This window comes from Stenotrophomonas sp. SAM-B (assembly GCF_013387485.1).
GTDB classification, from domain to species: domain Bacteria; phylum Pseudomonadota; class Gammaproteobacteria; order Xanthomonadales; family Xanthomonadaceae; genus Stenotrophomonas; species Stenotrophomonas maltophilia_AA.
This window is the reverse complement of record NZ_JABBXB010000014.1, coordinates 1-55361: the sequence shown is the minus strand read 5'-3', so window position 1 is coordinate 55361 and position 55361 is coordinate 1. Positions and strand designations below refer to the sequence as shown.

Genomic DNA, 55361 nt, shown 5'->3' with positions numbered 1-55361 from the left:
ACCACCACATCACACCCCCACCCGAAACCGCTGCAGGGGCCGCCCTTCGATTTGGAAGGCCAGTCCGGGAACCGGAGGGCCTTCGCAACAAGAAGACTAGTGTAACAGGTCAATCAGCCGCGGGCAAAACCGCCGCGGTTGCCGCCCTTCAGGTTGGCCTTCTTCAACAGGCTCTCATACTGGTGCGACATCAGGTGCGCCTGGATCTGGGCAATGAAGTCCATCACCACCACCACCACGATCAGCAGCGAGGTGCCGCCGAAGTAGAACGAGGCGCCGAGCTGGGTGCGCAGGATTTCCGGCAGCAGGCAGACGATCACCAGGTACAGCGAACCGGCCGCGGTCAGGCGGGTCAGCACTGCATCCACGTAGTCGGCGGTGGCCTTGCCCGGACGGATGCCCGGAATCAGCGCGCCCGACTTCTTCAGGTTGTCGGCGGTTTCCTGCGAGTTGAACACCAGCGCGGTGTAGAAGAACGCGAAACCACTGATCAGCGCGGCAAACACGATCATGTGCAGCGGCTCGCCCGGCCCGAGGGCATTGGCGACCTTCTGCAGCCACGTGGCCGAACTGGCCTGGCCGGACCACATGGCCAGCGTCGTCGGGAATGCCAGGATGCTCGAGGCGAAGATGGCCGGGATCACGCCCGCCATGTTCAGCTTCAGCGGCAGGAACGAGGTCTGGTTCATGTACGCGTTGCGGCCACCCTGGCGACGTGCGTAGTTCACCGTGATGCGGCGTTGGCCGCGCTCGACGAACACCACGAAGTAGGTGAAGGCCAGCACCACCAGCACGATCAGCAGCAGGGCGATGAAGCTCATGTTGCCGTCGCGGTAGGCTTCCACGGTGTGGATGACCGCGCCCGGCAGGCCAGCGACGATGCCGGCGAAGATGATCAGCGACACACCGTTGCCGATGCCGCGCTCGGTCACCTGCTCACCGACCCACATCAGGAAGATGGTACCGGCGGTCAGCGCGACGATGGCGGTGAGCACGAAGCCCATGCCCGGTGCGTAGACGACCGGAGCACCGCCCGGGGACACCTGGTTCTGCAGCGCCAGCGCGATGCTGCCGCCCTGCACCACCGCCAGGAACACGGCGCCGATGCGGGAATATTGGGTGATCTTGCGACGACCCGACTCACCTTCCTTCTGCATCGACTTCAATGCCGGGAAGATGTGGACCGCCAGCTGCATCACGATGGATGCCGAGATGTACGGCATCACGTTCAGCGCGAAAATGCTGAAACGGTGCAGGGCGCCGCCCGAGAACATGTTGAACATGTCCACGATGCCGCCGCCCTGCGCCTGCATGAGCGCAAGCATGGCATCGGGATTGACGCCAGGCACCGGCACATAACAGCCGATGCGGTAGACGATCAATGCCCCGATGACGAACAGCAGTCGCTGGCGGAGTTCCGTGAACTTGCCGAGCCCGCCGCCGAGGTTACCAATGCCAGCTTGCGCCATGTCTTACTCCTGTACGCTGCCGCCGGCAGCTTCGATCGCGGCCTTGGCACTGGCCGTTGCAGCGACGCCCTTCAGGGTGAAGGCCTTGGTCAGGTCACCCTTCATGACGATCTTGGCACGCTTAGCGGTGCTCGGGACCAGCTTGGCAGCGCGCAGCGCGGCAAAGTCGATCTCGCCAGCTTCCAGACGCTCAAGCTGGTAGGACAGCACTTCAGCAGTGTCCTTGGCGATCTTGGAACGGAAACCGACCTTCGGCAGACGACGCTGCATGGGGGTCTGGCCGCCTTCGAAGCCCGCCTTGATCTTGCCGCCACCCTTACGGGCGAACGAACCCTTGTGGCCGCGGCCGCAGGTCTTGCCCAGGCCGGAGCCGATACCACGGCCCACGCGGGTGCGCTCTTTGCGCGCGCCCGGTGCCGGGCTCAGTTCATTGAGATGCATGGTCATTGGATTATTCCTCAACCTTGACGAGGTAGTGGACCTTGTTGATCAGACCGCGAACCTGCGGGCTGTCCTTCAGTTCACTTACGCTATTGAGCTTGCCGAGGCCAAGCGCCTTCACCGACAGGCGGTGACGTGCCTGGGCGCCGCGCAGGCCGCCAACCAGACGGACCTTGATGGTCTTGGTGGTGTCATTAGCCATGGTTGAGATCCTCCACCTTCTTGCCGCGCTTGGCCGCGATGCGGGCCGGCGACTGCATTTCGCTCAGACCCTTCAGCGTGGCGCGAACCAGGTTGATCGGGTTGCGCGAGCCGACGGCCTTGGCCAGCACGTTCTTGACGCCAACGGCTTCCAGGACGGCGCGCATGGCACCACCGGCGATCACACCGGTACCTTCGGAGGCCGGCATCATGAACACGCGGGCTGCGCCGTGGCCGGACTTCACCGGGTGCCACAACGTGCCGTTGTTCAGATCGACATTGGCCAGGTTCTTGCGAGCCTGTTCCATCGACTTCTGGATGGCGACCGGCACTTCGCGCGCCTTGCCGTAACCGAAACCGACCTTGCCTGCGCCGTCACCGACCACGGTCAGTGCGGTGAAGGTGAACTGGCGACCGCCCTTGACGGTCTTGCTGACGCGGTTGACCGCGACCAGCTTCTCGATCATGCCGTCGTCGACTTTCTCTTCGCGGCGATCGCGATCGCGACCCCGCTGCTGACGTTCTTCTGCCATGTTGATTCCTTGATTGATTGAGTATGTACGGCTCAGGGCCGCTTATAGCTGTGAGATGGAGCGGTGATTCGAGAGCCCCTGCAGAAGAAGGACGTCGCCCGGCGCAACCCGCGCCGGCAGGCAGGCGGAAGCGGGGACCAGCCCCGCTTCCTTATCCCTTAGAACTGCAGGCCGCCTTCGCGGGCTGCATCAGCCAGTGCCTTGATGCGACCGTGGTAGCGGTAGCCCGAGCGGTCGAAAGCGACCTTCTCGATGCCCGCAGCCTTGGCGCGCTCGGCGACCAGCTTGCCGACCTTGGTGGCGGCGTCGCTGTTCTTGCCGTTCTTCAGGCCTTCCTTGACGTCGGCCTGGGTGGTGTTGGCCGAAGCCAGCACCTTGGAGCCATCGGCGGTGAAGACCTGGGCGTACAGGTGCTGGCCGGTGCGCAGCACCGACAGGCGCGGCACGCCGAGCACACGGATGTGTGCACGGGTCGACTTGGCACGACGCAGACGAGCGATGTTCTTGTTCATGATCTTTTTCCTTGGAAAGCTGAGGGCCTGAATTAGGCCTTCTTGGCTTCCTTACGAATGATGACTTCGCCGGCGTACTTCACACCCTTGCCCTTGTAGGGCTCCGGCGGACGGAAGCCACGGATCTTGGCGGCAACTTCGCCAACGCGCTGCTTGTCGGTGCCCTGGACCAGCACTTCGGTCTGGGTCGGGGTCGAGATGGTGATGCCTTCCGGCGCCACGAACAGGACCGGATGCGAGAACCCGAGCGACAGGTTCAGATCCTTGCCCTGCATGGCGGCACGGTAACCGACGCCGACCAGCTCAAGCTTGCGCTCGAAGCCTTCGGTGACGCCCTTGACCATGTTGGCCAGGATGGCGCGCACGGTGCCGGTGAGGGCGACCAGCGAGGCATCGTTGGCGGCCAGGGTGGCAACGCCGTTGTCGACAGTGATTTCAACGCCAGCAACCTTGACAAGCGACAGGGTGCCCTTCGGGCCCTTCACGCTGACGGATTCCGGCTGGATGTTCAGTTCAACGCCCTTGGGCAGGTTGACTGGCTTCTTGGCTACGCGGGACATAGTTGGTTCCTTCTCGCCTTAGGCCACGAAGCACAGGACTTCGCCGCCGACGCCCAACTGGCGCGCCTGCGCATCAGTCATGATGCCCTTGGAGGTGGAGATGATGGAGATACCCAGGCCGTTGAGGACCTTCGGCAGCTCGGACTTGCCACGGTACTGGCGCAGACCCGAACGCGAGAAGCGCTTCAGGGTCTCGATGACCGGCTTGCCCTCGAAATACTTCAGGACGATTTCAAGCTCGGCCTTGTTGTTCTCGATCTTGGTCACGCGCAGATCGGTGATGTAGCCTTCGGCCTTCAACACCTCTGCGATTGCCACCTTGATCTTGGACGACGGTGCTTTCACCGTCTGCTTGCCAACCGCGGCCGCATTCTTGATGCGTACCAGCAGGTCGGCGATGGGATCAGTCATGCTCATAGTCGATACCTTTGAGTGCACCGATATCCGCTTTCGCGAAAATCTTGTGTCTACCTGGAATGGGCCAGGGCCCGTCTTCACACACTGCTCACGCCTTGCGGGCGAGCAAGACGCGGGAGTATACGGCAAAAAGAGCCCGACTTGCGTCGGGCTCCCTTAATCCGGGATCAGAGCCGGAAAACCGGCCCCTCTCCCCTGCCCTGCGCCGTGAAGGCGCCGGGCAGTTGAAGGGACGAATCCCTTACCAGCTGGCCTTGCGCAGGCCCGGCACGTCACCACGCATGGTGGCTTCGCGCAGCTTGTTGCGGCCCAGGCCGAACTTGCTGTACACGCCACGCGGGCGGCCCGAGAGCTCGCAACGGTTGCGGTGACGGCTCGGCGACGAATCGCGCGGCAGCTTCTGCAGCTTGATGACGGCCTCGGCCTTTTCGTCGTACGACGCGGTCGCGCTGGAGATGATCTTCTTCAGCTCTTCACGCTTGCCGGCGTACTTGACGGCCAGCTTCGCACGCTTGAGGTCGCGGTTGACCATGGAGGTCTTTGCCATTTCGGATTCCTCGACGTATCAGTTACGGAACGGGAACTTGAACGCTGCGAGCAGCGCCTTCGCTTCCGCATCGGTCTTGGCGGTGGTGGTGATGGCGATATCCATGCCGCGGATCGCGTCGACAGCGTCGAAGTCGATTTCCGGGAAGATGATCTGTTCCTTCACACCCATGTTGAAGTTGCCACGACCGTCGAAGGAACGACCCGAGACACCACGGAAGTCGCGCACGCGCGGCAACGAGATGTTGATCAGACGGTCCATGAACTCGTACATCTTTTCACGACGCAGCGTGGTCTTGCAGCCGATCGGCCAACCATCGCGGATCTTGAACGATGCCACCGAGACGCGGGACTTGGTCACGATCGGCTTCTGACCGGAGACCTTGGCCATGTCGGCGACGGCATTTTCCAGGATCTTCTTGTTCGTGGCTGCTTCGCCGACACCCATGTTCAGGGTGACCTTGACCAGCTTCGGAACCTGCATCGGATTGGTGTAGCCGAACTGCTTCATCAGCGCCGGCACCACTTCTTCCTTGTAAAACTTTTCGAGACGGGTATTCATCAGCGCATCCTCAGGCGTCGAGCGCCTCACCGCTGGAGCGGAACACACGCAGTTTGCGTCCATCCTCCAGCACCTTGAAACCAACGCGTTCGCCCTTGCCCGAAGCCGGGTTCAGCACATTCACGTTGGAGATATGGATCGACGCTTCACGCTCGACCACGCCGCCGGCAACGCCTGCCTGCGGGTTCGGCTTGGTGTGGCGCTTGACGATGTTCACGTTGGCGACGATCACACGATCGCCGTCGACGCGGACGACTTCGCCCTGCTTGCCCTTGTCCTTGCCGGTGTTGACGACGACCTGGTCGCCCTTCTTGATACGGTTAGCCATGATTATCTCCTGTCGCTCACAGCACTTCGGGAGCGAGCGAGACGATCTTCATGAACTTCTCGGTACGAAGTTCACGCGTCACCGGTCCGAAGATGCGGGTGCCGATCGGCTCTTGCTTGTTGTTGAGCAGGACCGCAGCGTTGGCGTCGAAACGGATCAGCGAACCGTCGGCGCGACGCACACCCTTGCGGGTACGCACCACGACGGCGTCGAACACTTCACCCTTCTTGACCTTGCCGCGCGGGATCGCATCCTTCACGGTGACCTTGATGATGTCACCGATGTGGGCGTAGCGACGCTTGGAGCCGCCCAGCACCTTGATGCACATCACTTCCTTGGCACCGGAATTGTCCGCGACCTCGAGGTAGCTCTGCATCTGGATCATGATTCAGATCTCCTTATTGAGCCGCACGCGTGATGACTTCCACCACGCGCCAGTTCTTGGTCTTGGACATCGGAGCAATCTCGGTCACGCGGACGACATCACCTTCGTTGCAGGTGTTGTCGGCGTCGTGTGCATGGAGCTTGGTCGAACGCTTGATGTACTTGCCGTACAGGGCGTGCTTGACCAGGCGTTCCACCAGCACGGTGACCGTCTTGTCCATCTTGTTGCTGACGACACGGCCTTCGACCGTACGCAGCGTTTTGTTTTCAGTATTTTCGCTCATCGCGGCCATCCTTACTTGGTGCTGCCGAGCAGGGTCTTGACGCGAGCAATCTCGCGGCGAACCCGGCGGGTTTCGTGGGTCTTCGGCAGCTGGCCAGTGACCTGCTGCATACGGAGCGAGAACTGCTCCTTACGCAGGTCGATCAGGTGGCTCTTCAGGTCGTCAGCCGACTTTTCGCGAAGTTGTTTGATATCCATCAGAGCACCGTCCGGGTCACGAAAGTGGTGGTCACGGAGAGCTTGGCGGCAGCCAGGCGGAACGCCTCACGTGCCACGTCTTCCGCGACGCCTTCGATTTCATAGATCATGCGGCCGGGCTGGATCTGGGCTACCCAGTACTCCACGTTGCCCTTACCAGAACCCATTCGGACTTCGATGGGCTTCTTGGTGATCGGCTTGTCGGGGAACACTCGGATCCACATCTTGCCGCCGCGCTTGACGTAGCGGCTGATCGAGCGGCGGGCCGCTTCGATCTGACGCGCGGTCAGCTGACCATGAGCGGTTGCCTTCAGGCCGTATTCGCCGAAGCTGACAGCGTTGCCGCTCCAGCTCAGACCATCGTTACGGCCCTTGTGTACCTTGCGGTATTTGGTTCGCTTGGGTTGCAACATTGTCGTTACCTCGCTTCACGAGCCGGGCGCGACGGACGGTCACCGCGGTCGCCGCGATCGTTACGATCGTTGCGCGGGGAGTCGTCCTGCTTTTCCTGGCCAACCTGGGAGAAATCGAAGACTTCGCCCTTGTAGATCCAGACCTTGATGCCGATGATGCCGTAGGTCGTCTTGGCTTCAGCGAAGCCATAGTCGATGTCGGCACGCAGCGTATGCAGCGGCACGCGGCCTTCGCGGTACCACTCCGAACGGGCGATTTCCGCGCCATTCAAGCGGCCACCGACGTTGACCTTGATGCCCAGGGCACCGAGGCGCATCGCATTGCCGACCGAACGCTTCATCGCGCGGCGGAACATGATGCGACGCTCCAGCTGCTGCGCGATCGACTCGGCAACCAGCTGTGCGTCCAGCTCGGGTTTACGCACTTCGGTGACGTTGATGTGCGCCGGGACGCCCATCATTTCGCTCACTTCCTTGCGCAGCTTCTCGATGTCCTCACCGCGCTTGCCGATCACCACGCCCGGACGGGCGGTGTGGATCGTCACGCGAGCGGTCTTTGCCGGACGCTCGATCAGGATCTTGCTGATGCCGGCCTGCGCAAGCTTCTTGCGCAGCATTTCCCGCACCTTCAGGTCGGCTGCCAGATAACCAGCGAACTCGGCCTTGTTGGCGTACCACTTGGAGTTCCAGTCCTTGGAAATGCCGAGGCGGATACCAATCGGATGAACTTTATGACCCATGGTGTTTTCCTTTCCGCTTACTTGCCGGCGCCCACAACCACAGTGATGTGGCTGGTGCGCTTGAGGATGCGGGTGCCGCGGCCTTTCGCCCGCGCCATGAAACGCTTCAGGGTCGGACCTTCATCTACCATGATGGTCTGTACCTTCAGCTCGTCGACGTCGGCGCCCTGGTTGTTCTCGGCGTTTGCAATAGCCGACTCCACCACCTTCTTGATCAGGTGGGCAGCCTTCTTGTGCGAGAACTTCAGCAGGTTGACCGCACGCTCGGCCGGCAGGCCACGCACCTGGTCAGCGACCAGGCGGGCTTTCTGCGCAGAGATGCGCGCGGAGCGCAGGATTGCTTTCGCTTCCATTGTCATCTCTCCTTACTTGCCCGACTTCTTGTCACCACCGTGACCCTTGAAGGTCCGGGTGATGGCAAATTCGCCGAGCTTGTGGCCGACCATGTTCTCGTTGACGAGCACCGGAACGTGGTTCTTACCGTTATGAACGGCGATGGTGACGCCTACCATTTCCGGCAGGATCATCGAACGGCGCGACCAGGTCTTGATCGGCTTCTTGCTACCCGCAGCGGCTTCCACCTTCTTGATGAGGTGGTGATCGACAAACGGGCCCTTCTTGAGTGAACGTGCCATGGTCGATTAGCCCCTACGATCGCGGACGATGAATTGCTGGGTGCGCTTGTTATGGCGCGTCTTGTAACCCTTGGTCGGGACACCCCACGGGGTGACCGGATGCGGGTTGCCCTGGCCGGCCTTCGCCTCACCACCACCGTGCGGATGGTCAACCGGGTTCATGGCAGCACCACGAACGGTCGGGCGGACACCGCGCCAGCGCTTCGCGCCAGCCTTGCCCAGCTTTTCCAGGTTGTGTTCGTCGTTGCCGACTTCACCGATGGTGGCGCGGCACTCGACCGGCACCTTACGCATTTCACCCGAGCGCAGGCGCAGGGTGGCGTAGATGCCTTCACGAGCGACGAGCTGCACGGCAGCGCCGGCGGCACGCGCGATCTGGGCACCCTTGCCCGGCTTCAGTTCGATACCGTGGACAGTGGTACCGACCGGGATGTTGCGCAGCGGCAGGGTGTTACCGGTCTTGATCGGCGCATCCGAACCCGCGATCACCTGGTCACCGGCCTTCAGGCCTTTCGGTGCGATGATGTAGCGGCGTTCGCCGTCGACGTAGCACAGCAGGGCGATATGGGCGGTGCGGTTCGGATCGTATTCGATGCGTTCCACGCGCGCCGGAATGCCTTCCTTGTTGCGCTTGAAGTCGATGACACGGTAGTGCTGCTTGTGACCACCACCCACGTGACGGGTGGTGATGCGGCCGTGGTGGTTACGACCACCGGACTTGCTCTGCGGCTCCAGCAGCGCAGCATGCGGCGCGCCTTTGTGCAGATCGGGCGTGACCACGCGCACGGCCGAACGACGGCCGGGAGAAGTGGGTTTGAATTTCATCAATGGCATGGGATGGACCTCAGGCCTTGGCCGTTACATCGATGGACTGGCCATCGGCGAGACGCACGTACGCCTTGCGCCAATCGCCGCGGCGGCCGGTGCGGTTACGGAAGGACTTGTTCTTGCCCTTCACGTTCAGCACGTTGACCGACTCGACCTTGACGTCGAACAGCTGCTCAACCGCGGCCTTTACATCGGCCTTGGTGGCTTCGTTCGAAACTTCGAAGACATACTGGTTGGAATGTTCCTGCAGGCGCGCGGTCTTTTCGGAGACTCGCGGAGCGCGCAGCACGCTGAAGACTTTTTCGTTGCTGCTCATGCCAGCCACTCCTCGACCTTCTTGACCGCATCAGCGGTGATGACGACCGTGTCGGCACCGACCAGCGACACCGGGTCCAGGCCCTGCACGTCACGCACTTCCACGTAGGGAATGTTGCGGGCCGACAGGTACAGGTGCTCGGAAGCATCTTCGGTGACGATCAGCGGACGCTTGCCCACTTCCAGGCCGGCCAGCTTGGCGATCAACGACTTGGTGTTGGTCGCTTCGACATCGAAGGACTCCACGATCGTCAGACGGCCCTGGCGGTTCAGCTCGGACAGGATCGCGCACATGGCTGCACGGTACTGCTTGCGGTTGACCTTCTGCTCGAAGCTGCGCGGCTTGGCCGCGAAGGTGACACCACCGCCGACGAAGATCGGAGCCGTCAGTGCGCCATGACGCGCGCCGCCGCCCTTCTGCTTCTTCGACTTCTTGGTGGTACCAGCCACTTCAGAGCGAGTCTTCTGTGCCTTGGTGCCGGCGCGACCGGCGTTGCGGTAAGCAACGACGACCTGGTGAACCAGATCTTCGCTGAAATCGCGACCGAACACGGCATCGGAGACCGAGACCTTGTTGTTGCTACCCGTGATAACGAGTTCCATCGTCATCTCTCCTTATGCCTTGCTAGCCGGACGAACGATCACGTCACCACCCGCTGCGCCCGGAACGGCACCACGGATTGCGATCAGACCACGTTCGACATCGACCTTCACCACTTCAAGGTTCTGGGTGCTCTGCTGCACCGAACCCATGTGGCCGGACATCTTCTTACCCGGGAAAACACGACCCGGCGTCTGGCGCTGGCCCAAGGAACCCGGCGCGCGATGCGACAGCGAGTTACCGTGGGTTGCATCGCCCATACGGAAGTTGTAGCGCTTGATGGTGCCCTGGAAGCCCTTACCCTTGGTGACACCCTGGACGTCGACCTTCTGGCCAACTTCAAAGATGTCCGCCTTGACTTCGCCGCCAACGGCGAAATCGCCGAGCTGCGCGTCTTCAACGCGGAATTCCCACAGGCCACGGCCCGCGTCGACCTTCGCCTTGGCGAAGTGACCGGCTTCCGGCTTGTTGACCAGGGCAGCGCGACGCGCGCCGACGGTCACCTGCACGGCGCTGTAGCCGTCAGCTTCGACGGTCTTGATCTGCGCGATGCGGTTCGGGGTAGCTTCAATCAGGGTTACCGGGATGGCCTGGCCATCTTCGGTGAACACGCGGCTCATGCCAGCCTTGCGGCCCACGAAGCCCAACGAATATTTCTTCGTCATGGTCGTAGTCCTCAGGTCAGCTTGATCTGAACGTCGACGCCGGCAGCCAGTTCGAGCTTCATCAGCGCGTCCACGGTCTTGTCGTTCGGGTCAACGATATCGAGCACGCGCTTATGCGTGCGGGTCTCGTACTGGTCACGCGCGTCTTTGTCGACGTGCGGCGAGACGAGAATGGTGTAACGCTCGATCTTGGTCGGCAGGGGGATCGGGCCACGCACTTGCGCGCCGGTCCGCTTTGCCGTTTCTACGATCTCGCTGGCCGAACGGTCGATCAAACGATGATCGAACGCCTTCAGCCGAATCCGGATCTTTTGGTCCGCCATGACGGTGGGTTCCTTCGTTAAAAGAGCGACGGACAAGGCCTCTGGGTTGCCTTGTCCCATGAATATCCTGAATGCAGACGCCGCACATTCCTGCGCGGCGACAAGATCTTTCCGTAGACCTCAAAAATCGAGGCAGACCGGTCTCCCGATCTGCCCAGACAAAAAGTATAGCGCGCATACAAGTTGGCAGTCAACAGGGGTACTGTTGACAAAGCCTGAATGGCGCGACCCTTCCTGGTCTGGGGAACACGAGGAGCATCCTGCGCCTCTTTTCCCGTTTGGTTACACCCCGATGCCCTACCCAGGCAACATCGGGGCGCAGATTCTAGCAGATTACGCGATGATCTTGGAGACCACGCCGGCGCCGACGGTACGGCCGCCTTCGCGGATCGCGAAGCGCAGGCCTTCATCCATGGCGACCGGGTTGATCAGGGTGACAACCATCTTCACGTTGTCGCCCGGCATCACCATTTCCACACCTTCCGGCAGTTCGCAAGCGCCGGTGATGTCGGTGGTACGGAAGTAGAACTGCGGACGGTAGCCCTTGAAGAACGGGGTGTGACGGCCGCCTTCATCCTTGGACAGCACGTACACTTCGGCGTCGAAGGTGGTGTGCGGCTTGATCGAACCCGGCTTGGCCAGGACCTGGCCACGCTCGACGTCGTCACGCTTGGTGCCGCGCAGCAGCAGACCGGCGTTGTCGCCTGCCTGACCCTGGTCGAGCAGCTTGCGGAACATTTCCACGCCGGTGACGGTGGTCTTCTGGACCGGACGGATACCGACGATTTCGATTTCTTCGCCGACCTTGATCACGCCGCGCTCGATACGACCGGTCACCACGGTGCCGCGGCCCGAGATCGAGAACACGTCTTCCACCGGCATCAGGAACGGCTTGTCGATGTCGCGTTCCGGGGTCGGGATCCAGCTGTCGAGAGCCTCGACCAGCTTGATCACGGCCGGCACGCCGATCTCGCTCTGGTCGCCTTCCAGCGCCAGGCGGGCCGAACCCGAGATGATCGGGGTGTCGTCGCCCGGGAAGTCGTACTTGCTCAGCAGCTCGCGGACTTCCATTTCAACCAGTTCCAGCAGCTCGGCGTCATCGACCATGTCTGCCTTGTTCAGGAAGACGACGATGTACGGCACGCCGACCTGACGCGAGAGCAGGATGTGCTCACGGGTCTGCGGCATCGGGCCGTCAGCAGCCGAACAGACCAGGATCGCGCCGTCCATCTGGGCAGCACCGGTGATCATGTTCTTGACGTAGTCAGCATGGCCCGGGCAATCGACGTGGGCGTAGTGACGTTCGGTGGATTCGTATTCGACGTGTGCGGTCGAGATCGTGATGCCACGTGCCTTTTCTTCCGGCGCGGCGTCGATCGAGGAGTAATCCTTGAACTCGCCACCGAAGCGCTCGGCACCGATCTTGGTCAGTGCAGCGGTCAGCGTGGTCTTGCCGTGATCGACGTGACCGATGGTGCCGACGTTGACGTGCGGCTTGGTGCGCTCGAACTTACCCTTTGCCATTGTTGTATACCTTGGATATCAGAAAAGAATGAGGTGGAGTCCTGAGCTTATGCTCAGGACTTCTTGACCACGGATTCGGCGATGTTCGACGGAGCCGGCTCGTAATGGTCGAATTCCATCGTGAACGTTGCACGACCCTGGGTCTGCGAACGCAGCGAGGTCGCGTAGCCGAACATTTCACCCAGCGGAATCATCGCATTGATGATTTCAGCCGAACCGTCACCGGTCACGCTCGAACCCTGCAGCATGCCGCGACGACGGCTGACGTCGCCCATCACGTCACCCTGATAGTCGCTCGGGGTCACGATCTCGACCTTCATGATCGGCTCCAGCAGGACCGGCTTGGCCTTGGAGAAGCCCTGCTTGAAGGCCATCGAGGCGGCCAGCTTGAACGCCATTTCCGAGGAGTCGACGTCGTGGTACGAGCCGAACACCAGCTTGACCTTGACGTCCACGACCGGGAAGCCCGCCAGCGGACCGCTGGTGATGGTTTCGCGCAGGCCCTTTTCGATCGACGGAATGAATTCCTTCGGAATCACGCCACCGGTGATGTCGTTGATGAACAGGAAGTCGTCCTTGATCAGCGGCCCGATCTTCGGGTCGGCACGATCTTCGGCGGTGATCGGCGACAGCTCGATCACGACGTGACCGTACTGACCCTTACCACCGGACTGCTTGGCGTGCTTGTAGTCCGACTTGACGTCCGCGGCCTGGATGGTTTCGCGGTACGCAACCTGCGGCTTGCCGACGTTGGCTTCAACGTTGAACTCGCGCTTCATGCGATCCACGATGATGTCCAGGTGCAGCTCGCCCATGCCCGAGATGATGGTCTGGCCGGATTCTTCGTCGGTCTTGACGCGGAACGACGGATCTTCCTGGGCCAGACGGCCGAGGGCCAGACCCATCTTTTCCTGGTCGGACTTGGTCTTCGGTTCGACGGCCATCGAGATGACCGGCTCCGGGAACACCATGCGCTCCAGGATGATCGGGTGGTCCTGCGAGCACAGGGTGTCACCGGTGGTGGTGTCCTTCAGACCCACCGCCGCGGCGATGTCACCGGCCAGCACTTCCTTGATCTCTTCGCGATCGTTGGAATGCATCTGCAGGATGCGGCCGATGCGCTCCTTCTTGCCCTTCACCGAGTTCAGCAGCTGGTCGCCGGCATTCAGCGTGCCCGAGTAGACACGGAAGAAGGTCAGCGCGCCGACGAACGGGTCGGTGATGATCTTGAAGGCCAGCGCCGAGAACGGTGCCTTGTCATCGGACTTGCGGCTCAGGGCGATGGTTTCATCGTCCACGTCGGTACCGGTCACGTCCGGGACGTCGATCGGCGACGGCAGCAGCTGCACCACGCCGTCCAGCATGGCCTGCACGCCCTTGTTCTTGAACGCCGAGCCGCAGTACATCGGCACGATGTCGGTGGCCAGGGTGCGCACGCGCAGGGCTTCGACGATCTCGGCCTCGGTCAGCTCTTCGCCGCCCAGGTACTTTTCCATCAGCTCTTCGCTGGCTTCAGCCGCGGCTTCGATCATGTAGGTGCGGGCCTCTTCGGCCTCCGCCTGCATGTCCGCCGGGATTTCCAGGTACTCGAACTTCATGCCCTGCGAGGCTTCATCCCAATGGATGGCCTTCATCTTGATCAGGTCGACCACGCCCTTGAAGTTGTCTTCGGCGCCGATCGGCAGCTGCATCGGCACCGCGACGGCACCCAGCTTGGCCTTCAGCTGGCCAACGACCTTGGTGAAGTTCGCGCCGGTGCGGTCCATCTTGTTGACGAACGCGATGCGCGGCACCTTGTAACGGTTGGCCTGGCGCCACACGGTTTCCGACTGCGGCTGCACGCCACCGACGGCGCACAGCACGAAGACGGCACCGTCGAGCACGCGCAGCGAGCGCTCCACTTCGATGGTGAAGTCGACGTGTCCGGGGGTGTCGATGATGTTGAAGCGGTGCTCCGGCAGGGACTTGTCCATGCCCTTCCAGAACGCAGTGGTGGCAGCGGACTGGATCGTGATGCCACGCTCCTGCTCCTGCTCCATCCAGTCCATGGTGGCAGCGCCGTCATGCACTTCACCGATCTTGTGGCTCTTGCCGGTGTAGAACAGGATGCGCTCGGACGTGGTGGTCTTGCCGGCATCGATGTGGGCCATGATGCCGAAATTGCGGTAACGCTCGATGGGAGTGGTGCGGGCCACGGGAGCCTCTCGATTTCTTGGAATTCGGATGGCCGAACGCCGCCTTTCGGCGGCCTTCGGATTGGCGCGACACCCCAGGTGCCGCGGGGCAGCACCTAGATGGTGCTGCCGTGCCTGTTTTGCAAGGCCGTCAAACTCACCAGCGGTAGTGGGCGAATGCCTTGTTGGCTTCGGCCATGCGGTGGGTTTCTTCGCGCTTCTTGATGGCGCCACCACGATTTTCCGAGGCGTCCAGCAGTTCGGCAGCCAGCTTCTTCGGCATGGTGTTCTCACCACGCTTGCGAGCCGAGTCGATCAGCCAACGCATGGCCAGGGCCATCTTGCGCGACGAACGCACTTCGACCGGCACCTGGTAGGTCGCACCACCGACACGGCGGGACTTGACTTCGACCGACGGAGCCACGTTTTCCAGAGCCTTCTGAACCAGCTCGACGGAATTCGGGTTCTTTTCGCCGATCACGTCCATGGCACCGTAGACGATCTTTTCAGCGACCGACTTCTTGCCGCTCAGCATCACCATATTGATGAAACGAGCGATGGTTTCACTTCCGTGCTTCGGATCCGGCAGGACAGAGCGCTGCGGCGTATTACCTTTACGAGACATGTGTACTTTCCCTTAGCTCTTCGGACGCTTGGCGCCGTACTTGGAACGGCCCTGGCGACGCTTGGCAACGCCGGAGGCGTCCAGCGAGCCACGCACGGTGTGGTAACGCACACCCGGCAGATCCTTGACGCGGCCGCCACGGATCAGGACCACGGAGTGTTCCTGCAGGTTGTGACCTTCGCCGCCGATGTAGCTAATCACTTCTTCCTGGTTGGTCAGGCGAACCTTGGCAACCTTGCGAAGCGCCGAGTTCGGCTTCTTCGGAGTGGTGGTGTACACGCGCGTGCAGACACCACGGCGCTGGGGGCACTTATCGAGAGCCGGAGAGGCACTCTTATAAGTGGTTGCCTGCCGCGGCTTGCGGACAAGCTGATTGATCGTCGCCATCAGTATGTTCTTCTGAGAGAGGCCAATGAAAAGACTGGCCATGAATGCGGAAATGTGCGAGCAGGCGAAAGACCGGCCTGCTGAGACAGACGATTGTAGCAACCCGGCGAAAACGCAGTCAAATGCGCACGCGCCAAGCCAGCCCTGATCCCGGGCCGTTACAGGGGAGCCTTTTCCATGCCCCCCGTTCAGGTTGTCAAGCCGGTCCGTTGAAAGACCGGCGGGCATCCTACCTCATCGGCAGGCATCCGGCCAGTGGCCGGTGCCGTCGATTTGCCGGGAAGGGGCCGACCGGAGTCGGCGCCCTGCCCTACCGCGGTCCCGGCCGAAGCCGGGACTGCGTATTACTCGTCGCTGCCCGGAGCCTGTTCAGCTTCGGTCGGCTCGACCGCCACGGCGGCCACTGCGGCCACTTCAGCCACGGCCGGCGTGCTGCCGGACAGGGTCTGCATTTCCGAGTCGGTCAGCCCGGAGGCGTTGCGACGACGGTTGGCGTGGTACGCCAGGCCGGTACCGGCCGGGATCAGACGGCCGACGATGACGTTTTCCTTCAGGCCGCGCAGGTTGTCCGAGGTGCCGCGAACGGCCGCTTCGGTCAGCACGCGGGTGGTTTCCTGGAACGACGCCGCCGAGATGAACGACTCGGTCGCCAGCGAGGCCTTGGTGATACCCAGCAGAACCGGATCGAAACGGGCCGGCAGCTCGTTGCGGGTGGCCAGGCGGGCATTTTCCTCGATGACGCGCTGGCGCTCGGCCTGCTCGCCATTCAGGAACTTGCTGGTGCCCTGATCGGTGATCTCGACCTTGCGCAGCATCTGGCGGGTGATCACCTCGATGTGCTTGTCGTTGATCTTCACGCCCTGCAGGCGGTACACGTCCTGGATTTCCTTGACCAGGTAGGCCGCCAGCGGTTCGACACCCAGCAGACGCAGGATGTCCTGCGGGCTCGGCTCGCCGTCCACGATGGTTTCGCCCTTGGTCACGTGCTCGCCTTCGAACACGATCACCTGACGGTACTTCGGGATCAGCTCTTCGTGTTCCGAACCATCGGTGTCCTTGATGATCAGGCGCTGCTTGCCCTTGGTGTCCTTGCCGAAGCTGATGATGCCCGAACGCTCGGCCAGGATCGCCGGATCCTTCGGCTTGCGTGCTTCGAACAGATCGGCGACGCGCGGCAGACCACCGGTGATATCGCGGGTCTTGGACGCTTCCTGCGGGATCTTGGCGACCACGTCACCCACGCCGACGGCGGCGCCGTCCTGCAGGTTGACGATCGAGCGCGGCGGCAGCAGGTACTGCGCCGGCAGATCCGTGTTCGGGATGGTCAGATCGTTGCCGTTCTTGTCCACGATGCGCACGATCGGGCGCAGGTCCTTCGCCTGCGAACCACGACGCTTCGGATCGGTGATTTCACGCGATGCCAGGCCGGTCAGTTCGTCGGTCTTCTCGATGACGGTGACGCCGTCGATGAAGTCGATGAAGCGGATGAAACCCGCCACTTCCGACACGATCGGGTGGTTATGCGGGTCCCAGTTGGCCACGGTCTGGCCAGCCTTGACCGCATCGCCGTCCTTGGACGTGATGGTCGCGCCGTACGGCAGCTTGTAACGCTCACGCTCACGGCCGTGGGCATCGAGCACCGACATTTCGCCCGAACGCGAGACCGCCACCAGCGAACCGCTGGCGTGCTCGACCGACTTCAGGTTGTTGAACTTCACCGAACCGGTGGTCTTGACGGTGATGTTGTCGACCGCAGCAGCTCGCGACGCCGCACCACCGATGTGGAACGTACGCATGGTCAGCTGGGTACCCGGCTCACCGATCGACTGCGCGGCGATGACGCCGACCGCTTCGCCGATGTTGACGATGTGGCCACGGGCCAGATCGCGACCGTAGCAGTGTGCGCAGACGCCGAACGGCGAGGCGCAGCTGATGGTCGAGCGGACCTTGACCGACTGCACGGAAGCATCTTCCAGCTTGGCCACCCAGGCTTCGTCGAGCAGGGTGTTGCGGGTCACGATCGGATCTTCGTCGTTGCCCGGCAGGAACACGTCCTCGGCCACGACACGACCCAGCACGCGGTCCTTCAACGGCTCCACGACGTCGCCGCCTTCCACGATCGGGGTCATGGTCAGGCCTTCGGTGGTACCGCAATCCACTTCGGTGATGACCACGTCCTGCGCCACGTCGACCAGACGACGGGTCAGGTAACCCGAGTTCGCCGTCTTCAGCGCGGTATCGGCCAGACCCTTACGGGCACCGTGGGTGGAGTTGAAGTACTCCTGCACGTTCAGGCCTTCACGGAAGTTCGCCTTGATGGGCGTTTCGATGATCGAGCCATCCGGACGCGCCATCAGGCCGCGCATACCGGCCAGCTGACGGATCTGCGCCTGCGAGCCACGCGCACCGGAGTCGGCCATGATGTACAGCGAGTTCATCGACTTCTGGTCGATGGTCTCGCCTTCGGCATTGACGACCTTCTCGGTACCGATGGTGTCCATCATCGCCTTGGCGATGCGCTCATTGGTGCGCGACCAGATGTCGACCACCTTGTTGTAGCGCTCGCCGGCGGTGACCAGGCCCGACTGGTACTGCTCCTGGATTTCCAGCACTTCGGCTTCCGCCTCGGTGAGGATGCCCTTCTTCTCGTCCGGGATCAGCATGTCGTCGATGCCGATCGACACGCCGGCGCGGGTTGCGTAGGCGAAGCCGGTGTACATCAGCTTGTCGGCGAACACGACCGTGTCCTTCAAGCCCAGCTGACGGTAGCTGGAGTTGATCAGGCGGCTGATGTTCTTCTTGGTCAGCTCGGTGTTGGCCAGCGCGAACGGCAGGCCTTCCGGCAGGATTTCAGCCAGCAGGGCGCGACCGATCGTGGTGTCCACGATCGAGGTCTTGTTCTGCTTGTTGCCTTCCTCGTCGGTCACCACTTCGGTGATGCGGACCTTGACGCGTGCGTGCAGTTCCACCACGCGGTTGTCGTAGGCGCGCTTGACTTCGGCGATGTTGGCGAAGGCCATGCCCTCGCCCTTCTTGTTCACCAGCGAGCGGGTCATGTAGTACAGACCCAGCACGACGTCCTGCGACGGCACGATGATCGGCTCGCCGTTGGCCGGCGACAGGATGTTGTTGGTGGACATCATCAGCGCACGCGCTTCCAGCTGGGCTTCCAGCGAGAGCGGCACGTGGACGGCCATCTGGTCACCGTCGAAGTCGGCGTTGAACGCGGTGCAGACCAGCGGGTGCAGCTGGATGGCCTTGCCTTCGATCAGGACCGGCTCGAACGCCTGGATGCCCAGACGGTGCAGGGTCGGCGCACGGTTCAGCATCACCGGATGTTCGCGGATGACCTCTTCCAGGATGTCCCAGACTTCGGCTTCTTCGCGCTCGACCAGCTTCTTGGCGGCCTTGATGGTGGTGGCCAGGCCACGACGCTGCAGCTTGGCGAACACGAACGGCTTGAACAGCTCAAGCGCCATCTTCTTCGGCAGGCCGCACTGGTGCAGGCGCAGGTACGGACCGACCACGATGACCGAACGGCCCGAGTAGTCGACGCGCTTGCCGAGCAGGTTCTGGCGGAAGCGACCCTGCTTGCCCTTGATCATGTCGGCCAGCGACTTCAGCGGACGCTTGTTGGTGCCGGTGATGGCACGGCCGCGACGGCCGTTGTCCAGCAGCGCATCGACCGATTCCTGCAGCATGCGCTTTTCATTGCGCACGATGATGTCCGGCGCGTTCAGCTCGAGCAGGCGGCGCAGGCGGTTGTTGCGGTTGATGACGCGGCGGTACAGGTCGTTCAGATCGGAGGTCGCGAAGCGGCCACCGTCCAGCGGCACCAGCGGACGCAGGTCCGGCGGCAGCACCGGCAGCACGGTCATGACCATCCACTCCGGGCGGTTGCCCGACTCGAGGAAGGCCTCGACCAGCTTGATGCGCTTGGTCAGTCGCTTGAGCTTGGTTTCCGAACCGGTGCTGGCGATTTCTTCGCGCAGGCGGGTCATTTCCGACTGCAGGTCGATCGTGCGCAGCAGCTCGTACACAGCCTCGGCGCCCATGGCGGCATCGAAGTCGTCGCCGTGTTCCTGGCGGGCCTGCAGGTACTGTTCTTCGGTCAGCAGCTGGCGGCGCTCCAGGGCGGTCAGGCCCGGCTCGGTCACCACGTACGCTTCGAAGTACAGCACGCGCTCGATGTCACGCAGGGTCATGTCCAGCATCAGGCCGATGCGCGACGGCAGCGACTTGAGGAACCAGATGTGCGCGACCGGCGAGGCCAGGTCGATGTGACCCATGCGCTCGCGGCGCACCTTGGCCAGGGTGACTTCGGTGCCGCACTTTTCGCAGACCACGCCGCGGTGCTTCATGCGCTTGTACTTGCCGCACAGGCACTCGTAGTCCTTGACCGGTCCGAAGATGGCGGCGCAGAACAGGCCGTCACGTTCCGGCTTGAACGTACGGTAGTTGATGGTTTCCGGCTTCTTCACTTCGCCGAAGGACCACGAACGGATCAGGTCCGGCGAGGCCAGCGCGATCTTGATCGCGTCGAAGTCCAGCGTCTGGCGCTGCTGGTTGAAGAGGTTGAGCAAGTCTTTCATGGTGTTTCTCCGAAAGGAGGAAATCTTGTCGATGGGGCTGTCGGTTCAGATCCGGCGGCGCGGCTGCCGGGGCAGCCGCGCCTGCACAATCAGTTACCGTCCAGTTCCATGTTGATGGCCAGCGAGCGGATTTCCTTCACGAGCACGTTGAAGGATTCCGGCATGCCCGCGACCATCTCGTGCTCACCGTCGACGATGTTCTTGTACATCTGGTTGCGGCCCTGCACGTCATCGGACTTCACCGTCAGCATTTCCTGCAGGGTGTAGGCCGCGCCGTAGGCTTCCAGCGCCCAGACTTCCATTTCACCGAAGCGCTGGCCACCGAACTGCGCCTTGCCGCCCAGCGGCTGCTGGGTAACGAGCGAGTACGGGCCGGTCGAACGGGCGTGCATCTTGTCGTCGACCAGGTGGTTCAGCTTCAGGTAGTGCATGTAGCCCACGGTGGTGTGGCGATCGAATGCCTCACCGGTGCGGCCGTCATACAGCTGGGTCTGGCCGCTCAGCGGCAGGTCGGCCAGGGCAAGCATGTGCTTGATCTCGGCTTCGGTCGCACCGTCGAACACCGGCGTTGCCATCGGCACGCCGTCGGTCAGGTTGTCGGCCAGGCGCAGCAGCTCCTCGTCGCTGAACTGGGTCAGGTCGACGTGGTTGGCGTGCTGGGTCTTGTCGTGGTTGTAGACATCGTCCAGGAACTTGCGCAGGTCGCTGATCGCGGCCTGGGCTTCCAGCATGCCCTGGATCTTGCGACCCAGGCCCTTGGCGGCCCAGCCCAGATGCACTTCCAGAATCTGGCCGATGTTCATACGCGACGGCACGCCCAGCGGGTTCAGCACGATGTCCACGGTCTCGCCCGAGGCCATGTACGGCATGTCTTCGACCGGAACCACGTTGGAGACCACACCCTTGTTGCCGTGGCGGCCTGCCATCTTGTCACCCGGCTGGATGCGACGCTTCACGGCCAGGAACACCTTGACCATCTTCAGCACGCCCGGCGCCAGATCGTCGCCCGCGGTGATCTTGCCGCGCTTGTCGGCGAAGCGACGCTCGAATTCCTTCTCGTGCGCCTGGATCTGCTTCTGGGCGCGTTCGATGGCTTCCGAAGCGTCCTCGTCCTTCATGCGCAGCACGAACCAGTCGGCCTTCTTCAGGCCGTCCAGGTAGGCGTCGGTAACGGTGTCGCCCTTCTTCAGGTTGGCACCGCCGTTGACCACCTTGCCCACGATCTGCGAGCGCAGACGGGCGTAGATGGCGCCTTCCAGGATGCGGAACTGGTCGTCGAAGTCCTTCTTGACGCGCTTGATTTCAGACTCTTCGATCTGACGGGCGCGCTTGTCCTTCTCGATGCCATCGCGGGTGAAGACCTGCACGTCGATGACGGTGCCGTCCATGCCCGGGGGCACGCGCAGCGAGCTGTCCTTCACGTCCGAAGCCTTCTCGCCGAAGATCGCGCGCAGCAGCTTCTCTTCCGGGGTCAGCTGGCTTTCGCCCTTCGGGGTGACCTTGCCGACCATGATGTCGCCGGCGCGCACTTCGGCACCGATGTACACCACGCCGCTCTCGTCCAGGCGGTTCAGGGCCTGCTCGGAGACGTTCGGGATGTCGGCGGAGATTTCCTCCGGCCCCAGCTTGGTGTCACGCGCGACGCAGGTCAGCTCTTCGATGTGGATCGTGGTGTAACGATCCTCTTCCACCACGCGCTCGGAGAGCAGGATGGAGTCTTCGAAGTTGTAGCCGTTCCACGGCATGAAGGCGATCAGCATGTTCTGGCCAAGGGCCAGTTCGCCGATGTCGGTGGACGGACCATCGGCCAGCACGTCGCCACGCGCCACCACGTTGCCCACTTCGACCAGCGGACGCTGGTTGATGCAGGTGTTCTGGTTGGAACGGGTGTACTTGATCAGGTTGTAGATATCCACGCCGGCATCGGTCGCGTCGGTGATCTCCACTTCGTTGACCTTGACCACGATGCGGCCGGCGTCGATCTGCACGATCTCGCCGCCACGACGGGCGTTCACGGTCACACCCGAGTCACGGGCCACGGCGCGTTCGATACCGGTACCCACCAGCGGCTTCTGGGCACGCAGGGTCGGCACGGCCTGACGCTGCATGTTGGCGCCCATCAGTGCGCGGTTGGCGTCATCGTGCTCCAGGAACGGGACGAGCGCGGCAGCGATCGACACGGTCTGCATCGGCGAGACGTCCATGAAGTGGACTTCTGCCGGCGGCTTGAGCAGCGACTCACCCTGGAAGCGGCACGGCACGAACTGCTCGGTGAGCATGCTCTTGGCATCGGTCAGGGCGTTGGCCTGGGCGATGACGTACTCGTTTTCTTCGATGGCCGACAGGAATTCGATCTCGTCGGACACCTTGCCGTCAGCGACCTTGCGGTACGGGGTCTCGAGGAAACCGTACTGGTTGGTGCGGGCGTACACGGCCAGCGAGTTGATCAGGCCGATGTTCGGGCCTTCCGGCGTTTCGATGGTGCAGACGCGGCCGTAATGGGTCGGATGCACGTCGCGCACTTCGAAGCCGGCGCGTTCGCGGGTCAGACCGCCCGGGCCCAGGGCCGAGACGCGACGCTTGTGCGTCACTTCCGACAGCGGGTTGTTCTGATCCATGAACTGGGACAGCTGCGAGGAGCCGAAGAACTCCTTGATGGCTGCGGCGACCGGCTTGGCGTTGATCAGCTCCTGCGGGGTCAGGCCTTCGGACTCGGCCATCGACAGGCGCTCCTTGACCGCACGCTCGACGCGGACCAGGCCCACGCGGAACACGTTCTCGGCCATTTCACCGACCGAACGCACGCGACGGTTGCCCAGGTGATCGATGTCATCGACCACGCCACGACCGTTGCGGATCTCGGTCAGGACCTTGATCACTTCCAGGATGTCGGAGGTGTCGGCGTGCTCGGCGACCAGGCGCTTGGACTCTTCGTCGTTGCGCTCACCGAAGTACTTGCGGTCGTACAGCACGGCTTCGCCGGTGACAGCCTTGCGGCCGACACGGCGGTTGAACTTCATGCGGCCGACCGTGGACAGGTCGTAGCGCTCGAAGGTGAAGAACAGGTTGTGGAACAGGTTCTGCGCAGCGTCCTTGGTCGGCGGCTCGCCCGGACGCATCATGCGGTAGATTTCGACCAGGGCTTCGAGCTGGGTCTTGGTCGGATCGATGCGCAGGGTGTTGGACAGGTACGGGCCACGATCCAGATCGTTCACCCACAGGGTGCCCACGGCATCCACACCGGCCTTGCGGAAGGCCTGCAGCTGCTCGTCGGTGATTTCGTCGTTGGCCTGGGCCAGCAGCTCACCGGTGTTGGCATCGACCACGTCGTGCGACAGGATGCGGCCGACGATGTAATCGTCCGGCACGGCCAGGGCGGCGATGCCCGAGGCTTCCAGCTGCTTGACGTGACGCGCGGTGATGCGCTTGCCGGCTTCCACGATGACCTTGTCACCGTCGGCCAGGTCGAAGTTCAGGGTCTCGCCACGCAGGCGCTCGGAGACCAGTTCGAGCTGCACGCCTTCATCAGGGTTGATGTGGAACGTGTTGATCTCGAAGAACTCGGCCAGCATCTCTTCGTTGCTGTAACCCAGCGCACGCAGCAGGATCGAGACCGGCAGCTTGCGGCGACGATCGATACGGGTGAACAGGGCGTCCTTCGGGTCGAACTCGAAGTCCAGCCAGGAGCCGCGGTACGGGATGATGCGGGCGCTGTACAGCAGCTTGCCCGAGCTGTGGGTCTTGCCACGGTCGTGGTCGAAGAACACACCCGGCGAACGGTGCAGCTGCGAGACGATCACGCGCTCGGTACCGTTCACGATGAAGGTGCCGTTGTCGGTCATCAGCGGGATTTCGCCGAGGTAGACCTCCTGCTCCTTCACGTACTTGATGGCCTTGGTCGACGACTCGCGGTCGTAGATCACCAGGCGCACGGTCACGCGCAGCGGCGCGCCGTAGCTCATGCCGCGCTGGCGGCATTCGCGCTCGTCGAACACCGGGTCGCCGAGCTTGTAGCCGACGTATTCCAGGGCAGCGTTGCCGCTGTAGCTGGAAATCGGGAACACCGACTTCAGGGCCGCGTGCAGGCCGTGGTCCGTGCGCTTGGCCGGATCGACGTTTTCCTGCAGGAATTCACGGTAGGAATCGACCTGGATGGCAAGCAGGAACGGCACTTCGAGGATCGAGCGCTGCTTGCCGAAATCCTTGCGGATACGCTTCTTTTCGGTGAACGAATAAGACGTCATGAGGTATCACCTTGGCTGTGCGGATCGTGCGTCCACGACCCGAGGGGAAACTGAAATTGTCAGTTGGAAGTCGCTGGTATTGCCGGCACCAGCACGCCTTCTCCCGCTACTTCCAACTGCCAACTCGTCTGCATCCACTCCCCTGCCCGCGCGCCTGGGCGCCACTGTGACCGGGGATGACCGCAGCCCGTGTTGGGCTCGTATTTCGGGTGTTGCGTGAAACGACCAAAGGCCGGGGGCTTACGCCCCCAGCCTTGGCTGCATCGCCGTGATTCGATGGCGAGGCAAGGAACTGCTTACTTGACTTCGACAGTCGCGCCAGCAGCTTCCAGGTCCTTCTTGAACTTGGCAGCGTCGTCCTTCGAAGCGGCTTCCTTGATCATGCCGCCGGCTTCAGCCAGATCCTTCGCTTCCTTCAGGCCCAGGCCGGTGATGGCGCGGACAGCCTTGATGACTTCGACCTTCTTGTCGCCGGCCGACTTCAGGATGACGTCGAATTCGGTCTGCTCTTCAACAGCGGCAGCCGGGCCAGCAGCAGCAGCTGCGGCGACCGGAGCAGCGGCGGAGACGCCGAACTTCTCTTCGATGGCCTTGACCAGCTCCATCACTTCCATCAGGGACTTCTCGGCGATGGCGTCGACGATCTGTTCGTTGGTAAGGGACATTTTGATTACCTTTGGATAATTTTCTGGGTTGAGGTTCCGTTCGGAACCACGGAAACGTCGACTCAGGCGGTTTCGGCGACCGGCTCGGCAGCGTCAGCGGTTTCACCGCCACCCTGCTTGTCGGCCACGGCCTTGACGGCACGGGCGAACATCGTGACCGGCTCGGCCAGGACGCGGGCCAGCATGGCCAGGGCCTGATCACGGGTCGGCAGCGAGGCCAGCACGTCGACATGGCCAGCCGGGAACAGTTCCCCGCCGATGGCCACGACCTTTGCCTGCAGCTTGTCGTTGGTCTTGGCAAAATCCTTGATCAGGCGACCGGCTGCGCCGGGCTCCTCGAGCGAGAACGCGTACAGCAGCGGACCGACGAGTGCGTCTTTGGCGCATTCGTATTCGGTACCTTCCACTGCACGTGCCGCCAGCGTGTTCTTGACAACTTTCAAGAAAACGCCGGTTTCGCGTGCCTGCTTGCGCATCGCGGTCATCTGGGAGACCGTGGTGCCAGCGTATTCGGCTGCGATCAAGGAGTGGGCCTTGGCGGCGACGTCTGCCAGCTCGGCGACTACTTCTTGCTTCTGGGACAGATTGAGAGCCATTGCACTCCTCCAATTGAACTCCGCTTACGGCTCCTGCCGTGTGCGGTCCTGGGCGGCATCCGTCCTGGACGCCGGGAACATCAGGTGATGTTCCAAGGGTGGGCCGTTCTAGACCTGGATGGCCAACCTGGGAGAACCCAGACGTGCGTAAACCAGAAAAACTCCAGAAGGGCACCATCTACGCAGGGTGATTCCCGAAGGAATCGATTAAGCGTTCGGTACTGCGCCGGCGGCGACTCCCTGCCAATGCGAGCATCCCTGCCCGTCGCCGGTATGTACTGACCGCGCCTGCGGTCTTTGACGGCTATCTCCGCAGGGCGAGCCCCACTCGGATTGCCTTCAAATATCGCGGGTACCGGACCGGGGCCCGGTACCCGCTTGAAACGATTACTTCAGCGACAGCGAGGACTGGTCGATGGTCACGCCCGGGCCCATCGTCGAGCTGACCGAAACCTTCTGCAGGTAGGTGCCCTTCGAGGTGGCCGGCTTGGCCTTGACCAGATCCATCAGCAGCGCCTGCAGGTTCAACTTCAGCGCGTCTTCGGCGAAGTCGGCCTTGCCGATGGTGCAATGGATGATGCCGGCCTTGTCAGTGCGGTAACGCACCTGACCCGACTTGGCATTCTTGACGGCTTCGCCCGGGTTGGCCGACACGGTGCCGACCTTCGGGTTCGGCATCAGGCCGCGCGGGCCGAGCACGGTGCCCAGCTTGCCCACGACGCGCATGGCGTCCGGGGTCGCGATGACGACGTCGTAGTTCAGATCGCCGGCCTGCATCTTCTCGGCCAGGTCGTCCATGCCCACGGCTTCGGCGCCAGCGGCCAGGGCTTCGTCAGCCTTGGCACCGGCCGGTGCGAAGACGGCAACGCGCACGCTCTTGCCGGTACCGGACGGCAGCACGGTGGAACCGCGCACCTGCTGGTCGGACTTCTTGGCGTCCACGCCCAGGCGCACAGCGACGTCGAAGGACTCGACGAACTTGGCCTTGGTAGCGGTCTTCAGGATCTTGATGGCGTCCTCGAAGGCATATGCCTTGCCCGGGACGACGGCGGCCTTGATGGCCTTCTCACGCTTGGTCTGTGCCATCTTCTTAACCCTCTACCACGAGGCCCATGGAACGGGCAGAACCGGCGATGGTGCGCACCGCGGCATCCAGATCGGCAGCCGTCAGGTCTGCTTCCTTGGTCTTGGCGATCTCTTCGAGCTGCTTGCGGGTCACCTTGCCCACCTTCTCGGTGTTCGGGCGCTTGGAGCCCGACGAGATGCCTGCAGCCTTCTTGAGCAGCACGGCGGCCGGGGTGCTCTTGGTGATGAAGGTGAAGGTACGGTCCGAGTAGGCCGTGATGATGACCGGCACCGGCAGACCCGGCTCCAGCTTCTGCGTGGCGGCATTGAAGGCCTTGCAGAATTCCATGATGTTCAGGCCACGCTGACCCAGCGCAGGACCGACCGGCGGCGAGGGGTTGGCCTGACCGGCCTTCACCTGCAGCTTGATATAACCGACAACTTTCTTTGCCATGAGTATGCTCTCCGGGTGCTAGCGCCTTACGACAACAGGCTCCCCATCGGACCGGGAATCACGCGTCCCGGCATCGCGTTTTGAATTCACGCAGAAGGCCACCTCGCGGCGGCCCTTGCTTTTTGCCAGCTTCCTGGCAGGAAGCCGCGCACTATATCAGGTTTTTTCCGCGCTTGCCTCAAGGCTGGCGGGCGCAGGCTGTTCAGGTTCCGGGCGGCCGCCCGGAACCCTGCTGCCTCAGGCTCAGACGGCCTTTTCGACCTGGCCGAACTCGAGCTCCACCGGGGTGGCACGACCGAAGATCAGCACCGAGACGCGCAGACGGCTCTTCTCGTAGTTGACTTCCTCGACCACGCCGTTGAAGTCGTTGAACGGACCTTCGGTGACGCGGACCATCTGGCCCGGCTCGAACAGCACCTTCGGACGGGGCTTTTCCACACCTTCCTGAACGCGGTCCAGGATGGCGGCAGCCTCTTCATCACGGATCGGCAGCGGACGATCGGCGGTGCCGCCGATGAAGCCCATCACCTTGGAGGTGTCCTTGACCAGGTGCCAGCTTTCGTTGTCGATGCGCGGGATCCCGTTTTCTTCGTGGGTCTCGATCTGGACCAGCACGTAACCCGGGAAGAACTTGCGCTCGGAACGGCGCTTCTGGCCGGCGCGCATCTCAACCACTTCCTCGGTCGGGACCAGGACGTCACCGAAGCGCTCCTGCATCTCGTCACGCACGATGCGATCGCGCAGAGCCTGCGCAACCGACTTTTCGAAGCCCGAATAGGCGTGAACGACGTACCAACGCTTCACTGGTTTCTCCTTATCGACCCAGGAACCACTGGGTCAATTTCTGAATCACGAAGTCAAATCCGCCCAGCAGCAGGCTGAGGATGATCACGACAACGATCACCACCCAGGTCATGCGAATGGCTTCCTGGCGCGTCGGCCAGACCACCTTGCGCAGTTCGAAACGCGATTCGGAAAGGAATTCCCGCGTGTCGCGACCCTTGCCGGTCAGCAGGAACACGCCGAGGCCGGCCACCAGGCCAACGACAACGGCCAGGCCGCGAAGCGGACCGGCCCATGCACTCTGGGAGGCATGCTCAGGAGCACCGAACCAATACCAAGCAAAAAGACCCGCCAGCACCAGGATCGCTGCGACGGCGTACTTGACGATGTCACCCCCCGTGGAGGCGTTGTCTTTGGAATGCTCGATCTTGCTGTTCATCCGGCTCTGGCTACTGTGGCGGCATAGCCGCTGGAAGGGAGAAGTGGCACGCCAGGAGGGACTCGAACCCCCAACCTGCGGTTTTGGAGACCGCTGCTCTGCCAATTGAGCTACTGGCGTACTGAAAAAACTTGCCTTCCCTTAGACGGCGAAGGCGGACCGAGGTTCCCGGCCCGCCTTTCGCGAGACCGGCAGCGCTAAGCAACCGCCGGTAGTGCAAAAATTACGCGATGATCTTGGAGACCACGCCGGCGCCGACGGTACGACCGCCTTCGCGGATCGCGAAGCGCAGGCCTTCATCCATGGCGACCGGGTTGATCAGGGTGACAACCATCTTCACGTTGTCGCCCGGCATCACCATTTCCACACCTTCCGGCAGTTCGCAAGCGCCGGTGATGTCGGTGGTACGGAAGTAGAACTGCGGACGGTAGCCCTTGAAGAACGGGGTGTGACGGCCGCCTTCATCCTTGGACAGCACGTACACTTCGGCGTCGAAGGTGGTGTGCGGCTTGATCGAACCCGGCTTGGCCAGGACCTGGCCACGCTCGACGTCGTCACGCTTGGTGCCGCGCAGCAGCAGACCGGCGTTGTCGCCTGCCTGACCCTGGTCGAGCAGCTTGCGGAACATTTCCACGCCGGTGACGGTGGTCTTCTGGACCGGACGGATACCGACGATTTCGATTTCTTCGCCGACCTTGATCACGCCGCGCTCGATACGACCGGTCACCACGGTGCCACGGCCCGAGATCGAGAACACGTCTTCCACCGGCATCAGGAACGGCTTGTCGATGTCGCGTTCCGGGGTCGGGATCCAGCTGTCGAGAGCCTCGACCAGCTTGATCACGGACGGCACGCCGATCTCGCTCTGGTCGCCTTCCAGCGCCAGGCGGGCCGAACCCGAGATGATCGGGGTGTCGTCGCCCGGGAAGTCGTACTTGCTCAGCAGCTCGCGGACTTCCATTTCAACCAGTTCCAGCAGCTCGGCGTCATCGACCATGTCTGCCTTGTTCAGGAAGACGACGATGTACGGCACGCCGACCTGACGCGAGAGCAGGATGTGCTCACGGGTCTGCGGCATCGGGCCGTCAGCAGCCGAACAGACCAGGATCGCACCGTCCATCTGGGCAGCACCGGTGATCATGTTCTTGACGTAGTCAGCATGGCCCGGGCAATCGACGTGGGCGTAATGACGTTCGGTGGATTCGTATTCGACGTGTGCGGTCGAGATCGTGATGCCACGTGCCTTTTCTTCCGGCGCGGCGTCGATCGACGAGTAGTCCTTGAACTCACCGCCAAAGCGCTCGGCACCGATCTTGGTCAGTGCGGCGGTCAGCGTGGTCTTGCCGTGGTCAACGTGACCGATGGTGCCGACATTGACGTGCGGCTTGGTGCGCTCGAACTTACCCTTGGCCATGGCTGCTTATCTCGAAATCGTCTGAATTGGTGGCACTTAGATGGTGCTCACGAAAGGAATCGAACCTTCGACCTCCTCCTTACCAAGGAGGTGCTCTACCGACTGAGCTACGTGAGCGAGTTTTGTATTATGGCACGAATTTGAATATATTCAAACTCATTCAATGGAGCGGGAGACGGGGATCGAACCCGCACCATCAGCTTGGAAGGCTGAGGTTCTACCATTGAACTACTCCCGCATCGGAAGCTCTTGCCACAACATGAAACTGGTGGAGGGAGGTGGATTCGAACCACCGAAGGCGTAAGCCAGCAGATTTACAGTCTGCCCCCGTTGGCCGCTTGGGTATCCCTCCTTACCACCCTGTCCCGTGGCGCCGAAGCGTTTTCGGTGTGGGGTGGAAGAGCCGTGAATTTTGGGGATAAACGGGGGTTCTGTCAACAACCTTTTTGAATTTTTTCACATGAATTTCGAATTGCCCTGCCGGGACGGGCTATTGGCCCGGCAAGGCCAGGGTTTCGCTGGCGAAGATGGCCACATGCGGCACGCCATCGGCACCGATCCAGCCGCGATACATGCCCTGGGTGTTGAACGGCGTCGCGGCGCGGCCATCGGCGGACAGTACGATCGCGCCACCATCTCCGCCAAGGGAGGGAATGCGCTCGTTGATCACGGCACGCCCGGCTTCCACCGGCCCCTGCTTGAGGTACTGCACGCGCGCGCAGATATCGTGCGCGGCCGCGGTGCGGATGTAGTACTCGCCCCAGCCCGTGCCGGACACCGCACACCCTGCATCGGCGTAGGTGCCGGCGCCGATGATCGGTGAGTCGCCGACACGGCCATAGCGCTTGTTGGTCATGCCGCCGGTGGAGGTGCCCGCGGCGAGCTTGCCGTCCTTGTCCAGTGCGACCGCGCCAACCGTGCCGAAGTGGCGCGCCGTTTCCAGATCCGCATGGGCCTGGCCACCGGCCTCTTCTTTCAGCGCCTTCTGCAGCTGCTGCCAGCGCTTGTCGGTGCGGAAGTAGGACGGATCCACCAGGGCAATGCCCTGGCTGCTGGCGAACGCCTCGGCGCCCTGCCCGACCATCATCACGTGCCGAGAATGCTGCATCACCGCTTCGGCGAGCAGGATCGGATTGCGCACGCGCTGCACGCCGGCCACCGCGCCCGCCTTGAGCGTGGCGCCGTCCATCAGCGAGGCATCCAGTTCATTGCGACCGTCGTGGGTGAATACCGCCCCTTTGCCGGCATTGAAGGTGGGATCGTCCTCGAGCACGGTGATCGCCGCGGTGACGGCTTCCAGGGCCGGCTTGCCCGCCGCCAGCGCGGCATGGCCTTTCAACAGCGCCTGCTGCAGGGCCTCGCGCGCGGCTTTTTCCTCGGTGGGCGAGAGATCCTTGCGCTCCACTCCCGCTCCGCCATGGATGACCAGCACCGGCTCGGCGGCGGTGGCCGCCAGCGGGAGCGACAGGCACAGCGACAACACCACCACAGCAGAACGCGACATGGGCAGGCACTCTCAAGGGACGAGGCCTCATCATGGCACGCGCGGCGGGCCACCCACGCGCGTGGCTGTTTTGTCGCGCATGGCGTGGATCTACCGGCGCAGCTGCAGGCGCCCCGCACGGATGTCAGCCGTGATCTCGAACGCCGCGTCGTCCACCCGGAAGCCATCCAGGTGCAGGCGACTGCCCTCGCCTACCCCGGTCACCGGGATGGCGAGAAAATCCAGCGGTTTACCGCCACGCAGGCGATCGGCGGTGTGCTGCGGCATCACCAGCCACGCATAGCCGCCATCGCGGCTGTACACCTGGCCGGTGCCGTCGGCTTCCACGCACAGCGCGGTGTCTTCATCCACGCCGAGGCCGACCATGTCCTGCTGCCCGCTGCGCTGGGCGGCACGGGCCACGAATACGATCAGGCGGCCGAGCCGGTCGCGCTTGCCGAAATGGGTATCGGTGACCACGTTGGCCAGGTACGGCATGGCCAGGAAATCGCTGTCCAGCGTCACCGCCCGGCCCATCGGATCGCGCAGCGCGCGCCGGGACGTCACGCTGCCGCCATCCAGGGCGCCGTAGCTGTAGCCCCCCAGGATGGCCAACCCGGCACTGGTCCCGGCGATCGGTCGCCCGGCGCGGACGTGCGCATTGAGCGCCTCGTTCACCGGCGTGCCCTTCCAGAATCGGATATAGCGCGACTGGTCGCCGCCGGCGATGAAGATCGCATCGGCAGCGGCGATCACCCCCAGCACCGCCGGGTCGTCGGCCGCGCGCCGGCTGTTGAACACCAGGGTCTGTACCGAGGCCGCCCCGCCGATCTCCCGGTAGAGCCGGTTCTGCAGCTCATCGGCGCCGGAGGCGCGCAGGATCACCACCCGGCCGTGACCGGCACGCGCCAGCCACCACTGGAACGCGACCGGCACCCACTCGCCACCGCCCATCAGCATCATCGCCGGCTCGGTATGGGTGGCGCGCGGGGCGTCCAGGGCGCCCACCTCGTAATAGCGATAGCCCGGGTCCTGCAGACTGCGCGAATCCTGGGCGTGGAGGGGGAGCGAGAGCGCGGCGAGCAACAGCCACAGGAGGGAATGGATCGGCCGGAAACCCTTGTGCACGTTGACCTCCCTGAATAAAACGGGCCTGAAAGCGCTTTCACTCTTTGCCAGAGAAATTCGCAGTGGTCAACCCCGTAAAAAAGGCGTTAAATGCGCGCCGTCCATTCGCGAAATGTGAATGGGGGACAGGCCTCCCTCGAGGCCGACACTTTCTTCTCGAGAATTCTCATGCGTAAACAGGCGATGGCGTGGTCGATCCAGCTGGCGTTGATGGGTGTGGCCGCAACCGCGGCTGCCCAGACGTCCGCCCCCGGGGTGCAGCAACTGGATACGGTGCAGGTCACCGGCTCGCGCATTCCGCGCGCGCAGGTGGAGGGGCCGGCCCCGGTCACCGTCATCACCGCCGAGCAGATCCAGGCCAGCGGCTTCACCAGCGTGCCGGACGTGCTGCGCTCGATGACCCAGAACGGGGGTGAGACCCAGAGCCAGCAGTCCTCCAGCGGCGCGGACTTCTCCCCCGGTGCGCAGCAGGTCGACCTGCGCGGCCTCGGCCCCAACCACACCCTGGTGCTGGTCAACGGCCGCCGCATCGCCGATTTCCCGATGCCCTTCCAGGGCCGCAGCAACTTCACCGACGTCTCCAACATCCCGATCGGGATGATCGAGCGCATCGAAGTGCTGACCGGAAGTGCCTCGGCGATCTACGGCTCGGACGCCATTGCCGGCGTGGTGAACTTCATCCTGAAGAAGCAGGTCGATGGCACCACGGTCGACATGCGCATGGGCACCACCAGCGAAGGCGGCGGTGAGTCCTTCGACATGAGCATCGCCAGTGGCTTCGACGCCGGCCGCTTCAGCGCGGTCTACAGCCTGGAACTCCAGTCGCAGACGCCGCTGTGGGCGTATGAGCGCAGCCAGCAGGATTCCACCCTGGATGCACCGACCGAGAGCGCGCGTGCCGCGCGGCGCGCCTACCTGCGCACCGACTACAACGATGACTACCTCGATCCGGGCCAGGCCACCTGCGATGCGCTGGCCGGCCAGAACAACGGCAGCACCCAGTACGCCGAGCGTGCGCGCTACGGCTTCTACTGCGGCAGCGACCGGTCGATCGGCTACGGCACGATCCTGAGCAAGCGCCGGGGCGCCAACGGCTATGCCGCGCTGCGCTACGCCTTCGACAACGGCGCGGAATGGTTCGCCGATGTGCAGATGGGTTACCACGACCTGGCGCTGATGCGCGATGTGACCCAGTGGGGCCGCATGGCCGCCGACGGCAATGAAGACGGCTACTTCTACAACCAGGCCACCGACCAGGTGGAGTTCTGGCAGCGCCAGTTCTCTCCGGAAGAGATGGGCGGGTTGAACAACGGCATGGTGCGCAGCACGCAGAAGACCTTCAGTGTGACCACCGGCTTCAAGGGCGCACTCGGTGCGGACTGGGAGTACGAGGCGTCGTTGAGCCACTCGCAGTACCAGTCCCGCATCCGCTGGCCGCAGATCATCGCTGCCAAGGCCAATGCGCTGTTCCTGGGCGAGCAGCTGGGCGAGTACACCGATGACGACGACAACGTGTTCCCGGTTTTCAACGCCGACCCGGCGCGCCTGTACCGGCCGCTGAGCCGCAGCGAGTACGACTCGATCGCCGCACGCACCACCTATACGCCGAAGTCGCGCACCGATACCGCCGCGCTTACCCTGACCAACGGCGAGCTGTTCGAGCTGCCGGGCGGCAAGGCCGGCTTCGCGGCGACGGCCGAGTTCGGCAACCAGTCCTATGCACTGAATCCGGACCCGCTGGCGACGCAGTACTACTATTACAGCTGGAAGGATTCGGACGGCCACGGCAGCCGCAACCGCTGGGCGACCGCCGCCGAGCTGCGCCTGCCGCTGCACGACACGTTCAACCTCAGCGTGGCCGGCCGCTTCGACCAGTATCGCTACTCGGGCAACACCATCGGCAAGGCGACCTGGAGTGGCGGCCTGGAATGGCGCCCGATCGAGACCCTGCTGGTGCGCGGCTCCTACGGCACCGCCTTCCGCGCGCCGGACCTGCACTATGTGTATGCCGGCCCGGGCAATGACGAAACCAGCGCCAATGACTATTACGCCTGTGCGGTGGACGGCGGTGATGACTGCTCGGATTACGAGGAGAACCTCATCCGCACGCGCGAAGGCAATCGCAAGCTGGATCCGGAAACGAGCACCTCGTGGAGTGCCGGCTTCGTGTGGTCGCCAGCGGTGGGGCTGGACCTGTCGGTGGACTGGTTCGACATCGACATGCGCGACCAGGTGCAGGACATGGACGTGAGCACGATCCTGCGCGATGAGGCAGCCTGCCGCCTGGGCGGCGCCGATGCGGCCTCGCCGACCTGCGTGGATGCGATCAGCCGGGTCACCCGCACCAGCGATGGCCGCCTCTACGGCGTGCATGTGAGCCCGATCAACATCGCGCGCGAGACCACGCGCGGCATCGACGTGGGCCTGCGCTACCGCCTGGGCACCGGGATCGGCGACTTCATCTTCAGTGGCAACCACACCTGGGTGAAGACGCACGATTTCCAGCAGTTCGAGGGCGATGTGGTCGAAGACCAGTTCGCGGTCAACAGCGGCTTCGATATCCCGCGCACCAAGACCAGTGCGAGCGTGACCTGGGAGAACGCGGCGTGGTCGGCCACGCTGTACGGCTCGCGCCTGGGCAGGCTGCCGACCTACGACAGCTACGACCAGAGCTTCGATCCGGACAGCGGCGACAGCCCGTGGATCGGCGCGACGTACCGTTACAACGTGTCGCTGCAGTACCGCTTCGACGATCATTCGCGCCTGTCGCTGTCGGTGGTCAACATCGCCAACAAGCTGCCGCCGAAGGATGCGACGTATACGCCGTATCCGTACTACGACGTGTCCTGGTTCGATACGGTGGGCCGGACGATCAACCTGCAGTACACGCACAAGTTTGGCGGTTCGGCGCTGTAAGCGCGGTTTCTGGACCTGCACAGGGCCCGCCGCATGGCGGGCTTTGTGCTTTTCATGGCCTGCGTTTGGCCACGACCCGGACAGGGCTGCTGTGGCCAGCGTCAGTCCCCTGCGGATGCCAACCTGGTCCACGCGGCGCGTACCGCAGCAATCACCTCGGGGTCAACCTCACGGTGCTGTTGGCACCACACATGGCGGGCATCAGCTGCGTAGGGGTAGCTCACGGGTTGAAAGGAGCAGGGATCCGCGTCAGCAAGCTGATGCTCATGGAACCAGACGCGGGTCTCGTCCCTGCACCACGGACCCTGCACCTTGGGCGCCCCTGGCGCGCAGCGTCCCAGTGCAATGAACATGGATCCGGTCGAGTCGTGGAACCACAGCTGCTCACGGTCTTGGAAGAAACCATTCCCCAGGCGCACCAGCGATGCAGCATCAATGCCCGCGCAGACCACCCCATGTCGATACACAGCGTTACGCCCACGCGCGATACCTGCCTCAAGAATCTCGAACGTATCCGGGGATTCGGGAAGACGTTCCATGCCGTACCAGATCCTGGCGCCGTCGCCGTAGTAGTCGCTGTCCCTGCACAAGCGTTTGAAGCGCGCCGGGTCAACCTCATCGCAGGCGAAGTCACGGCCATCGCGGTCCGCAACGTATGCGTGATTGCCCACCACTACCGCGTTTCCAACCACGCGGAAACGCTCCTGCAATCCGGCGATGGGTCGATCCTTGAAATACAGGCGGTTGCCGTCCCGCCAGATCAGGCCAGCCACCCGACGGAAGTGAAAAGGGTCCGCTTCTTCGACTCGCCGAGCGGATGCGAGGCGGGAGGACCCGTAGTACACGTGCTTCCCGTCGGTGATGTACTCGTCGCCAAACCACAGGGGGCGGCCTGGCGTGGCCCTGCGCACGAAGGCGTTGCCACGCTTGTTGAAGCGCAGCACCAGCTTTCGGAAGTAGAGCGCCTTCTGATGGCGCTGCTGCTCGGGCATCCACGCAATCAGCTTGGCAAGCAGAGGATCCAGCTCCGCCATCGCATCTGATGACAGGCCACGTACCTTGCCCAGCCTGCCCTTGCCGACGCGCCACACGCCCTCCTCGCCCATCCCACCATAGGGATACCGACCCACAGCCACGTAGCCTTTGGCCTCCTCCCCTGACAGTGAAGCCAGACACCGGAACAGATCCAGTTGCGGGACCGCGTCCTGCAGATTTCTGCCATCGCTCAGAAAGAACAGCAGCACCTGCTGTTCGGGCAGGTACTGGCAAAGGAACAGCTCTTCCGGGTTGCAGTCCGCAGTGTCGAGCAGGTCTGCAAGGGCATCGAGCACCTGCCGCTCGTCCGGCAACGGCTGTTTGAGCCACTGCTCGAACAGCGCGGCGGGGACATGGATCTGCGCAGCAATTGAGAGAGGCTCGCTCACGGGTGCTCCGGATGAAGGTGGCTGCCAGCGAATGAATCCATCGTGTGGGCTGGCGCCGCGGAATTATCCAGCCGGGCCGGCCACGCAGCCATACAACTACTTGATAAAGAGCAATCAGCCTTGTCGGTATCCTGAAGCAGGTGCGCGACGTGGACGAGTCGGCCTAGCACCCGAGACCGTGCGGCGCTTCTGCCCTTGACGATGCATGCCGCGGGAAACACTGCATGCACCGGCGTCTTTTCCACACCCCCCGTGGAAACCCATGGGGGTTTGATGTGGACAAGTGCATGCAAGCCATGCAGCGCAACGCTTTCAGGGCGTGGCGATATTTTGTCCAGCCGCAGATCGCGGTTTTCCACACACACCGTGGAAAGCGATGGGGGTTTGCTGTGGACAACCCCGGGTGAGCGATGCACTGCAACGGTTTTCAGTGGTGGTCATAAATTGACCACGTCGCGTGCGGGCGGGTGCGCCGGGGTGCCGGCCAGCGGCCGACACTACCGCGCAGGGGTTTTCCACACGGTGCGTGGAGAGGCGTGGGGGTTTGCTGTGGACAAGTGAGGCGGAGACATACCAGGCAAGGGTTTCGATGCCTGGTCATTTTTTATCCAGCCCACTCTGGTGCGGAATGTGCTCGGCACAAACGCAAACGCCCCGCGCGAGGCGGGGCGTTCGGGCATCAACGTGCGAGGAACTCAGACGTTGAAGCGGAAGTGCAGAATGTCGCCTTCCTGGACGCGGTATTCCTTGCCTTCCAGACGCAGACGACCCGCTTCCTTGGCACCGGCTTCACCCTTGTACTTGATGAAGTCGTCATACGCGATGGTTTCGGCGCGGATGAAGCCCTTCTCGAAGTCGGTGTGGATGACGGCGGCGGCCTGCGGGGCGGTGGCGCCCTTGCGCACGGTCCACGCGCGGACTTCCTTCACGCCTGCGGTGAAGTAGGTCTGCAGGCCCAGCAGCTGGTAGGCCGCGTAGATCACGCGGTTCAAGCCCGGCTCGGACAGGCCCAGGTCGGCCAGGAACGTATCGCGGTCTTCGTCGTCGAGCTGGGACAGCTCTTCTTCGATCGCAGCCGAGACCGGCACGACCTGCGCGCCCTCTTCGGCGGCACGGGCACGCACGGCATCCAGGTGCGGGTTGTTCTCGAAGCCGTCTTCCAGCACGTTGGCGATGTACATCACCGGCTTGAGCGTCAGCAGGAACAGGTCACGGACCAGCGCCTTCTCTTCCTCGTCCAGGCCGGCGGTACGACCGGCCTTGCCGTCGGCCAGCGCGGACTGCAGCTTGGCCAGCACCGGCTTGCGGGCGGCCGCTTCCTTGTCGCCACCCTTGGCAGCGCGCTCGGCGCGGTTCAGGGCCTTCTCGACGCTGTCCAGATCGGCCAGGGCCAGTTCGGTATCGATGGTGTCGATATCCGAGAGCGGGTCCACCTTGTTGTTGACGTGGATGACGTCGGCGTTCTCGAAGCAGCGCACCACGTGGGTGATCGCATCCACTTCGCGGATGTGGGCCAGGAACTTGTTGCCCAGGCCTTCACCACTGGCAGCGCCGGCGACGAGGCCGGCGATGTCGACGAACTCCACCGCGGTCGGGATGACCTTCTGCGGGTTGATGATCGCGGCCAGCACGTTCAGGCGCGGATCCGGCACCGGCACGATGCCGACGTTCGGTTCGATCGTGCAGAACGGGAAGTTGGCCGCCGCGATGCCCGCCTTGGTCAGCGCATTGAACAGGGTCGATTTGCCGACGTTGGGCAGACCGACGATGCCGCATTTGATACCCATCTTTGACAACCTCTGGGGTGAAAGTGATTGGGGAAACAGCGACGTTCGGCGCTGCTTTTCCAATCATTCTCCGTACCGACCAACGGTCGGTACCTACCGGTAACGTCAGCTACCGGCCACGCTACTTCGGGGTGTGCAGCCGCTTCATCGCTTCACTGAAATCGCCGCGTACTGCCAGCGGCAGGACGTCGATCGCATCGTTGACCGCATGGCCGATAAGCACATCATCGTCCTTGCTGGCACGCCCCAGCACCCACGGGACCACGCGATCCTTGTGACCGGGATGGCCGATGCCGATGCGCAGGCGGTGGAACCGGCCATGGCCAAGCAAGCGGATGGTGTCGCGCAGGCCATTCTGGCCGCCATGGCCACCGTCGAACTTGAGCCGTGCCACGCCGGGCGGCAGGTCCAGTTCGTCGTGCGCCAGCAGCGTCTCTTCCGGTTCGATCTTCCAGAAGCGCTGCGCCGCGGTGACCGATTTGCCACTGAGGTTCATGAAGGTCGCGGGCTTGAGCAGCCATACCGGCTGGCCGGCGATCTCGACCTTGGCGGTCTCGCCGAACAACTTGCTGTCCACGCTCCAGCGCGCGCCGGCCTGTTCGACCAGGGCGTCAATGAAACGAAACCCGGCATTGTGCCGGGTCTGGGCGTGCTCGGGTCCGGGGTTGCCCAGACCAACGATCAATCGCAATCCTGTCATTACTCTTCTTTCGTCGGTACCAGCCCTGTGCCGGTACATACAGAAACGGCGCCTGCCCCGAAGGACAGGCGCCGCAATCACTTACTCTGCAGCCGGCGCTTCGTCGGCAGCTTCTTCCTTGCCGAGCTTGGCGGTGACGATCGCGTCGTCATGGTCCTTGCCCTGGGCCAGGGCCGGGATCTCGACGCCCTTCGGCAGCTTGATGTCCGACAGGTAGATCACGTCACCAGCCTTCAGGTCGGCCAGGTCGACGTCGATCGATTCCGGCAGGTCCTTCGGCAGGCAGGTGATGCTCACTTCCTTCAGTTCGTGGGTGACCACGACGTCGGCAGCCTTGCCGGCCGGCGAGGTGTCTTCGTTGATGAAGTGCAGCGGGACGTTGGCGGTCAGCGCTTCGTTCTCGTTCACGCGCAGGAAATCCAGGTGCAGGATCAGCTGCTTGAACGGGTGGCGCTGCATGTCACGCAGCAGCACCTTGGTGACCTTGCCGTCCAGGTTCAGGTCCAGGATGGACGAGTAGAACCACTCGTTCTGCTGGGCCAGCCAGATTTCGTTGTGGTTGAGCTGGATGACGCTCGGCTCGACGTCGCCGCCGTAGATGATCGCCGGGATCTGGCCAGCGCCACGCAGGCGGCGGCTCGCACCCTTGCCTTGCAGTTCGCGCTGGACGACCTTGATTTCATGATTCTTGGCCATGCTGGTTTACTACCTTCGTTGTTTGCCCCGCCGTGATGGCGAAGCGATGAGGGAACATCCGCGACCAGATGTCCCCGGGAAACCACCCGCCGTTGCCGGCGGGCGGAAAAATCAATCCACGTACAGCGAGCTGACCGACTCACCGAAGGCGATGCGGCGCATCGTCTCGGCCAGCATTTCCGCCACGCTGAGCTGGCGGATCTTGCTGCACACCCGCGCCTCTTCACGCAGCGGGATGGTGTCGGTCACCACCAGCTCATCGAGCTGGGAGTTGTTGATGTTGTCCACCGCCGGGCCCGAGAGCACGGCGTGGGTGCAGTACGCGGCGACCTTGAGGGCGCCACGCGCCTTCAGGGCTGCAGCGGCCGCACACAGGGTGCCGGCGGTATCGACGATGTCATCGACCATCACGCAGGTCTTGCCTTCGACGTCACCGATGATGTTCATCACGGTGGAGACGTTGGCGCGCGGGCGGCGCTTGTCGATGATCGCCAGATCGGCATCGTCCAGGCGCTTGGCGACGGCGCGCGCGCGCACCACACCACCCACGTCCGGGGACACCACGATCAGGTTCTCCGTGCCGTAGGCGCGCCAGATATCGGCGAGCAGCAGCGGCGAGGCGTACACATTGTCCACCGGCATGTCGAAGAAGCCCTGGATCTGGTCGGCGTGCAGATCCACCGTCAGTACCCGGTCAGCCCCGACAGCGCTGAACATCTTTGCAGCCACCTTGGCGGTGATCGGCACGCGCGAGGAGCGCATGCGACGATCCTGGCGCGAGTAGCCGAAATACGGCACCACGGCGGTGACACTGTTGACCGAGGCGCGCTTGAGCGCATCGATCAGGACCAGCAGTTCCATCAGGTTCTCGGCGCTGGGCGCACAGGTCGGCTGGATGACGAAGACGTCCTGCTTGCGGACGTTTTCCTCGATCTCGACCTGCACCTCACCATCGGAGAAGCGCGACACCAATGCCTTGCCGGGCCGCACCCCCAGTTCCTTGCAGATGCTCTGCGCAAGGCGCTTGTTGGCGTTGCCGGAAAATACCAGCAGGTTGGGGTGTTCTTGCATCATGACGGTCTCGGGCGGGAGCGATTGGCGGAGAACTGGGCCGCCGGCACCCGGAGGTGTCTGCGGTGACAACACCGCGGCGTATGCACCGCGCCCGCGCAGACATGCGCATGGAGTCGCGGCAGATATCCGCTAGTGGCAGGGGCGGGAGGATTCGAACCTCCGAATGCCAGGATCAAAACCTGGTGCCTTGGGCCTCTTGGCGACGCCCCTGCATCAAAATCAGTAACGCTCGAGTACATCAAGCAGTGGCGAGCGCTCCACGCCCGCAGCCACCCATGCCCGCAGTTCCTTCGGCAATCGCGCCAGGCCCTGCTCTGCAGCAGCGCGCGTGGCGAACTCGACGAAACAACCGCTTCCCGACCCGGTGAGTCGTGCCCGGCCGATACTGCTCAACGCCGCGAGCGCTGCCTCTACGGCAGGTTCGCGGCGGCGCAGGACCGGCTCGAACGCATTCCCGAGCAAAGACCCGGAAGCGAAGTCCGCTATTTTCGCCACTGGGGCATCCCGCGTCAAATCCGGTGATGCGAAAAGTGCCGGTGTCGGCACGTGAACGCCCGGATGGACCAGCACGAACCAGGCCGGCGGCAACGCCATCGGGGTGAGCAGTTCGCCCACGCCTTCGGCCCAGGCGTTGTGCCCGCGCACGAAGACCGGCACGTCCGCGCCCAGCTGCAGACCCAGCGCGGCGAGCGCATCCGCGTCCAGCCCGGTGTTCCAGAGACGGTTCAAGGCGACCAGGACGGTAGCGGCGTCGGACGAACCGCCGCCGAAGCCGCCGCCCGCCGGCACCACCTTTTCGACGCCGATGTCGGCGCCTTGGGCGACATTCGCCGCATTCTTCAGAAGATGGGCGGCACGCACTGCCAGATCATCGGCCTCGGCCACCCCGGCGACCGAGACGCCTTCACGCCGGACCCGGCCATCGTCCCGCACCCGCAGGTGGATGCGATCCCCCCAGTCGAGCAGCCGGAACACGGTCTGCAGCTGGTGATACCCGTCCGGGCGCCGCCCGGTGATGTGCAGGAACAGGTTCAGCTTGGCCGGGGCCGGCCAGGTCGACCCGCCATCGGCCGCATCCAGCATGCTCATGGGCCGGCCAGCACCCAGCTGTCGACCACCAGGCGCACCTTCGCGTCGCCATTGACCGCTTCGATCCGGCGCGGCAGCACCGGGCGACCGGCTTCGGCCGGGTACCAGTCGAGGTACTGGATCTCCCAGCCCATCTGCTGCACCCGACGCGGGCGCCCGTCGCCATCGCGTTCGATGCGCTCGGCCGGGGCCGCGTCGGCGACCAGGCCGCGCACCCAATCGGGCAGCTGGTTGACCGGGATATCCCAGCCGGTGGCCTCCAGCAGCACCTGCTGGGCATCCTCGCCCTCGCGCGTGCCGCCTTCCAGACCTTCCAGGCGGCCGCCCTCGTGATGGCTGTCGCCGGTCAGCTTCCAGCTCTGCCTTGTGACCGGCGCGCTGAGCTCGACCACATACCCGGCCGCCTGCTGCTGCCAGTCGATGCGGCCGCTGCCACCGTTGCGCCCCTTGCTGATTGCCACCCGGCCCTGGAATGACCAGGCCGGCTGCGCGCGCACGGCGGCGACGCGTTCGGTCTCGGCCTGCTGTGCAGCGGCCGAGACGGTGTTGACCACGGTCGGAGCGGAGGGGGCCTTGCGCTCATCCAGCGACACGCAGGCGGAGAGCGACAACGCCACGGCCGCGGCGAACGCGGCCTTCAGGGACACCAGATTCATACGCCGTATTTCTCGATCACGCGCTGCAGGGCGCGATTGTCCGGGTCGAGCTTGCGGGCCTCTTCAAAGAAGTGGCGCGCCTCGTCCTTCTTGTTCAATACCCACAGCACCTCGCCCACGTGCGCGGCGATCTCCGGGTCCTTGGACAGGGTCCAGGCGCGGCGCAGCTGCACCAGCGCTTCTTCATTGCGGCCCAGGCGATACAGCACCCAGCCGTAGCTGTCGACGATGGCGGCGTTGTCCGGCTCGGCCACGCGCGCGCGGTCGATCAGCTCCAGTGCCTCCTGATAACGCTGCGTGCGGTCGGCCAGGGTGTAGCCGAGCGCGTTGAGCGCGGCGATGTTCTCCGGGTCGGTGACCAGCACCTTGCGCAGGTCGGCCTCGGCGCGCGGGATGTCATCGCGGCGCTCCCAGGCCAGCGCGCGGGCATACAGCAGCGCGTTCTCATCCGGATACGCGGCCAGGCCACGGGCCAGCGCATCCAGCTCGCCGGCATCATCGTTGCCGCGCTGGCGCAGCTCGGCTTCCAACAGATAGGCGTCGCGGCGGGCATCGTCATCGACGGTCGCATCGGACTGGATCGCGTGCACCTCGGCCAGCGCCTTGTCGGTGCGGCCCAGTTCGTTCTGCGCATTGGCCGCGCGCAGGCGCGACTCATCGCGTTCCGGGCCACCTGGCACGCTGTGGTACCAGTTGACCGCCTCCTCGTAGCGCTTGAGGTACTCGGCGATCTTGCCCAGCAGCAGGCGTTGGGCCGGATCCGGCTTGGTCGCCTGCTTCGAGATATCGGTATACAGCGCCAGCAGGCCCGGATCGTCCTTCTGCTTCGCCAGCAGCGAGGCGCGCATGCCGTAGGTCTGCACATCCTGCGGACCGACCGCCAGCACGCGCTCGGCCGCCGCAGGCTGCCCCATCAGGTCGTAGGAGATCGCCACCGCGTTGCGCAGCTCGGGATCCCGGGTGGTCTTGGGCTCCACGCCCTTCAACAGGGCCAGGGCCTCATCGGTCTTGCCGGCCTGGTTGAGCTGGCTGGCATGCAGCAGGGCCACGCGCGGTTCATCGGGGAAGCGCCTGACCACCTCATCGACCATGCGCCGGGCCAGCTCGGGCTGCTCCATGCGCATCGCCAGGCGGCCGAACTCCTGCCAGACCTCCAGACGGTCGGGGATCGCATTGGCATCGACCAGCTCGCCGAGCACCTGGGCCGGCACCTTAGGATCGCTGCCGCCGCTGACCAGGGCACCGATCGCGAACTTCCACGCGGTCGGGTCGGGATCCTTGAGCAGGGCCTGCAGTTCGGTGCGGGCGGCTTTCATCTTGTTCTGGCGCATGTCCAGCGCGGCCGTGCTGCTGCGCATGGCCAGCGAGCGCGGTGCGCGCTGCTCCCACAGGGCCAGCGCGCGGGCGGCACGCTTGTCATCGTTGGCCAGCATGGCGATCCGGGCGGCGCGCTCGGCCAGCCCGGCATCGCCGTCGCTGGCCTCGGCCGCCTCCAGGTACCAGCGTGCGGCATCGCCCAGTTTGCCGGCCTGCAGGGCGAATTCGCCCGCCATGACCGGGGCCAGGGGGACCGCCTCGACCGCGCTGTCCTTGGCCTTGCCCGGGGCTGCCGGAGGGGCGGCCAGGGCGTTGGCGGTGAACAAAGACAGCAGCAGAACGCTGGAGATGCGAATCAATGCGGGCATCGGGGGCATCTGAGCCTTAAAATGACGACTTGAATGGCCAGCAGCTTATCGCAAGCAACTGAACAATGACCCTGTGGGTGCTCGGACTGAATCACCAGACCGCGCCAGTGGAACTGCGCGAACGCGCCTCCTTTGGCGGCGACGCCCTGCCCCAGGCATTGGCGTCGCTGCGCGATACCCCGCAGGTGGCCGAGGCGGTCCTGCTCTCCACCTGCAACCGCACCGAGCTGTACGCGGTGGCCGAATCCGGTGACGCGCTGGCGCAGTGGCTGGAGTCGCATGCCGGCACGCTGCACGGCTACCTCTACCAGCACGCCGACGCCGATGCGGTACGCCACCTGTTCCGCGTCGCTACCGGGCTGGACTCGATGGTCCTGGGCGAGCCGCAGATCCTGGGGCAGGTGAAGGATGCCTGGGCGCTGGCGCGCGATCACGGCCTGCTCGGCCAGCGCCTGGACCGGTTGTTCCAGCAGACCTTCTCGGTGGCCAAGCGCGCCCGCACCGATACCCGCGTGGGCGCCAACCCGGTCTCGGTGGCCTCCACCGCGGTGCGCCTGGCGCAGAACTCGTTCGCGCGGCTGGAGGATTCCACCGTGCTGCTGGTCGGCGCCGGCGAGACCATCGAGCTGGCCGCGCGCCACCTCAGCGAAGGGCGCGTGCGCCGGCTGCTGATCGCCAACCGCACCCTCGCGCATGCGCAGGAGCTGGCCAGCCGCCACGGCGGGGTCGCCCTGCCACTGAGCGAGCTGGACCGTCATCTGGGCGAGGCCGACGTGGTGTTTTCGGCCACGGCCGCGCGTGAGCCGGTGATCACCCGGGCGCAGGTGGCCGCCGCGCTGAAGACCCGCAAGCACAAGCCCATGCTGCTGTTCGATCTGGCCGTGCCGCGTGACATCGAGGCGGGCGTGGGCGAACTGGCCGACGCCTTCCTGTACACCGTCGACGATCTGGAGCGCGCGGTCGAAGACAACCGCCGCAGCCGTCGGGAAGCTGCGGCCGAGGCCGAAGCGATCATCGAGCTGCAGGTCGCGCGCTTCGTTGAAACCCTGCAGGCCAGCGCACACCAGGCCCCGCTGCGGCAGCTGCGCGCCTATGGCGAAGCGACCCGCGTGGAGATGCTGGAGAAAGCCCGCCAGCAGTTGGCCCACGGCAAATCGCCGGAGGAAGTGCTCGAGCTGCTCGCGCACGGCCTGACCAACCGCCTGCTGCACCCGCCGACCGCCGCCCTGCGCGCGGCCGCGCTCAGCGGCGATACTGAACTCACCCGCGCCGCCGAGCGCCTGTTCCCGGCCAAGCCGGGTTACCAGCACCCTGCCGTGCGTAACGATGTAGCGAGGAAAGATGACGCCGACCCTGCGCCGTAAGCTCGAAGCGCTGGCCGAGCGCCGCGAAGAACTCGAACGCCTGTTGTCCGACCCGGCCGTGGTCGGCGACAACGACCGTTTCCGCGCGCTCTCGCGCGAGTTCTCGCAGCTGGAGCCGGTCGCCACCGCGCTGGCCGACGAAGGCCGGGCCAAGGCCGATCTCGCCGCCGCCGAAGCGATGCGCGACGATCCGGACCTGCGCGAGCTGGCCGACGAGGAAATCACCGCCGCGCAGCAGCGCCTGCAGCAGCTGGACGAAGAACTGGCCCTGCTGCTGGTGCCGCGCGATCCGCGCGATGACGGCAACCTGTTCCTGGAAGTGCGCGCGGGCACCGGCGGCGACGAGGCGGCGATCTTCGCCGGCGACCTGTTCCGCATGTACGCCCGCTATGCCGAGCGGCAGGGCTGGAAGGTCGAAATCGAATCGGACAACCCGGGCGAACACGGTGGCTACAAGGAAGTCGTGGCGCGCGTGGTGGGCCGTGGCGCGTTCTCCCGGCTGAAGTTCGAATCGGGCACGCACCGCGTGCAGCGCGTGCCGGCGACCGAGTCGCAGGGGCGCATCCATACCTCGGCCGCGACCGTGGCGATCATCCCCGAGGCGGACGATGTCGAGGACGTGGTGATCAACCCGGCCGACCTGCGTGTGGACACCTACCGCTCCTCCGGCGCCGGTGGCCAGCACGTCAACAAGACCGAATCGGCGATCCGCATCACCCACCTGCCCAGCGGCGTGGTGGTGGAGTGCCAGACCGAGCGCAGCCAGCACGCCAACCGCGACAAGGCGATGAAGCGCCTCAAGGCGCAGCTGCTGGATACCGAACGCAGCAAGCAGGCCGCGGCCCAGGCCGAAAGCCGCCGGCTGCAGGTCGGCAGTGGCGACCGCAGCCAGCGCATCCGCACCTACAGCTTCCCGCAGGGGCGGATCACCGACCACCGCGTGGAAGGCCTGACCCTGTACGACCTGCCCAACATCCTGACCGGCGATCTGGATGCGCTGGTCAGCCGCCTGACCCACGAACACCAGGCCGACGAGCTGGCCCGGCTCGCGGAAGGCAACTGAGCATGGCGGCCGCCGAGCGGCAGCGATGAGTGCCGATCCGCAGCGCCTGCAGCTGCGCCAGGCCGTGCAGCGGCAACCGGCGGACTTCATCGCCTGGGTGATGCTGGCCGACGCGGAGCTGGAGGCCGGCGATGTGCGGGCGGGCGAACAGGCCGCCACGCGCGCCCTGCAGCTGCGCGGCGACCATCCCGAAGCGCTGGCCCGGCTGGGTCGCGCACGCTGGATGCAGGGTCGCCACGGCGAGGCGGCCACGCTGCTGCGCCAGGCGGCGGATCGCGCCCCACAACATCCCGGCATCACCCTGTGGCTCGGCCACGCACTGGAAGATGCCGGCCAGCCCGAAGCGGCCGCCGATGCCTATCGCCATGCGCATCGCCTGCTGCCGGGCGAGCCCTACATCACCGCGCAGCTGCTCAACTGGCAGCGTCGCCTGTGCGACTGGCGCGATCTGGAACGGTTGTCGGTGCAGGTCCGCCAGGCCGTCGCGCAGGGCCAGGCGGTGGTCGAACCGTTCGCCTTCCTCAGCGAAGACAGCAGCGCCGCCGAGCAGCTCGCCTGCGCCCGCCAGCGCGCCGCCGCCCTGGCCGAGGGCATTGCCCGCCTGCCCCCAACCACGGTCCGCCCGCAGGGCACGCTGCGGGTCGGCTTTCTCTCCAACGGCTTCGGCGCACATCCGACCGGCCTGCTGACCGTCGCGTTGTTCGAGCAGCTGCGTGCGCTCGGCACGCTGGAGCTGCATCTGTTCGCGCTCACCGGGGACGACGGCAGCCCCATCCGACAGCGCCTGCAGCAGGCGGCCGACACGCTGCACGATGTCAGCACGCAGCCGCACCAGATCATCGCCCGGCGCATCCGCGAGGCCGGCATCGATGTGCTGTTCGATCTGCGTGGCTGGGGTGGCGGGGGCACCCCACAGGTGCTGGCGATGCGCCCGGCCCCGGTGCAGATCAACTGGCTGGCTTACCCGGGTACCTCCGGCGCGGCGTGGATCGATCACGTGCTGGCCGATGCCTTCGTGCTCCCCGAGGCGATGGCGCCGGCCTTCAGTGAGAACGTGCGGCGGCTGCCGCGCGCGTTCCAGCCGTCGGACAACACCCGGGTGCTGCAGCCGGTGCCCTCGCGCGAAGACTGCGGCCTGCCCGCGCAGGGCGTGGTGCTGTGCTGTTTCAACAACAGCTACAAGCTCAACCCGCGCAGCATGCAGCGGCTGTTCGCGGTGCTGCAGGGCGTGCCCGGCAGCGTGTTGTGGCTGCTGTCCGGCCCGGGCAATGCCGATGCGCGGCTGCGCAGCGCGGCCCGCCAGGCACAGCTGGATCCGGCGCGGCTGGTGTTCATGCCACGCCTGCCCCACCCGCAGTATCTGGCGCGTTACCAGCACGCCGACCTGTTCCTGGACACGCACCCTTACAACGCCCACACCACCGCCTCCGATGCGCTGTGGGCCGGCTGCCCGGTGCTGACCTGCCCCGGCACGACGTTCGCCTCGCGCGTGGCCGGCAGCCTGAATCATCATCTGGGCATGCACGATTTCAACGTGGCCGACGACGCGGCGTTCGTGGCCACCGCCCTCCGGCTCGGCAACGACCCGGCTGCACTGGAGGCGGCGCGCGCCACGCTGGCACGCCGGCGCGAGGACAGCGGTCTGTTCGACATGGCCGGCTTCGCGCACGACCTCACCGAGGTGATCGAAACGCTTGCCCGTGAGCGTGGCTGGCAGGGCCCACACATCGCCTGAGCATCGGCTGCGCTAGGCTCGGGCTCTCCGTGGATCACCGAGGCACGCCGATGGGCAAGCTCAAGCGCAAGGACTACCAGGCCCTGCTGGAACCGATGCAACTGGAACTGGCGGCGATGGCGCGCTGGGTGCAGCACACCGGGCAGCGCGTGCTGGTGCTGTTCGAAGGCCGCGACACGGCCGGCAAAGGAGGCGCGATCCAGGCGATCGCCGAGCATCTCAATCCGCGCCAGTGCAAGGTGGTCGCGCTGCCCAAGCCGACCGACCGCGAGAGCACGCAATGGTATTTCCAGCGCTATGTCTCCCACCTGCCTGCGGCCGGCGAGATCGTGCTGATGGACCGCAGTTGGTACAACCGTGCCGGCGTCGAGCATGTCATGGGCTATTGCACCGAAGCGCAGTACCGCAGCTTCCTGGCGCAGGCGCCGGTGTTCGAGAAGCTGCTGATCGACGATGGCATCGTGCTGTTCAAGTACTGGCTGAGCGTGGACCAGGCACAGCAGGAAAAGCGCTTCGCCGAGCGTCACCTCGATCCGCTCAAGGGCTGGAAGCTGTCGCCGGTGGATCTCAAGTCACGCAGCAAGTACAGCGCCTATACCGAGAGCCGCGAAGCGATGCTGCGCGCGACCCACAACGACGCGGCGCCGTGGACCCTGGTCGACTTCAATGACCAGAAACGCGGGCGTCTGGGCCTGATCCGCAACCTGCTCGACCGCCTGCCCGATACCCGCGTGGACGAACCCGTGCTGGCGCTGCCGCCGCTGAAGGGCAAGCTGCACAAGGAGCACTTCGGGGTCTTGAGGCCGATTGAACCCTTCGTTGTCGCGTAGATCCACGCCATGCGTGGATGCTTCATGCGTCCCGTATCCACGCATGGCGTGGATCTATCGGGCATAGCGAGGCGCAGGCATGCCGGGTATCAGCCGGCACGCCCGTGAAGCTCAGCCTTCCTTGATCCGCGCTTCGATATCATGCGCGGTGACCGGGCCGAGGAATTCCTTGGCGACCTTGCCATCCGGCGCGATCAGGTAGGTCATCGGCAGGCCGCGCGGGATCGCGAAGTCTTCCGGCGGGTTGTAGGTATCCACGATCACGATCGGATAGGTGACCGGACGCTTCTCCAGGAAGGCCTTCATCTCGGCCGGCTCGATGTCCTCGAAGGCCAGGCCGACCACTTCGATCTCGCTGCGCATCGCGTGCAGCGCGGACAGCTCGGGCATTTCCTTGCGGCACGGCGCGCACCAGGTTGCCCAGAAGTTCACCACCACCCATTTGCCGCGGTGCGCGGCCAGGTCGTACTCGGTGCCATCCAGCGCCTTGGCCTTGAGCGTGGGCTGTTCAACGGTCTTGCGCTCGGTGGCCGGAACGGCCTCCGTCGGCGGCGCGGCCGGTTCTTCGATCGGCGCCGGGGCGGCGGGCGCGGTGGCCTCGCTCTGGGCGACGGGTTTGTTGCAGGCGGCCAGCGTCAGCAGGCCCAGGGCCAGCAGCAGGGGCTTGGCGGTCATGGCTTTTCTCCAGGGATCGTGTAGATGTCGCTGACGCGGCGCTTGAGCAGTTCGCGCAGCGGCAGGCGCAGCGTGTCCAGCGCAGCCACCGAGGCCGTGCCGAGGCTGTCGTCGCGATACGGCAGGTAGGCTTCCTTGATCGGGATACGCATCTGCGTGGTCTCGTACAGGTCGGCCAGAGTGAGTTTGTCCAGATCGCGTGCCAGCAGCCATTCGCCCCGCTCGTCGCGACGGACCACGCGGATCGCTTCAAGGTCGCAGAGCAGGGTCTGCAGCAGCGAGTCGGTCAGCATCGGCTCCAGCCTCAGGATCTCGTCGTCATCCAGGCTGCGGCCTTCGGCGCGTGCCTGGTGGAACCGGCCGATCAGGCGCAGCAGGCCGTAGATCTCATAGCCCACCGGCAGGCGCAGGTCGGCCGGCTGATAGCGGAACGCGGCGATCGAAGAGGCCAGCGAGGCGCCGAGCAGCACCGACACCCAGCACAGGTAGATCCACAGCAGCAGGATCGGCACGAAGGCGACCGTGCCGTAGAGCTTCTGATAGGACTGGAAGCTGCCCAGGTAGGCGCCCATGCCCCACTTGACCAGCTCGAGCATGATCGCGGCCAGGATCGCACCGGGAATGGCATGCCGCCATTTGACCGTGTGGTGCGGCACCACGCGGTAGACCAGCATGATGCAGATGAACTCGATCAGGATCGGGGCGACCGTTAACGACACGTTGGCCAGCCAGCGGCCTTCGCTGGTCCCGAACAGCGGCAGCGCGAACACCCGCGCCGAGACCGCGAGCGAGGCGGCGGCCAGCATCGCGCCGAGGGTGAGCACGGTCCAGTAAACCAGGAAGCGGGTCAACTTCGGCCGGGTGGAGCTCACCCGCCAGATCTGGTTGAAGGTTTCCTCCACGCTGTTGAGGGTGATCAGCAGCGACACCACCAGGGCGATGAAGCCCGCGGCGGTCAGCTGCCCGGCACTGGCCGAGAACTGCCGCAGGTAGCCTTCGGCGGCACGCGCCGCGTTGGGCACGAAGTTCGAGAACACGTAGTCGCTGAGGGTATCGCTCCAGCGGTCGAACACCGGGAACGCGGAGAGCACCCCGAACACGACGATGGCCAGCGGCACCAGCGCGAACACCGTGGTGTAGGCCAGCGAGGCGGCAGCCTGGAACAGGCGGTCATCGAGGAAGCGGCGCCACAGGAAGCGGCCGAAGCTGGTCGCGCGTGCGCGGTCCCGGACGCGTTCGATCCACAGGTTGATCGTATCGAGAGGTTCCATCGGCGCAAGGGTACCCGATGACGGGTGTGCGGCATGCACGGACCTCGCCCTGAGCGGGCTGCGTTGCCATACTGGCCGCATCGGACTCAACGAGATGGAAGCGAAATGGCGGAGATCCTGGTGCTGTATTACAGCCGTGGCGGTTCAGTGGCACGGCTTGCCCGCCAGATTGCCCGCGGCATCGGTGAGGTGCCGGGCATGAGTGCGCGCCTGCGCACGGTGCCGCCGGTGGCGGCGGTGACCCAGACGGCGCTGCCGCCGGTGCCCGAGGACGGCGCACCGTATGTGAGCGTGGTCGACCTGGCCGAGTGCACGGGCCTGCTGCTGGGCAGCCCGACCCGGTTCGGCAACATGGCCGCGCCGGTGAAGCATTTCCTGGACGGGCTGGGCGCGGAGTGGGTGAACGGCACGCTGGCCGGCAAGCCGGCGGGGGTGTTCACCTCGACGGCGTCGCTGCACGGGGGCCAGGAATCGACCCTGCTCTCGATGCAGGTGCCGCTGCTGCACCACGGCTGCCTGATCGTCGGCATTCCCTTCACCGAGCCGGCGCTGAGCCACACCACCACCGGCGGCACGCCGTATGGCGCCAGCCATGTCGCCGGCGCGGACGACAACCCGGTGCCGAGCGAGGATGAGAGCATCCTGGCGCGGGCGCTGGGGCGGCGGGTGGCTGATATCGCACGGCGGCTGGCGTGAGCACGCGGGCGCAGGAGATCGTGCTTGCCCTGCTGCTGGTCGCGCTGGCGGTGCTGTTCGCGGTCTGGTTCGCGCAGGACAAGCATTGGCTGGCCACCCAGCTGGTGTTCACCCTGCCGCCGCTGCTGCTGGCGCTGGGGGTGCTGGTGAGGCGCGGCAAGGCGATGTTCTGGGCCGGCGTGCTGGCGCTGTTCTGGTTCAGCCACGGCGTGATGAGCGCCTGGAGCCATCCGGAGGTGGCGCTGTGGGCCTGGCTCGAGCTCGGGCTTGCGCTGGCGGTGATCGGGGTGGCGAGCACGCCGGGGCTGCGGCGGCGCTTCGGGCAGAAGAGAACGGCTGGCTGACCGCCCGGCGTCGCGGGCCTGCATCCGGCGGGCGGCAGCCGTATCATCTACGGGTCGGCGCGGCGGTTCCGTGCCCTTCTGTCTGGTACCCAGGATGCTTGCAATGGAAGAACTACTGATCATCACCACCGGTGGCACGATCGACAAGATCTACTTCGACGACAAGTCGGACTATCAGATCGGTGATCCGCAGATCGGGATGATCCTGCGCGAGCTGGGCGTGACCTTCCGTTTCAATGTGATTCCGATCCTGCGCAAGGATTCGCTGCACATCACCGACGATGACCGCGAGCTGATCCGCGCGACGATCGCGGCGCAGCCGACGCGGCATGTGCTGGTGACGCACGGGACCGACTCCATGGTGCAGACCGGCCAGGTGCTGAAGTCGATCACCGACAAGACGATCGTGATGACCGGTGCGCTGAGCCCGGCGCGCTTCCGTGGCTCGGATGCGGAGTTCAACATCGGGTGTGCGATCGGTGCGGTGCAGTCGTTGCCGAGCGGTGTGTACATTGCGATGAACGGCCGCATCTGGAATCCAGAGCAGGTGCGCAAGAACGTGGCGGCCAACCGGTTCGAAGCGGCGTAATCCCTCCCTGGCGAAGCGTGTAGATCAAACGAACGCCCCGGCATGCCGGGGCGTTCTGCGTTGGTGCGATGGGAACGCGATCAGTACTGCGCGGTAAGGGTGACCCCGGAGAAGGTCGAGTAGGCCTTCACCCGCACATGCCAGGTGCCGGCCGCGGGGGCGCTGATCGTGCAGGTTTCGTTGTTGCCGCTGAGGTACGGGCGGCAGGTGTAGACGGTATCCGTCGGGGCACTGCCGGAGCGGACGTAGAGATCGGCATCGCCGCTGCCGCCGGCGATGGTGACCTTCAGCTGGCTGCTGCCCGACGGCACGGCCACGGTGTAGGCCAGCGAGGCACCGCTGGCGGCGCCGAGGCCGGTGACCGGGACGTTGTTCTGCAGCACGGTGCCGGTACCCGGTCCCGGGCCGGTGCCGTTGAGCGCTGCCGTCACCGCCGCATCGGCGTCGACGATGCCTGCGCCGCAGCCACCCGAGCAGGCGCCCGGGAGGGGACGTGCAGTGCTCTTGAGCAGGCTCTCGATGGACGCCGGGCTCAGCGCGGTGGGGGCGACGGACTGGACCAGGGCCACGACGCCGGCGACATGCGGGGCCGCCATCGAGGTGCCGTTGTAGGACGCGTACGAGGCGCTGCCCGGGACCGTGGTGCCGCTGTTGAGGGTGGAGAGAATCGCCTGCCCCGGCGCCGAGATGTCGATGCCGGTGCCGTAGTTGGAGAAGCTGGCACGGGCGCCGGCCGACGTGGTCGCGGCGACGGCAATGACGTTGGCGCAGTTGGCCGGCACCGAGGACGAGACGTTGGTGCTGCTGTTGCCCGCGGCGACCACCACGGTGGTGCCGCGCGAGACGGCGCCATTGATCGCGGTCTGGTAGGTGGTGGAGCAGCTGCCACCACCGCCGAGCGACATGTTGATCACTTCGGCGGGATTGGCGTTGGCCGGGACGCCGCTGACGGTGCCGCCGGAGGCCCAGACGATCGCGTCGGCGATGTCGGAGGTGTAGCCGCCGCACTTGCCGAGCACGCGCACCGGGACGACCTTGGCATTGAAGGCCGTACCAGCCACGCCGGTGCTGTTGTTGGTTACCGCCGCGACGGTGCCGGCCACGTGGGTGCCGTGCCAGCTCGAGTTGGAGGCCGGAATGCCCGAGCCGCATTCGTTGGCGGCGTACCAGTCGCCTTCGTCGTTGGGGTTGTTGTCGCGGCCACCGCCATCGCGCGCCATCGCCGCGTCGCTGATGAAGTCATAGCCGGGCAGGATGTTGGCGTTGAGGTCGGGATGGTTGGTGATGCCGGTGTCGATCACCGCGACCACCACGCCGGTGCCGGTGGCCTTGTCCCATGCCGGGCGCACGTTGATCGAAGCATTACTGGTGCCGAAGCCCCACTGCTCGGAGAAACGCGTGTCGTTGGGCACCAAGGTCGCCTGCATCAGCTGGTCGACCTCGACGTATTCCACGCCCGGGTCGGCTGCCAGGCGACGCATCAGCAGCTCGGCTTCGGCACGGTCCAGCGGCCGGTCGGCCTTGACCACGGTCGGGCCGATCGCCAGCTGACGCAGCTTCTGCAGTCCCAGCGCGCGGCCTTGTGCGGCCGGCACTGCCGCAGCGGCGGCCTTGAGCGAGCTGGCCAGCGCGGTCGGGGTGGCGACCTCGGTGCTGCCGTCCTTGTACTTCACGATGAAGCGCTGATGGGTCGGCGCCGAGGACAGGCCGCTCAACTGCACATCGCCGGCGAACGCCGGGGTGGCCAGCAGCAGGGTCGACAGAACAGACGCGCCCAGTACAACCAATGCACGGTGACGCAAACGGTGTTGCGAGACATGAGACATCGGATTTCCCTTTCAGACAGTGAATGCCGTCGTCGCGGCTGAGAATCCAGGTCCGATCCGGGGGCTGCTGAAATCGATGGCGCGGATCGGCCCGGTGAGTGGATCGGTTCCCCTGAATCAAACCGCCCATCGCGACGCTAGTGGCTGACTGGCCGATCAACAATGTTTCAGCTGCACTTCAGTGACATGAAATGTCGGATCTGAGACTTTCCGGGTCGAGGGTTTGTGAAAGTGAAGGAACTCACGGCCTTTCAGGTGGTCCGATTGCGCCACGGATTGTCTGAAATGGCTGTCGCGGTCGACAAATTCGGGACACCACTTGCGCATCAAGGACTTACGCCTCTGCCACCGCAGGACAGTAGTGCCGGCCGCTGGCCGGCTCCCGACCATCCTGTAGTGCCGGCCAGCGGCCGG

Annotated in this window: 57 protein-coding genes and 5 tRNA genes; 9 read left to right on the top strand and 53 right to left on the bottom strand. The window is 64.5% G+C overall.

Annotated features, from left to right (window positions below; all coding sequences use genetic code 11):
* Window positions 1-113 precede the first annotated feature (113 nt).
* From secY to HH110_RS17680, 41 genes are all read right to left on the bottom strand, one after another.
* Complete coding sequence (gene secY / locus HH110_RS17880) at window positions 114-1469, bottom strand: preprotein translocase subunit SecY (protein WP_176990879.1); 1356 nt, start codon at window positions 1467-1469, stop codon at window positions 114-116.
* A gap of 3 nt (window positions 1470-1472) precedes the next feature.
* Window positions 1473-1916, bottom strand: a complete 444-nt coding sequence (gene rplO, locus HH110_RS17875) for a 50S ribosomal protein L15 (RefSeq protein WP_019186161.1) — start codon at window positions 1914-1916, stop codon at window positions 1473-1475.
* Window positions 1917-1920: 4 nt separating this feature from the next.
* Window positions 1921-2112, bottom strand: a complete 192-nt coding sequence (gene rpmD, locus HH110_RS17870; RefSeq protein ID WP_176990878.1) for a 50S ribosomal protein L30 — start codon at window positions 2110-2112, stop codon at window positions 1921-1923.
* Window positions 2105-2644: a 30S ribosomal protein S5 gene (gene rpsE / locus HH110_RS17865; RefSeq protein WP_121042884.1), complete on the bottom strand. Its 540-nt coding sequence runs from the start codon at window positions 2642-2644 to the stop codon at window positions 2105-2107. The genes rpmD and rpsE overlap by 8 nt, the downstream gene beginning before the upstream one ends.
* 158 nt (window positions 2645-2802) lie before the next feature.
* Window positions 2803-3156 carry a 50S ribosomal protein L18 gene (rplR, locus tag HH110_RS17860; RefSeq protein ID WP_121042882.1) on the bottom strand — a complete coding sequence of 118 codons (354 nt, stop codon included), beginning with the start codon at window positions 3154-3156 and terminating at the stop codon, window positions 2803-2805.
* A gap of 32 nt (window positions 3157-3188) precedes the next feature.
* Window positions 3189-3716, bottom strand: a complete 528-nt coding sequence (gene rplF / locus HH110_RS17855; RefSeq protein WP_176990877.1) for a 50S ribosomal protein L6 — start codon at window positions 3714-3716, stop codon at window positions 3189-3191.
* 18 nt (window positions 3717-3734) lie between these two features.
* The gene (gene rpsH, locus HH110_RS17850) at window positions 3735-4133 is read right to left on the bottom strand and encodes a 30S ribosomal protein S8 (protein WP_019186156.1); all 399 of its coding nucleotides are present in this window, start codon (window positions 4131-4133) and stop codon (window positions 3735-3737) included.
* Between the two features lie 241 nt (window positions 4134-4374).
* Window positions 4375-4680 (bottom strand): 30S ribosomal protein S14, encoded by a 306-nt coding sequence (gene rpsN, locus HH110_RS17845; RefSeq protein WP_121042878.1) that lies wholly within the window; start codon window positions 4678-4680, stop codon window positions 4375-4377.
* Between the two features lie 18 nt (window positions 4681-4698).
* Window positions 4699-5241 (bottom strand): 50S ribosomal protein L5, encoded by a 543-nt coding sequence (gene rplE / locus HH110_RS17840; RefSeq protein WP_176990876.1) that lies wholly within the window; start codon window positions 5239-5241, stop codon window positions 4699-4701.
* 10 nt (window positions 5242-5251) lie between these two features.
* Entirely contained in the window at window positions 5252-5569 is a 318-nt protein-coding gene (gene rplX / locus HH110_RS17835; RefSeq protein WP_017355416.1) for a 50S ribosomal protein L24, read from the bottom strand.
* A gap of 16 nt (window positions 5570-5585) precedes the next feature.
* Complete coding sequence (gene rplN, locus HH110_RS17830; protein ID WP_038690286.1) at window positions 5586-5954, bottom strand: 50S ribosomal protein L14; 369 nt, start codon at window positions 5952-5954, stop codon at window positions 5586-5588.
* 13 nt (window positions 5955-5967) lie between these two features.
* Window positions 5968-6237 (bottom strand): 30S ribosomal protein S17, encoded by a 270-nt coding sequence (rpsQ, locus tag HH110_RS17825; protein ID WP_176990875.1) that lies wholly within the window; start codon window positions 6235-6237, stop codon window positions 5968-5970.
* 11 nt (window positions 6238-6248) lie between these two features.
* Window positions 6249-6434, bottom strand: a complete 186-nt coding sequence (gene rpmC / locus HH110_RS17820) for a 50S ribosomal protein L29 (RefSeq protein WP_019186151.1) — start codon at window positions 6432-6434, stop codon at window positions 6249-6251.
* A complete protein-coding gene (gene rplP / locus HH110_RS17815) occupies window positions 6434-6847 on the bottom strand; it encodes a 50S ribosomal protein L16 (protein WP_019186150.1) in 414 nt (137 codons plus the stop codon). The genes rpmC and rplP overlap by 1 nt, the downstream gene beginning before the upstream one ends.
* A 5-nt stretch (window positions 6848-6852) precedes the next feature.
* Window positions 6853-7587, bottom strand: coding sequence for a 30S ribosomal protein S3 (gene rpsC, locus HH110_RS17810; RefSeq protein ID WP_121042874.1), 735 nt, complete (start codon window positions 7585-7587; stop codon window positions 6853-6855).
* Between the two features lie 17 nt (window positions 7588-7604).
* Window positions 7605-7940 carry a 50S ribosomal protein L22 gene (rplV, locus tag HH110_RS17805; protein ID WP_176990874.1) on the bottom strand — a complete coding sequence of 112 codons (336 nt, stop codon included), beginning with the start codon at window positions 7938-7940 and terminating at the stop codon, window positions 7605-7607.
* Between the two features lie 12 nt (window positions 7941-7952).
* The gene (gene rpsS / locus HH110_RS17800) at window positions 7953-8222 is read right to left on the bottom strand and encodes a 30S ribosomal protein S19 (protein WP_019186148.1); all 270 of its coding nucleotides are present in this window, start codon (window positions 8220-8222) and stop codon (window positions 7953-7955) included.
* 6 nt (window positions 8223-8228) lie between these two features.
* A complete protein-coding gene (gene rplB / locus HH110_RS17795) occupies window positions 8229-9056 on the bottom strand; it encodes a 50S ribosomal protein L2 (protein ID WP_017355408.1) in 828 nt (275 codons plus the stop codon).
* Between the two features lie 10 nt (window positions 9057-9066).
* Complete coding sequence (gene rplW / locus HH110_RS17790) at window positions 9067-9366, bottom strand: 50S ribosomal protein L23 (protein WP_019186147.1); 300 nt, start codon at window positions 9364-9366, stop codon at window positions 9067-9069.
* Complete coding sequence (rplD, locus tag HH110_RS17785; protein ID WP_128095571.1) at window positions 9363-9968, bottom strand: 50S ribosomal protein L4; 606 nt, start codon at window positions 9966-9968, stop codon at window positions 9363-9365. Before rplD ends, rplW begins: the two co-directional genes overlap by 4 nt.
* A 12-nt stretch (window positions 9969-9980) precedes the next feature.
* Window positions 9981-10631, bottom strand: a complete 651-nt coding sequence (gene rplC, locus HH110_RS17780) for a 50S ribosomal protein L3 (RefSeq protein ID WP_019186145.1) — start codon at window positions 10629-10631, stop codon at window positions 9981-9983.
* Between the two features lie 11 nt (window positions 10632-10642).
* Complete coding sequence (gene rpsJ, locus HH110_RS17775; RefSeq protein WP_010341589.1) at window positions 10643-10954, bottom strand: 30S ribosomal protein S10; 312 nt, start codon at window positions 10952-10954, stop codon at window positions 10643-10645.
* Between the two features lie 333 nt (window positions 10955-11287).
* Window positions 11288-12478, bottom strand: coding sequence for an elongation factor Tu (tuf, locus tag HH110_RS17770; protein WP_152153932.1), 1191 nt, complete (start codon window positions 12476-12478; stop codon window positions 11288-11290).
* Between the two features lie 53 nt (window positions 12479-12531).
* Entirely contained in the window at window positions 12532-14673 is a 2142-nt protein-coding gene (gene fusA / locus HH110_RS17765; RefSeq protein WP_176990873.1) for an elongation factor G, read from the bottom strand.
* Window positions 14674-14809: 136 nt separating this feature from the next.
* A complete protein-coding gene (gene rpsG, locus HH110_RS17760) occupies window positions 14810-15277 on the bottom strand; it encodes a 30S ribosomal protein S7 (RefSeq protein ID WP_019186122.1) in 468 nt (155 codons plus the stop codon).
* Window positions 15278-15289: 12 nt separating this feature from the next.
* Complete coding sequence (rpsL, locus tag HH110_RS17755; RefSeq protein ID WP_017356008.1) at window positions 15290-15664, bottom strand: 30S ribosomal protein S12; 375 nt, start codon at window positions 15662-15664, stop codon at window positions 15290-15292.
* Between the two features lie 344 nt (window positions 15665-16008).
* Entirely contained in the window at window positions 16009-20256 is a 4248-nt protein-coding gene (rpoC, locus tag HH110_RS17750; protein WP_176990872.1) for a DNA-directed RNA polymerase subunit beta', read from the bottom strand.
* A gap of 89 nt (window positions 20257-20345) precedes the next feature.
* Window positions 20346-24500, bottom strand: coding sequence for a DNA-directed RNA polymerase subunit beta (gene rpoB / locus HH110_RS17745; RefSeq protein WP_176990871.1), 4155 nt, complete (start codon window positions 24498-24500; stop codon window positions 20346-20348).
* 296 nt (window positions 24501-24796) lie between these two features.
* Window positions 24797-25165, bottom strand: a complete 369-nt coding sequence (gene rplL, locus HH110_RS17740; RefSeq protein ID WP_019186119.1) for a 50S ribosomal protein L7/L12 — start codon at window positions 25163-25165, stop codon at window positions 24797-24799.
* A 62-nt stretch (window positions 25166-25227) separates the two neighbouring features.
* On the bottom strand, window positions 25228-25761 hold the full coding sequence (rplJ, locus tag HH110_RS17735) for a 50S ribosomal protein L10 (RefSeq protein WP_123728446.1): 534 nt from the start codon (window positions 25759-25761) through the stop codon (window positions 25228-25230).
* A 387-nt stretch (window positions 25762-26148) separates the two neighbouring features.
* Window positions 26149-26847 carry a 50S ribosomal protein L1 gene (gene rplA, locus HH110_RS17730; RefSeq protein ID WP_121044663.1) on the bottom strand — a complete coding sequence of 233 codons (699 nt, stop codon included), beginning with the start codon at window positions 26845-26847 and terminating at the stop codon, window positions 26149-26151.
* A 4-nt stretch (window positions 26848-26851) separates the two neighbouring features.
* Window positions 26852-27280 (bottom strand): 50S ribosomal protein L11, encoded by a 429-nt coding sequence (gene rplK, locus HH110_RS17725; RefSeq protein ID WP_019186116.1) that lies wholly within the window; start codon window positions 27278-27280, stop codon window positions 26852-26854.
* Between the two features lie 243 nt (window positions 27281-27523).
* Window positions 27524-28084 (bottom strand): transcription termination/antitermination protein NusG, encoded by a 561-nt coding sequence (nusG, locus tag HH110_RS17720; protein ID WP_019186115.1) that lies wholly within the window; start codon window positions 28082-28084, stop codon window positions 27524-27526.
* A 10-nt stretch (window positions 28085-28094) separates the two neighbouring features.
* Window positions 28095-28502 (bottom strand): preprotein translocase subunit SecE, encoded by a 408-nt coding sequence (secE, locus tag HH110_RS17715; RefSeq protein ID WP_121044666.1) that lies wholly within the window; start codon window positions 28500-28502, stop codon window positions 28095-28097.
* 44 nt (window positions 28503-28546) lie between these two features.
* Window positions 28547-28622, bottom strand: a tRNA-Trp gene (locus tag HH110_RS17710).
* Between the two features lie 103 nt (window positions 28623-28725).
* Window positions 28726-29916: an elongation factor Tu gene (gene tuf / locus HH110_RS17705; protein WP_176990870.1), complete on the bottom strand. Its 1191-nt coding sequence runs from the start codon at window positions 29914-29916 to the stop codon at window positions 28726-28728.
* A 41-nt stretch (window positions 29917-29957) separates the two neighbouring features.
* Window positions 29958-30033 (bottom strand) — tRNA-Thr (locus tag HH110_RS17700).
* A 47-nt stretch (window positions 30034-30080) separates the two neighbouring features.
* Window positions 30081-30154: transfer RNA gene (locus tag HH110_RS17695), tRNA-Gly, on the bottom strand.
* Window positions 30155-30182: 28 nt separating this feature from the next.
* A tRNA-Tyr gene (locus tag HH110_RS17690) sits at window positions 30183-30268 on the bottom strand.
* A 138-nt stretch (window positions 30269-30406) separates the two neighbouring features.
* Entirely contained in the window at window positions 30407-31420 is a 1014-nt protein-coding gene (locus tag HH110_RS17685) for an isoaspartyl peptidase/L-asparaginase family protein (RefSeq protein WP_176990869.1), read from the bottom strand.
* Window positions 31421-31510: 90 nt separating this feature from the next.
* Window positions 31511-32527 carry a Type 1 glutamine amidotransferase-like domain-containing protein gene (locus HH110_RS17680; protein WP_176990868.1) on the bottom strand — a complete coding sequence of 339 codons (1017 nt, stop codon included), beginning with the start codon at window positions 32525-32527 and terminating at the stop codon, window positions 31511-31513.
* A 168-nt stretch (window positions 32528-32695) separates the two neighbouring features.
* Here HH110_RS17680 and HH110_RS17675 point away from each other — a divergent pair, with 168 nt between their 5' ends.
* Entirely contained in the window at window positions 32696-35443 is a 2748-nt protein-coding gene (locus HH110_RS17675; protein WP_176990867.1) for a TonB-dependent siderophore receptor, read from the top strand.
* A gap of 101 nt (window positions 35444-35544) precedes the next feature.
* Here HH110_RS17675 and HH110_RS17670 read toward each other — a convergent pair whose 3' ends face one another.
* The 9 genes from HH110_RS17670 to HH110_RS17630 all read right to left on the bottom strand — a co-directional run bounded on the left by HH110_RS17670 (window position 35545) and on the right by HH110_RS17630 (window position 44554).
* The gene (locus HH110_RS17670; protein ID WP_176990866.1) at window positions 35545-36867 is read right to left on the bottom strand and encodes a DKNYY domain-containing protein; all 1323 of its coding nucleotides are present in this window, start codon (window positions 36865-36867) and stop codon (window positions 35545-35547) included.
* Window positions 36868-37562: 695 nt separating this feature from the next.
* Complete coding sequence (gene ychF, locus HH110_RS17665) at window positions 37563-38654, bottom strand: redox-regulated ATPase YchF (RefSeq protein WP_176990865.1); 1092 nt, start codon at window positions 38652-38654, stop codon at window positions 37563-37565.
* A 121-nt stretch (window positions 38655-38775) separates the two neighbouring features.
* Window positions 38776-39354: an aminoacyl-tRNA hydrolase gene (pth, locus tag HH110_RS17660; RefSeq protein WP_176990864.1), complete on the bottom strand. Its 579-nt coding sequence runs from the start codon at window positions 39352-39354 to the stop codon at window positions 38776-38778.
* 81 nt (window positions 39355-39435) lie between these two features.
* On the bottom strand, window positions 39436-40050 hold the full coding sequence (locus HH110_RS17655; RefSeq protein WP_102789571.1) for a 50S ribosomal protein L25/general stress protein Ctc: 615 nt from the start codon (window positions 40048-40050) through the stop codon (window positions 39436-39438).
* Window positions 40051-40161: 111 nt separating this feature from the next.
* Entirely contained in the window at window positions 40162-41121 is a 960-nt protein-coding gene (locus HH110_RS17650; RefSeq protein ID WP_026070235.1) for a ribose-phosphate diphosphokinase, read from the bottom strand.
* A 136-nt stretch (window positions 41122-41257) separates the two neighbouring features.
* Window positions 41258-41334: transfer RNA gene (locus tag HH110_RS17645), tRNA-Gln, on the bottom strand.
* 9 nt (window positions 41335-41343) lie between these two features.
* On the bottom strand, window positions 41344-42207 hold the full coding sequence (ispE, locus tag HH110_RS17640) for a 4-(cytidine 5'-diphospho)-2-C-methyl-D-erythritol kinase (protein WP_176990881.1): 864 nt from the start codon (window positions 42205-42207) through the stop codon (window positions 41344-41346).
* A gap of 2 nt (window positions 42208-42209) precedes the next feature.
* Window positions 42210-42869, bottom strand: a complete 660-nt coding sequence (lolB, locus tag HH110_RS17635) for a lipoprotein insertase outer membrane protein LolB (RefSeq protein WP_176990863.1) — start codon at window positions 42867-42869, stop codon at window positions 42210-42212.
* Window positions 42866-44554: a tetratricopeptide repeat protein gene (locus HH110_RS17630; protein ID WP_176990862.1), complete on the bottom strand. Its 1689-nt coding sequence runs from the start codon at window positions 44552-44554 to the stop codon at window positions 42866-42868. Before HH110_RS17630 ends, lolB begins: the two co-directional genes overlap by 4 nt.
* Window positions 44555-44619: 65 nt before the next feature.
* Here HH110_RS17630 and hemA point away from each other — a divergent pair, with 65 nt between their 5' ends.
* From hemA to ppk2, 4 genes are read left to right on the top strand one after another with little or no spacing between them, the layout of a single operon-like run.
* On the top strand, window positions 44620-45918 hold the full coding sequence (gene hemA, locus HH110_RS17625) for a glutamyl-tRNA reductase (protein ID WP_176990861.1): 1299 nt from the start codon (window positions 44620-44622) through the stop codon (window positions 45916-45918).
* Window positions 45896-46981 (top strand): peptide chain release factor 1, encoded by a 1086-nt coding sequence (gene prfA / locus HH110_RS17620; RefSeq protein ID WP_176990860.1) that lies wholly within the window; start codon window positions 45896-45898, stop codon window positions 46979-46981. Before hemA ends, prfA begins: the two co-directional genes overlap by 23 nt.
* Window positions 46982-47006: 25 nt before the next feature.
* Complete coding sequence (locus HH110_RS17615; protein WP_176990859.1) at window positions 47007-48716, top strand: tetratricopeptide repeat protein; 1710 nt, start codon at window positions 47007-47009, stop codon at window positions 48714-48716.
* A gap of 50 nt (window positions 48717-48766) precedes the next feature.
* Complete coding sequence (ppk2, locus tag HH110_RS17610) at window positions 48767-49546, top strand: polyphosphate kinase 2 (protein WP_176990858.1); 780 nt, start codon at window positions 48767-48769, stop codon at window positions 49544-49546.
* Window positions 49547-49657: 111 nt separating this feature from the next.
* Here the strand turns inward: ppk2 and HH110_RS17605 are convergent, their stop codons facing one another.
* A complete protein-coding gene (locus tag HH110_RS17605) occupies window positions 49658-50221 on the bottom strand; it encodes a TlpA disulfide reductase family protein (RefSeq protein WP_176990857.1) in 564 nt (187 codons plus the stop codon).
* Window positions 50218-51492, bottom strand: a complete 1275-nt coding sequence (locus HH110_RS17600) for a YihY family inner membrane protein (RefSeq protein ID WP_176990856.1) — start codon at window positions 51490-51492, stop codon at window positions 50218-50220. The genes HH110_RS17605 and HH110_RS17600 overlap by 4 nt, the downstream gene beginning before the upstream one ends.
* Window positions 51493-51597: 105 nt before the next feature.
* On the opposite strand from HH110_RS17600, the gene wrbA reads away from it, so the two are divergent.
* The 3 genes from wrbA to HH110_RS17585 all read left to right on the top strand — a co-directional run bounded on the left by wrbA (window position 51598) and on the right by HH110_RS17585 (window position 53121).
* Entirely contained in the window at window positions 51598-52188 is a 591-nt protein-coding gene (gene wrbA / locus HH110_RS17595; RefSeq protein ID WP_176990855.1) for an NAD(P)H:quinone oxidoreductase, read from the top strand.
* Window positions 52185-52532 (top strand): DUF2069 domain-containing protein, encoded by a 348-nt coding sequence (locus HH110_RS17590; protein ID WP_176990854.1) that lies wholly within the window; start codon window positions 52185-52187, stop codon window positions 52530-52532. Before wrbA ends, HH110_RS17590 begins: the two co-directional genes overlap by 4 nt.
* 103 nt (window positions 52533-52635) lie before the next feature.
* Entirely contained in the window at window positions 52636-53121 is a 486-nt protein-coding gene (locus tag HH110_RS17585) for an asparaginase domain-containing protein (protein WP_121044584.1), read from the top strand.
* An 80-nt stretch (window positions 53122-53201) separates the two neighbouring features.
* On the opposite strand, the gene HH110_RS17580 is transcribed toward HH110_RS17585, so the two are convergent.
* Entirely contained in the window at window positions 53202-54947 is a 1746-nt protein-coding gene (locus HH110_RS17580; RefSeq protein ID WP_176990853.1) for a S8 family peptidase, read from the bottom strand.
* Between the two features lie 225 nt (window positions 54948-55172).
* Here HH110_RS17580 and HH110_RS19335 point away from each other — a divergent pair.
* Window positions 55173-55361: hypothetical protein (locus tag HH110_RS19335; RefSeq protein WP_206677562.1), on the top strand; the 189-nt coding region annotated here is incomplete at its 3' end.

Bases quoted from the DNA above. Each gene is read 5' to 3' on its own strand.
- secY (WP_176990879.1), bottom strand. From the start codon at position 1,469: ATGGCGCAAGCTGGCATTGGTAACCTCGGCGGCGGGCTCGGCAAGTTC.
- rplO (WP_019186161.1), bottom strand. From the start codon at position 1,916: ATGACCATGCATCTCAATGAACTGAGCCCGGCACCGGGCGCGCGCAAA.
- rpmD (WP_176990878.1), bottom strand. From the start codon at position 2,112: ATGGCTAATGACACCACCAAGACCATCAAGGTCCGTCTGGTTGGCGGC.
- rpsE (WP_121042884.1), bottom strand. From the start codon at position 2,644: ATGGCAGAAGAACGTCAGCAGCGGGGTCGCGATCGCGATCGCCGCGAA.
- rplR (WP_121042882.1), bottom strand. From the start codon at position 3,156: ATGAACAAGAACATCGCTCGTCTGCGTCGTGCCAAGTCGACCCGTGCA.
- rplF (WP_176990877.1), bottom strand. From the start codon at position 3,716: ATGTCCCGCGTAGCCAAGAAGCCAGTCAACCTGCCCAAGGGCGTTGAA.
- rpsH (WP_019186156.1), bottom strand. From the start codon at position 4,133: ATGAGCATGACTGATCCCATCGCCGACCTGCTGGTACGCATCAAGAAT.
- rpsN (WP_121042878.1), bottom strand. From the start codon at position 4,680: ATGGCAAAGACCTCCATGGTCAACCGCGACCTCAAGCGTGCGAAGCTG.
- rplE (WP_176990876.1), bottom strand. From the start codon at position 5,241: ATGAATACCCGTCTCGAAAAGTTTTACAAGGAAGAAGTGGTGCCGGCG.
- rplX (WP_017355416.1), bottom strand. From the start codon at position 5,569: ATGGCTAACCGTATCAAGAAGGGCGACCAGGTCGTCGTCAACACCGGC.
- rplN (WP_038690286.1), bottom strand. From the start codon at position 5,954: ATGATCCAGATGCAGAGCTACCTCGAGGTCGCGGACAATTCCGGTGCC.
- rpsQ (WP_176990875.1), bottom strand. From the start codon at position 6,237: ATGAGCGAAAATACTGAAAACAAAACGCTGCGTACGGTCGAAGGCCGT.
- rpmC (WP_019186151.1), bottom strand. From the start codon at position 6,434: ATGGATATCAAACAACTTCGCGAAAAGTCGGCTGACGACCTGAAGAGC.
- rplP (WP_019186150.1), bottom strand. From the start codon at position 6,847: ATGTTGCAACCCAAGCGAACCAAATACCGCAAGGTACACAAGGGCCGT.
- rpsC (WP_121042874.1), bottom strand. From the start codon at position 7,587: ATGGGTCATAAAGTTCATCCGATTGGTATCCGCCTCGGCATTTCCAAG.
- rplV (WP_176990874.1), bottom strand. From the start codon at position 7,940: ATGGAAGCGAAAGCAATCCTGCGCTCCGCGCGCATCTCTGCGCAGAAA.
- rpsS (WP_019186148.1), bottom strand. From the start codon at position 8,222: ATGGCACGTTCACTCAAGAAGGGCCCGTTTGTCGATCACCACCTCATC.
- rplB (WP_017355408.1), bottom strand. From the start codon at position 9,056: ATGCCATTGATGAAATTCAAACCCACTTCTCCCGGCCGTCGTTCGGCC.
- rplW (WP_019186147.1), bottom strand. From the start codon at position 9,366: ATGAGCAGCAACGAAAAAGTCTTCAGCGTGCTGCGCGCTCCGCGAGTC.
- rplD (WP_128095571.1), bottom strand. From the start codon at position 9,968: ATGGAACTCGTTATCACGGGTAGCAACAACAAGGTCTCGGTCTCCGAT.
- rplC (WP_019186145.1), bottom strand. From the start codon at position 10,631: ATGACGAAGAAATATTCGTTGGGCTTCGTGGGCCGCAAGGCTGGCATG.
- rpsJ (WP_010341589.1), bottom strand. From the start codon at position 10,954: ATGGCGGACCAAAAGATCCGGATTCGGCTGAAGGCGTTCGATCATCGT.
- tuf (WP_152153932.1), bottom strand. From the start codon at position 12,478: ATGGCAAAGGGTAAGTTCGAGCGCACCAAGCCGCACGTCAACGTCGGC.
- rpsG (WP_019186122.1), bottom strand. From the start codon at position 15,277: ATGTCTCGTAAAGGTAATACGCCGCAGCGCTCTGTCCTGCCGGATCCG.
- rpsL (WP_017356008.1), bottom strand. From the start codon at position 15,664: ATGGCGACGATCAATCAGCTTGTCCGCAAGCCGCGGCAGGCAACCACT.
- rpoC (WP_176990872.1), bottom strand. From the start codon at position 20,256: ATGAAAGACTTGCTCAACCTCTTCAACCAGCAGCGCCAGACGCTGGAC.
- rpoB (WP_176990871.1), bottom strand. From the start codon at position 24,500: ATGACGTCTTATTCGTTCACCGAAAAGAAGCGTATCCGCAAGGATTTC.
- rplL (WP_019186119.1), bottom strand. From the start codon at position 25,165: ATGTCCCTTACCAACGAACAGATCGTCGACGCCATCGCCGAGAAGTCC.
- rplJ (WP_123728446.1), bottom strand. From the start codon at position 25,761: ATGGCTCTCAATCTGTCCCAGAAGCAAGAAGTAGTCGCCGAGCTGGCA.
- rplA (WP_121044663.1), bottom strand. From the start codon at position 26,847: ATGGCACAGACCAAGCGTGAGAAGGCCATCAAGGCCGCCGTCGTCCCG.
- rplK (WP_019186116.1), bottom strand. From the start codon at position 27,280: ATGGCAAAGAAAGTTGTCGGTTATATCAAGCTGCAGGTGAAGGCCGGT.
- secE (WP_121044666.1), bottom strand. From the start codon at position 28,502: ATGAACAGCAAGATCGAGCATTCCAAAGACAACGCCTCCACGGGGGGT.
- tuf (WP_176990870.1), bottom strand. From the start codon at position 29,916: ATGGCCAAGGGTAAGTTCGAGCGCACCAAGCCGCACGTCAATGTCGGC.
- HH110_RS17685 (WP_176990869.1), bottom strand. From the start codon at position 31,420: ATGTCGCGTTCTGCTGTGGTGGTGTTGTCGCTGTGCCTGTCGCTCCCG.
- HH110_RS17675 (WP_176990867.1), top strand. From the start codon at position 32,696: ATGCGTAAACAGGCGATGGCGTGGTCGATCCAGCTGGCGTTGATGGGT.
- ychF (WP_176990865.1), bottom strand. From the start codon at position 38,654: ATGGGTATCAAATGCGGCATCGTCGGTCTGCCCAACGTCGGCAAATCG.
- pth (WP_176990864.1), bottom strand. From the start codon at position 39,354: ATGACAGGATTGCGATTGATCGTTGGTCTGGGCAACCCCGGACCCGAG.
- HH110_RS17655 (WP_102789571.1), bottom strand. From the start codon at position 40,050: ATGGCCAAGAATCATGAAATCAAGGTCGTCCAGCGCGAACTGCAAGGC.
- HH110_RS17650 (WP_026070235.1), bottom strand. From the start codon at position 41,121: ATGCAAGAACACCCCAACCTGCTGGTATTTTCCGGCAACGCCAACAAG.
- ispE (WP_176990881.1), bottom strand. From the start codon at position 42,207: ATGCTGGATGCGGCCGATGGCGGGTCGACCTGGCCGGCCCCGGCCAAG.
- lolB (WP_176990863.1), bottom strand. From the start codon at position 42,869: ATGAATCTGGTGTCCCTGAAGGCCGCGTTCGCCGCGGCCGTGGCGTTG.
- HH110_RS17630 (WP_176990862.1), bottom strand. From the start codon at position 44,554: ATGCCCGCATTGATTCGCATCTCCAGCGTTCTGCTGCTGTCTTTGTTC.
- hemA (WP_176990861.1), top strand. From the start codon at position 44,620: ATGACCCTGTGGGTGCTCGGACTGAATCACCAGACCGCGCCAGTGGAA.
- prfA (WP_176990860.1), top strand. From the start codon at position 45,896: ATGACGCCGACCCTGCGCCGTAAGCTCGAAGCGCTGGCCGAGCGCCGC.
- HH110_RS17615 (WP_176990859.1), top strand. From the start codon at position 47,007: ATGAGTGCCGATCCGCAGCGCCTGCAGCTGCGCCAGGCCGTGCAGCGG.
- ppk2 (WP_176990858.1), top strand. From the start codon at position 48,767: ATGGGCAAGCTCAAGCGCAAGGACTACCAGGCCCTGCTGGAACCGATG.
- HH110_RS17605 (WP_176990857.1), bottom strand. From the start codon at position 50,221: ATGACCGCCAAGCCCCTGCTGCTGGCCCTGGGCCTGCTGACGCTGGCC.
- HH110_RS17600 (WP_176990856.1), bottom strand. From the start codon at position 51,492: ATGGAACCTCTCGATACGATCAACCTGTGGATCGAACGCGTCCGGGAC.
- wrbA (WP_176990855.1), top strand. From the start codon at position 51,598: ATGGCGGAGATCCTGGTGCTGTATTACAGCCGTGGCGGTTCAGTGGCA.
- HH110_RS17585 (WP_121044584.1), top strand. From the start codon at position 52,636: ATGGAAGAACTACTGATCATCACCACCGGTGGCACGATCGACAAGATC.
- HH110_RS17580 (WP_176990853.1), bottom strand. From the start codon at position 54,947: ATGTCTCATGTCTCGCAACACCGTTTGCGTCACCGTGCATTGGTTGTA.